The 54,839-nt window shown below is 65.8% G+C and carries 56 protein-coding genes (2 of these 56 running past the window's edge); 33 read left to right on the top strand and 23 right to left on the bottom strand.

All coding sequences use genetic code 11. The features are described from left to right. Nucleotides 1-982, bottom strand: partial view of a tyrosine-type recombinase/integrase gene (locus tag BMW35_RS04280; RefSeq protein ID WP_089668153.1) — the 5' portion only. The gene continues 134 nt to the left of window position 1, outside the view; 982 of the gene's 1,116 nt are visible here — the first part of the coding sequence; the start codon lies at nucleotides 980-982; its stop codon lies off the left edge, out of view. Continuing rightward, nucleotides 979-1,893: a hypothetical protein gene (locus BMW35_RS15265; protein WP_143052145.1), complete on the bottom strand. Its 915-nt coding sequence runs from the start codon at nucleotides 1,891-1,893 to the stop codon at nucleotides 979-981. The genes BMW35_RS04280 and BMW35_RS15265 overlap by 4 nt, the downstream gene beginning before the upstream one ends. Before the next feature lie 307 nt (nucleotides 1,894-2,200). On the opposite strand from BMW35_RS15265, the gene BMW35_RS15260 reads away from it, so the two are divergent. The 4 genes from BMW35_RS15260 (at nucleotide 2,201) to BMW35_RS15255 (ending at nucleotide 6,644) form a co-directional block, all read left to right on the top strand. After that, complete coding sequence (locus BMW35_RS15260; protein WP_143052144.1) at nucleotides 2,201-2,746, top strand: hypothetical protein; 546 nt, start codon at nucleotides 2,201-2,203, stop codon at nucleotides 2,744-2,746. Between the two features lie 480 nt (nucleotides 2,747-3,226). Continuing rightward, nucleotides 3,227-4,531 carry a hypothetical protein gene (locus tag BMW35_RS04275; RefSeq protein ID WP_089668152.1) on the top strand — a complete coding sequence of 435 codons (1,305 nt, stop codon included), beginning with the start codon at nucleotides 3,227-3,229 and terminating at the stop codon, nucleotides 4,529-4,531. A 33-nt stretch (nucleotides 4,532-4,564) separates the two neighbouring features. Then, complete coding sequence (locus BMW35_RS04270; RefSeq protein ID WP_089668151.1) at nucleotides 4,565-5,746, top strand: tyrosine-type recombinase/integrase; 1,182 nt, start codon at nucleotides 4,565-4,567, stop codon at nucleotides 5,744-5,746. 145 nt (nucleotides 5,747-5,891) lie between these two features. Continuing rightward, nucleotides 5,892-6,644 carry a hypothetical protein gene (locus tag BMW35_RS15255; RefSeq protein ID WP_143052143.1) on the top strand — a complete coding sequence of 251 codons (753 nt, stop codon included), beginning with the start codon at nucleotides 5,892-5,894 and terminating at the stop codon, nucleotides 6,642-6,644. Between the two features lie 10 nt (nucleotides 6,645-6,654). Here the strand turns inward: BMW35_RS15255 and BMW35_RS04265 are convergent, their stop codons facing one another. Next, nucleotides 6,655-7,665 (bottom strand): tyrosine-type recombinase/integrase, encoded by a 1,011-nt coding sequence (locus BMW35_RS04265; RefSeq protein ID WP_089668150.1) that lies wholly within the window; start codon nucleotides 7,663-7,665, stop codon nucleotides 6,655-6,657. Nucleotides 7,666-8,128: 463 nt separating this feature from the next. On the opposite strand from BMW35_RS04265, the gene BMW35_RS04260 reads away from it, so the two are divergent. Then, nucleotides 8,129-8,764: an SDR family oxidoreductase gene (locus BMW35_RS04260; RefSeq protein ID WP_089668149.1), complete on the top strand. Its 636-nt coding sequence runs from the start codon at nucleotides 8,129-8,131 to the stop codon at nucleotides 8,762-8,764. An 84-nt stretch (nucleotides 8,765-8,848) separates the two neighbouring features. Here BMW35_RS04260 and BMW35_RS04255 read toward each other — a convergent pair whose 3' ends face one another. Both BMW35_RS04255 and BMW35_RS04250 read right to left on the bottom strand, forming a co-directional pair. Beyond that, nucleotides 8,849-10,393: an HVO_2922 family protein gene (locus BMW35_RS04255; protein ID WP_089668148.1), complete on the bottom strand. Its 1,545-nt coding sequence runs from the start codon at nucleotides 10,391-10,393 to the stop codon at nucleotides 8,849-8,851. Nucleotides 10,394-10,492: 99 nt separating this feature from the next. Next, nucleotides 10,493-12,127, bottom strand: a complete 1,635-nt coding sequence (locus BMW35_RS04250) for a potassium channel family protein (RefSeq protein WP_089668147.1) — start codon at nucleotides 12,125-12,127, stop codon at nucleotides 10,493-10,495. An 88-nt stretch (nucleotides 12,128-12,215) separates the two neighbouring features. Here BMW35_RS04250 and BMW35_RS04245 point away from each other — a divergent pair, with 88 nt between their 5' ends. Together BMW35_RS04245 and BMW35_RS04240 are read left to right on the top strand one after the other, a co-directional pair. Continuing rightward, a complete protein-coding gene (locus BMW35_RS04245; RefSeq protein WP_089668146.1) occupies nucleotides 12,216-12,548 on the top strand; it encodes a hypothetical protein in 333 nt (110 codons plus the stop codon). 47 nt (nucleotides 12,549-12,595) lie between these two features. Further along, the gene (locus BMW35_RS04240; protein ID WP_089668145.1) at nucleotides 12,596-13,951 is read left to right on the top strand and encodes a metallophosphoesterase; all 1,356 of its coding nucleotides are present in this window, start codon (nucleotides 12,596-12,598) and stop codon (nucleotides 13,949-13,951) included. Nucleotides 13,952-14,116: 165 nt separating this feature from the next. Here the strand turns inward: BMW35_RS04240 and BMW35_RS04235 are convergent, their stop codons facing one another. The 5 genes from BMW35_RS04235 to BMW35_RS04215 form a co-directional block, all read right to left on the bottom strand. Next, complete coding sequence (locus BMW35_RS04235; RefSeq protein ID WP_245708134.1) at nucleotides 14,117-15,094, bottom strand: hypothetical protein; 978 nt, start codon at nucleotides 15,092-15,094, stop codon at nucleotides 14,117-14,119. Continuing rightward, nucleotides 15,081-15,992 carry a S49 family peptidase gene (locus BMW35_RS04230; RefSeq protein WP_089668144.1) on the bottom strand — a complete coding sequence of 304 codons (912 nt, stop codon included), beginning with the start codon at nucleotides 15,990-15,992 and terminating at the stop codon, nucleotides 15,081-15,083. Before BMW35_RS04230 ends, BMW35_RS04235 begins: the two co-directional genes overlap by 14 nt. 138 nt (nucleotides 15,993-16,130) lie before the next feature. Beyond that, a complete protein-coding gene (locus tag BMW35_RS04225) occupies nucleotides 16,131-16,703 on the bottom strand; it encodes a peroxidase-related enzyme (protein WP_089668143.1) in 573 nt (190 codons plus the stop codon). A 61-nt stretch (nucleotides 16,704-16,764) separates the two neighbouring features. Further along, nucleotides 16,765-17,784, bottom strand: a complete 1,020-nt coding sequence (locus BMW35_RS04220) for an NAD(P)/FAD-dependent oxidoreductase (RefSeq protein WP_089668142.1) — start codon at nucleotides 17,782-17,784, stop codon at nucleotides 16,765-16,767. A 67-nt stretch (nucleotides 17,785-17,851) separates the two neighbouring features. Then, on the bottom strand, nucleotides 17,852-18,343 hold the full coding sequence (locus BMW35_RS04215) for a universal stress protein (protein ID WP_089668141.1): 492 nt from the start codon (nucleotides 18,341-18,343) through the stop codon (nucleotides 17,852-17,854). A gap of 309 nt (nucleotides 18,344-18,652) precedes the next feature. Here BMW35_RS04215 and BMW35_RS04210 point away from each other — a divergent pair, with 309 nt between their 5' ends. Further along, a complete protein-coding gene (locus BMW35_RS04210) occupies nucleotides 18,653-20,431 on the top strand; it encodes an acyl-CoA carboxylase subunit beta (protein ID WP_089668140.1) in 1,779 nt (592 codons plus the stop codon). Between the two features lie 12 nt (nucleotides 20,432-20,443). Here BMW35_RS04210 and BMW35_RS04205 read toward each other — a convergent pair whose 3' ends face one another. Both BMW35_RS04205 and BMW35_RS04200 read right to left on the bottom strand, forming a co-directional pair. Further along, the gene (locus tag BMW35_RS04205) at nucleotides 20,444-20,875 is read right to left on the bottom strand and encodes a DoxX family membrane protein (protein WP_089668139.1); all 432 of its coding nucleotides are present in this window, start codon (nucleotides 20,873-20,875) and stop codon (nucleotides 20,444-20,446) included. 4 nt (nucleotides 20,876-20,879) lie between these two features. Next, the gene (locus BMW35_RS04200) at nucleotides 20,880-21,353 is read right to left on the bottom strand and encodes a MaoC family dehydratase (protein WP_089668138.1); all 474 of its coding nucleotides are present in this window, start codon (nucleotides 21,351-21,353) and stop codon (nucleotides 20,880-20,882) included. 73 nt (nucleotides 21,354-21,426) lie between these two features. Between BMW35_RS04200 and BMW35_RS04195 the strand changes: the two genes are divergently transcribed. The 3 genes from BMW35_RS04195 (at nucleotide 21,427) to BMW35_RS04185 (ending at nucleotide 24,072) form a co-directional block, all read left to right on the top strand. Continuing rightward, a complete protein-coding gene (locus BMW35_RS04195) occupies nucleotides 21,427-22,275 on the top strand; it encodes an HpcH/HpaI aldolase/citrate lyase family protein (RefSeq protein ID WP_089668137.1) in 849 nt (282 codons plus the stop codon). Between the two features lie 72 nt (nucleotides 22,276-22,347). Then, the gene (locus BMW35_RS04190; protein WP_089668136.1) at nucleotides 22,348-23,601 is read left to right on the top strand and encodes a Glu/Leu/Phe/Val family dehydrogenase; all 1,254 of its coding nucleotides are present in this window, start codon (nucleotides 22,348-22,350) and stop codon (nucleotides 23,599-23,601) included. Nucleotides 23,602-23,652: 51 nt separating this feature from the next. Continuing rightward, nucleotides 23,653-24,072, top strand: coding sequence for a hypothetical protein (locus BMW35_RS04185; protein ID WP_089668135.1), 420 nt, complete (start codon nucleotides 23,653-23,655; stop codon nucleotides 24,070-24,072). Nucleotides 24,073-24,093: 21 nt separating this feature from the next. Here BMW35_RS04185 and BMW35_RS04180 read toward each other — a convergent pair whose 3' ends face one another. Further along, nucleotides 24,094-25,236 carry a pyridoxal phosphate-dependent aminotransferase gene (locus BMW35_RS04180; RefSeq protein ID WP_089668134.1) on the bottom strand — a complete coding sequence of 381 codons (1,143 nt, stop codon included), beginning with the start codon at nucleotides 25,234-25,236 and terminating at the stop codon, nucleotides 24,094-24,096. Nucleotide 25,237: 1 nt separating this feature from the next. Further along, complete coding sequence (gene ribH / locus BMW35_RS04175) at nucleotides 25,238-25,639, bottom strand: 6,7-dimethyl-8-ribityllumazine synthase (RefSeq protein WP_089668133.1); 402 nt, start codon at nucleotides 25,637-25,639, stop codon at nucleotides 25,238-25,240. Between the two features lie 93 nt (nucleotides 25,640-25,732). On the opposite strand from ribH, the gene BMW35_RS04170 reads away from it, so the two are divergent. The 16 genes from BMW35_RS04170 (at nucleotide 25,733) to BMW35_RS04095 (ending at nucleotide 42,165) form a co-directional block, all read left to right on the top strand. After that, nucleotides 25,733-27,451 (top strand): flippase activity-associated protein Agl23, encoded by a 1,719-nt coding sequence (locus tag BMW35_RS04170; protein WP_089668132.1) that lies wholly within the window; start codon nucleotides 25,733-25,735, stop codon nucleotides 27,449-27,451. A 95-nt stretch (nucleotides 27,452-27,546) separates the two neighbouring features. Then, a complete protein-coding gene (locus BMW35_RS04165; RefSeq protein ID WP_089668131.1) occupies nucleotides 27,547-28,779 on the top strand; it encodes a 5-(carboxyamino)imidazole ribonucleotide synthase in 1,233 nt (410 codons plus the stop codon). Further along, nucleotides 28,776-29,387 (top strand): 5-(carboxyamino)imidazole ribonucleotide mutase, encoded by a 612-nt coding sequence (purE, locus tag BMW35_RS04160; protein WP_089668130.1) that lies wholly within the window; start codon nucleotides 28,776-28,778, stop codon nucleotides 29,385-29,387. Before BMW35_RS04165 ends, purE begins: the two co-directional genes overlap by 4 nt. Before the next feature lie 128 nt (nucleotides 29,388-29,515). Beyond that, nucleotides 29,516-29,926 (top strand): NADH-quinone oxidoreductase subunit A, encoded by a 411-nt coding sequence (locus tag BMW35_RS04155; protein WP_089668129.1) that lies wholly within the window; start codon nucleotides 29,516-29,518, stop codon nucleotides 29,924-29,926. Then, the gene (locus BMW35_RS04150) at nucleotides 29,919-30,626 is read left to right on the top strand and encodes an NADH-quinone oxidoreductase subunit B (protein WP_089668128.1); all 708 of its coding nucleotides are present in this window, start codon (nucleotides 29,919-29,921) and stop codon (nucleotides 30,624-30,626) included. Before BMW35_RS04155 ends, BMW35_RS04150 begins: the two co-directional genes overlap by 8 nt. Beyond that, complete coding sequence (locus BMW35_RS04145; protein ID WP_089668127.1) at nucleotides 30,623-32,299, top strand: NADH-quinone oxidoreductase subunit D; 1,677 nt, start codon at nucleotides 30,623-30,625, stop codon at nucleotides 32,297-32,299. Before BMW35_RS04150 ends, BMW35_RS04145 begins: the two co-directional genes overlap by 4 nt. Continuing rightward, nucleotides 32,300-33,352, top strand: coding sequence for a complex I subunit 1/NuoH family protein (locus BMW35_RS04140; protein ID WP_089668126.1), 1,053 nt, complete (start codon nucleotides 32,300-32,302; stop codon nucleotides 33,350-33,352). Continuing rightward, nucleotides 33,349-33,810 carry a NuoI/complex I 23 kDa subunit family protein gene (locus BMW35_RS04135; RefSeq protein WP_089668125.1) on the top strand — a complete coding sequence of 154 codons (462 nt, stop codon included), beginning with the start codon at nucleotides 33,349-33,351 and terminating at the stop codon, nucleotides 33,808-33,810. The genes BMW35_RS04140 and BMW35_RS04135 overlap by 4 nt, the downstream gene beginning before the upstream one ends. A gap of 56 nt (nucleotides 33,811-33,866) precedes the next feature. Continuing rightward, entirely contained in the window at nucleotides 33,867-34,124 is a 258-nt protein-coding gene (locus tag BMW35_RS04130; protein WP_089670347.1) for an NADH-quinone oxidoreductase subunit J, read from the top strand. Continuing rightward, nucleotides 34,121-34,438: an NADH-quinone oxidoreductase subunit J gene (locus tag BMW35_RS04125; protein WP_089668124.1), complete on the top strand. Its 318-nt coding sequence runs from the start codon at nucleotides 34,121-34,123 to the stop codon at nucleotides 34,436-34,438. Before BMW35_RS04130 ends, BMW35_RS04125 begins: the two co-directional genes overlap by 4 nt. Next, nucleotides 34,438-34,740: an NADH-quinone oxidoreductase subunit NuoK gene (gene nuoK / locus BMW35_RS04120; RefSeq protein ID WP_089668123.1), complete on the top strand. Its 303-nt coding sequence runs from the start codon at nucleotides 34,438-34,440 to the stop codon at nucleotides 34,738-34,740. The genes BMW35_RS04125 and nuoK overlap by 1 nt, the downstream gene beginning before the upstream one ends. Nucleotide 34,741: 1 nt before the next feature. After that, nucleotides 34,742-36,820, top strand: coding sequence for an NADH-quinone oxidoreductase subunit L (gene nuoL / locus BMW35_RS04115; protein ID WP_089668122.1), 2,079 nt, complete (start codon nucleotides 34,742-34,744; stop codon nucleotides 36,818-36,820). Next, a complete protein-coding gene (locus BMW35_RS04110; protein WP_089668121.1) occupies nucleotides 36,821-38,374 on the top strand; it encodes a complex I subunit 4 family protein in 1,554 nt (517 codons plus the stop codon). Continuing rightward, complete coding sequence (locus BMW35_RS04105; RefSeq protein WP_089668120.1) at nucleotides 38,371-39,855, top strand: NADH-quinone oxidoreductase subunit N; 1,485 nt, start codon at nucleotides 38,371-38,373, stop codon at nucleotides 39,853-39,855. Before BMW35_RS04110 ends, BMW35_RS04105 begins: the two co-directional genes overlap by 4 nt. 51 nt (nucleotides 39,856-39,906) lie before the next feature. Then, nucleotides 39,907-41,316 carry a DHH family phosphoesterase gene (locus BMW35_RS04100; protein WP_089668119.1) on the top strand — a complete coding sequence of 470 codons (1,410 nt, stop codon included), beginning with the start codon at nucleotides 39,907-39,909 and terminating at the stop codon, nucleotides 41,314-41,316. Between the two features lie 33 nt (nucleotides 41,317-41,349). Next, complete coding sequence (locus tag BMW35_RS04095) at nucleotides 41,350-42,165, top strand: CBS domain-containing protein (protein ID WP_089668118.1); 816 nt, start codon at nucleotides 41,350-41,352, stop codon at nucleotides 42,163-42,165. 9 nt (nucleotides 42,166-42,174) lie between these two features. On the opposite strand, the gene BMW35_RS04090 is transcribed toward BMW35_RS04095, so the two are convergent. Beyond that, the gene (locus BMW35_RS04090) at nucleotides 42,175-43,017 is read right to left on the bottom strand and encodes a DUF7351 domain-containing protein (protein ID WP_089668117.1); all 843 of its coding nucleotides are present in this window, start codon (nucleotides 43,015-43,017) and stop codon (nucleotides 42,175-42,177) included. 130 nt (nucleotides 43,018-43,147) lie between these two features. On the opposite strand from BMW35_RS04090, the gene BMW35_RS04085 reads away from it, so the two are divergent. The 3 genes from BMW35_RS04085 (at nucleotide 43,148) to BMW35_RS04075 (ending at nucleotide 46,800) form a co-directional block, all read left to right on the top strand. Continuing rightward, a complete protein-coding gene (locus BMW35_RS04085) occupies nucleotides 43,148-44,182 on the top strand; it encodes an ABC transporter ATP-binding protein (RefSeq protein WP_089668116.1) in 1,035 nt (344 codons plus the stop codon). Continuing rightward, nucleotides 44,179-44,991: an ABC transporter permease gene (locus tag BMW35_RS04080; RefSeq protein ID WP_177170767.1), complete on the top strand. Its 813-nt coding sequence runs from the start codon at nucleotides 44,179-44,181 to the stop codon at nucleotides 44,989-44,991. The genes BMW35_RS04085 and BMW35_RS04080 overlap by 4 nt, the downstream gene beginning before the upstream one ends. 105 nt (nucleotides 44,992-45,096) lie before the next feature. Continuing rightward, entirely contained in the window at nucleotides 45,097-46,800 is a 1,704-nt protein-coding gene (locus BMW35_RS04075) for an acyl-CoA mutase large subunit family protein (protein ID WP_089668115.1), read from the top strand. Nucleotides 46,801-46,818: 18 nt separating this feature from the next. Here BMW35_RS04075 and BMW35_RS04070 read toward each other — a convergent pair whose 3' ends face one another. Together BMW35_RS04070 and BMW35_RS04065 are read right to left on the bottom strand one after the other, a co-directional pair. Then, on the bottom strand, nucleotides 46,819-47,559 hold the full coding sequence (locus BMW35_RS04070) for a GNAT family N-acetyltransferase (RefSeq protein ID WP_089668114.1): 741 nt from the start codon (nucleotides 47,557-47,559) through the stop codon (nucleotides 46,819-46,821). 43 nt (nucleotides 47,560-47,602) lie between these two features. Next, nucleotides 47,603-47,896, bottom strand: coding sequence for a DUF7520 family protein (locus BMW35_RS04065; RefSeq protein ID WP_245708133.1), 294 nt, complete (start codon nucleotides 47,894-47,896; stop codon nucleotides 47,603-47,605). A gap of 20 nt (nucleotides 47,897-47,916) precedes the next feature. On the opposite strand from BMW35_RS04065, the gene BMW35_RS15970 reads away from it, so the two are divergent. Further along, nucleotides 47,917-48,042 (top strand): hypothetical protein, encoded by a 126-nt coding sequence (locus tag BMW35_RS15970; protein WP_281242462.1) that lies wholly within the window; start codon nucleotides 47,917-47,919, stop codon nucleotides 48,040-48,042. A gap of 33 nt (nucleotides 48,043-48,075) precedes the next feature. Here the strand turns inward: BMW35_RS15970 and ctaD are convergent, their stop codons facing one another. The 5 genes from ctaD to BMW35_RS04040 all read right to left on the bottom strand — a co-directional run bounded on the left by ctaD (nucleotide 48,076) and on the right by BMW35_RS04040 (nucleotide 52,299). Beyond that, nucleotides 48,076-49,827 carry a cytochrome c oxidase subunit I gene (gene ctaD, locus BMW35_RS04060; RefSeq protein ID WP_089668113.1) on the bottom strand — a complete coding sequence of 584 codons (1,752 nt, stop codon included), beginning with the start codon at nucleotides 49,825-49,827 and terminating at the stop codon, nucleotides 48,076-48,078. Between the two features lie 172 nt (nucleotides 49,828-49,999). Beyond that, complete coding sequence (locus BMW35_RS04055; protein WP_089668112.1) at nucleotides 50,000-50,224, bottom strand: DUF6684 family protein; 225 nt, start codon at nucleotides 50,222-50,224, stop codon at nucleotides 50,000-50,002. 41 nt (nucleotides 50,225-50,265) lie between these two features. Beyond that, nucleotides 50,266-50,628: a DUF7541 family protein gene (locus tag BMW35_RS04050; RefSeq protein ID WP_089668111.1), complete on the bottom strand. Its 363-nt coding sequence runs from the start codon at nucleotides 50,626-50,628 to the stop codon at nucleotides 50,266-50,268. 43 nt (nucleotides 50,629-50,671) lie between these two features. Continuing rightward, the gene (locus tag BMW35_RS04045; RefSeq protein ID WP_089668110.1) at nucleotides 50,672-50,932 is read right to left on the bottom strand and encodes a DNA-binding protein; all 261 of its coding nucleotides are present in this window, start codon (nucleotides 50,930-50,932) and stop codon (nucleotides 50,672-50,674) included. Further along, nucleotides 50,929-52,299 (bottom strand): hypothetical protein, encoded by a 1,371-nt coding sequence (locus BMW35_RS04040; RefSeq protein WP_089668109.1) that lies wholly within the window; start codon nucleotides 52,297-52,299, stop codon nucleotides 50,929-50,931. Before BMW35_RS04040 ends, BMW35_RS04045 begins: the two co-directional genes overlap by 4 nt. Before the next feature lie 94 nt (nucleotides 52,300-52,393). On the opposite strand from BMW35_RS04040, the gene BMW35_RS04035 reads away from it, so the two are divergent. Further along, complete coding sequence (locus BMW35_RS04035; protein ID WP_089668108.1) at nucleotides 52,394-53,251, top strand: cytochrome c oxidase subunit 3; 858 nt, start codon at nucleotides 52,394-52,396, stop codon at nucleotides 53,249-53,251. 37 nt (nucleotides 53,252-53,288) lie between these two features. Further along, a complete protein-coding gene (locus tag BMW35_RS04030) occupies nucleotides 53,289-54,131 on the top strand; it encodes a biotin--[acetyl-CoA-carboxylase] ligase (RefSeq protein ID WP_089668107.1) in 843 nt (280 codons plus the stop codon). On the opposite strand, the gene coxB is transcribed toward BMW35_RS04030, so the two are convergent. Then, a protein-coding gene (gene coxB, locus BMW35_RS04025; RefSeq protein ID WP_089668106.1) for a cytochrome c oxidase subunit II crosses the window boundary here: on the bottom strand, nucleotides 54,128-54,839 show its 3' portion. The gene runs 47 nt beyond the window's last position; only the last 712 of its 759 coding nucleotides appear in the window; its start codon lies beyond the right edge, outside the window; it ends in the stop codon at nucleotides 54,128-54,130. The two genes, BMW35_RS04030 and coxB, sit on opposite strands and share 4 nt — an antisense overlap.

Below are 54,839 nucleotides of genomic sequence, written 5' to 3'. Positions count from 1 at the left end.
TCAGGTGGTGAACGATTGCCCCGCGTCGAATCGCATGGGGATAGTACGAATACGGACACACGGCCGCGTCCGGGTCACAATCTCCGTTACAGTCTGGCGGATCCGGGTCCGTAGGATGCCAGCGGCAGCTCGTTGCCTCGTAGACGGTTCGGCGAAGCGTTGACTGGGATGCTCGACCCTGGCTAGTCGTGAACAGCGGGTCGCGGCCATGGGGTTCTGTGATGTCGGTGCGCTCGTACTGCGTGTAGAGGTCGAGCGTTCGAGTGGCAGCATCGTCGAGGAGGATGTTGCGTTCGCCGTCGCCGCCGCGTCCGTGATTCTGGCTGCCATTCTTTAATCGTGTACCCTGCTCGGGACGGTGACGGACACGGAGTTCGTTGTTTTCTGGGTCGAAATCTTGGAGGTCGAGTGAGTGGAGGCCACCGATTCGGAGGGCGGCGTTCCAGAGCAGTTCGAGCACGGCGTGCTTGAGGGAACCTTGGCGTTGCTGGCGGAGTCGTTCGAGAATCGTGTTGGCTACGGTGGTGGGGAGCGCCTCGTCGCGTGCGCTTGGTTCGAGCCCAAGTTCGTCCTTGTCGAGGATGCGGTAGACTCGTTCTGGACAGTGGCCGCGTTTGTTGAGCCAGCGCAGCCACCCACGGACGTTCTTCGTGTGGGTGAGGATCGTCGCGTCAGAGTCGTGAGTCGCTTGGAGGGCGTCGATGTATTGGTCGAGGAGGTCTGGTGAGATTCCTGCTGGAGTGGTGACTTCGTGGCTTGTAGCGAAGGCGATGAAGGGTGGGATGGTGCGTTTGTACTGCGCACGGGTTGCCGGACTTCGGTCCTGGCGACGGGAGACGAATCGCTCGCACAACTCTTGGAGTGTCGCCCGGTCTTGCGCTGAAGGGGGCGTCGTTTGGTCGTTGTCAGCGTATTCGAGGAGTTCTTTGATGGCTTGTGGATCGTCGGTTTCCGCTAGTAACTTGGCTAACTGCTCGGTCATGAGGTATTCTCAACATCGCTGAGAGCGACCCGGTAGATGTCGCTCGGAACGACTGCTGTGACCGAGTCAACAGGGGACCGGTCATCTGGATTCGTTTCACGTGTGGCGCAGTGGTAGTCGCGTGCTTTCTCGCTTGCGAGCTTGACACTGCGTCGAAGCGTGCCGACACTTGCGCGGCCGTGGATCGTAGTGAAGAGTGGCTGGCAGCCGGACTGGGAGGGAGTTTTTCGTTCGTGCTCGATATAGGTCTCAAGAACGTTCGTGAGATCAGGCGGAAGGTCAACAGTTTGCTCGTTGTGGAGGCCGGTTGCGGCGATAAGGTACGTCTCAGAGAGAGGGATTGATGCGGTCTGTTCATCGAGGTGGAGGTCTGAACGATTGAGGAGTCGGATTTGTGTTGGACGCGCTCTGGCTGCGAGAATGAGTTCGACGTACGCGTGGGTTCGGGTGCCGTACTGTCGCTGGCGGAGATATGCTCGAAGTGCATCAACAGAGCGTGTAATCTCCGAACCAGCCTGGAAACCGAACTCTTTGCTTAGGGATTCTTTGGCAGATTCTGGGCATGATAGGAGTTGGATTTCGGAGAAAAGCCGTACACGGAGTTCGTCTGGACTCGACTGGTGATGGAACGCGAGGAAGTTCAACAGCGAGTGAATGTGACCGGCTACTGTGTCGACGCTTTGGCCAAGCGTGGTGAGCAGATGTTTGGCGAATTCGGCGAGAGTGTTTCCAGGTGAATCGGGCTTATTCGCGGTCGGAGAGTACCAACTGAAGAATTTCCGGAGCGCATTCTGGTGAGAGAAGAACGTAGCGTCCGCGGTGCTCACTCGAAGCGATTGTAGGTATGTCTTCCTGGACTCCTCAAGAGTTTTCAGAGAGTGGTCGCCGAAGCCCCCTGAGCGACCAGTCATCCCGCACCTCCGTGAACATTGGTTGATTTCGCATGGGAGCTGAACACCCAGTGGTCACTCAGCACCCATCTGGGACCTGCTGGATTGCCTGTGTTCTCCCGGGAGCGATACGCCTCGCCAGGCATGGGGGAGAGTACGACCGGCCATGACATAAGTCCGATTGGCGTTTGTGGAGGCGGGATTGACGTCCGCAGACGGGCTGCATGGGATCGACTTTCGCTCTGACTGGATTTGCTGTAACGAGGTGGTGTTGGGTCTGACCGGCGAGGGTTCTTAAGTACCCGTTTCATTTACGGGGTTTGAACTGATGCCAGAATCAAAAGAACAGACCCAGAATGACGACGTGCTACCGTCGCAGAAGCGACGGTCAGTATCCGAGCATAATCAATTCCAGTTGCCAGCAGCATTCGTTACTGAAGTTGGGTTCCAAAGCTCCAGAACCGATACCGCGCGTGGTGCGAAGGTCGCATGGTACTACCACGAGAAACACGACAAAGCAGTGCTGGGAAGCGATACTGTAGATCGGCCCTCCTTGGAATTGGTAGGGGCGTGTCGGCTTGCAGGTGTCAGCAACGACGCGTTAGCGGCTGGCGATGTGGATGGTGCGCGAGTGACGATTATTTCTGAGCTCCCTGATTCAGTGTACGAGCGACTGACTCGTGGAGAGGTCGTGTTGAAGCCTGTGTACACGGGCGGGTCTGCTGAGTTAGACGCGACGTGCGTGTCGGTGTACCCGGCACGGGAGTATGATCACGGACTGTTACCGAACGTGGATCGTGAACTCCGCGAGGTCGAGGATGGTGGCGGAACGGAACAGGTCGAGTCGATCCATCACCACACAAACTCAATTTAGGCCGTGGACGAGTCGTCCCCCACCGCTAGTGGGCGGCTTCGCGTTGGGGATTTTGTGAGGCATATTCGAGTCCGGTAGTTTTTGGAATGGTCACTTCGCCTAGTATATTGGGGTGTGACATGTAGGGTTTGGAAAACGCGGGACGGCGAGTGGTTACTCACACTTGATTACACACGGGCGATTCTGATGCTTGGTGAGATTGGGGGATAGGACGTAGATTTTGTGGTGGGTGAAGAGACGTGCGTGACAGAGAACGACACCGAGGTGAGCAAATATGATTGATTTCGTATGATTCTGGTCAATGGTGGTTACCGGTCGGATTGTGTGCCGGGGTCATCCTCTCAGCGGAACCACCAGGGGGCGGTGTGGTGTGATTAGAAAATTTGCTAGACACACACTCTTACTACCTACACAATATCCCTACAGTAACATATTTGCTAACTGGTAATTATTATCCCTATCCCTGTCTTATGGGGAGATATGACGCATCGATCAGACGACGACCCAGACGATACCGATGAGTATCGAAACTGGACCCACAATCTCGAAAGCCTCCAAGAGATTGGGGATGACATCCTCCACGATTGGCGGAACCAAAAGCCGAAATCACCCAGAGACTACCCAGCTGTGCGGTGGCTGAACGACAACGGCTACTCACATCTCAGGTGGGTCCTCCGCGAAAAACACGACATGGGCACGCGAGAATTCTTCGTGCTCCTGACCTCCGCCGGTGGCCAAGAAGGGTACCAGTGGCACATCGAGAATGTAGCCACGATCAGCCTTGCGAAGAACTACCTCGACGACCGCGTCGAATGCCGCGAGTGGCAGAATTCGACAAAGCAAACGAACCGCTCCCGGCTCAACGACGTCCTGCGGCGGTTTGCCGAGAAATACGGAGACAGTGACATCATCGCGCACGCAAACAACCCCTCACTTCAAACGGACCTCTACACGACGTTCAAAGTGATTGTCAAAGATCTCCGAGAGGAACTCGGGTCCAAAGAGTCAGCCTTCAAGCAGCTGCGTGCTGCACACCGGTTCTTCGAGTGGCTCGAACGATCGGGCCGCATCGAATACGACCCGATGGAAAACCTCGAAGACGAGTTCAAGTGGGACTGGGATGCCGAACCGACTCCACTGAACGACGAGCAAGTTGCGCAGCTTTGGATCACTGCTGAAACGGACGAAGAACGGATGCTGGTGATTGGGTACTGTGTGTGGGGTGTTCGGACCCGCGAACTGCCCGCGATTCACGCGGACCAGTTCCAGTTCGACCAGCAAAACCCAGTGGTCAACTTCGAGGAAGAACAGCGAAAGAACGGCCAAGGCGAAGTCAGCCTCCTGTTCGGGCTTGAGACGCTAGCAACTCTCCTCGACAAGCGCGCACGCCAACCAGATTGGAACGGATACCTCTTCCCGAGCCCGAAAGCCGACCGAGAGTTCCTGTGTGCGAAGCAAGCACGGGAGAAGTTCAAAGATCTCTGTCGAAGGGCGGACGTTACCATAGACGGCGACGTCGCTACCCCGAAACACGGCCGGTCGGCCTACTACAACGTCCTCGCTGACGCGGAAACCGAACTACTGGAGATGATCGCTCAAATTGCCGAGGAACAAGGCTCAAAAGACCTGAAGTCGGTCCGCGACTACTATTTGACCGAGGAGCGGCGAGACCGGTACCGGCGGATATTCTTCAGGCATCGGATCCGGAACGTCCTCCCAGATGACGCCTACGCGGATTCCAGCGATGGAATCAGCTTCGACAGTTCACTAGACGACTTCGAGTGAGACCACACGACACCAGACTCAGCCCATAAACCAATGACTGACCCCGTTGACGACGAAGAGTTCCTGAAACAGCGCCTCTCTGAAGATCCATCAGAGGAATTTCTCGAAGCGATCGCTTCAACGATCGTGGACGAGATGTCTGAATCGTTTCCGGAGCTCTCGCTCAAATCCCGTCCGATGGACGCAGTTCTCAGTGATTTCCGAGAGAAAAAACTGGAGGAAGTCAACTCGACGGGGCAGTACAAGCGGAAGCTGAATTACCTCCAGACGTACCTCACCGAGGAAGCACGCGTTGAATCAACAGAGGATCTCACTAGTGAGGACGTCGAACGGTACGAAAAGTGGCGGAAATACGAGTCTCTGTCGCGCGAGGACCCGCTCTCTGATGCAACACTGCGGGACGATCTGTATCTCTTCCGAGAGTTCATCCGATACCTAGTCGAACACCGGATGGCTCCCGCTCGCTTCGAGAAGTCTGTCGAAATCCCAGAGGTAGACTACGCTGAAGGAGAAGGTGTTGACGAGAAGCGACTCGACCCAGAGATAGCGAATGCAGCCCTGGAGTACCTTCGAAAATACGAGTACGCTGATGTCGAGCATGTCTCGATGGAATTGCTATGCCAGTCTGGGCCGCGGCGAGGCGGATTGGTTGGTCGTGATGTTCCGCACTTCGATTACGAGGAACGAGTGCTCAAGTTCGAAACCACCCAGGCGACGCCGCTGAAGAACGACGAGAGTAGCGAGCGCGAGATAACCCTCTATGGTGATGTCCCGGAGATCATTCAGGATTATCTCGAAAACCAGCGACCGCCGGAAACTGATGACGCAGGTAGAGAACCGTTGCTCACGAAAGGGAACGGGAGGATGAGTGCGTCAACGCTGCAGAAAATCGCCTACAAGTGGACGCGGCCGTGCATGGTCGGGTTAGACTGCCCGCACGACCGTGATCCCCAGGAGTGCGAAGCGGCGCAGACGAACAATGCTGCGTTCAAGTGTCCCAGTAGTCGAGCGCCCCATCACATCCGAACGGGCTACATCACCGATCAAAAGAATCGGGGCGTTTCAGCAGAAGGAATTGAGCAGCGGTGCGATGTCTCACCACGAGTGCAGGACCTTCATTACGACCTCCCCAACGACACCGAAGAGCGCGAGCGCTACGAGGACGAATTTAGAGAGGCCGAGGACGACCCCGATTCAGGATTCAATCACGACTAATGCTTGGCAGAATGATGAATGCAGGTAGATTTCAACTTTCTATCTGCTGCTTTTCTCCACTATAACGATATTAAAATATAACGGTGGCAACAGTAACCCAGGCGGCGTGCTTACTATTTTACCACTAGAGATAATCACCGGAAATATGAGTAGTCGGAATATCGATGATGTAGAACATTATAACAGAGTTGACTCCTATCTGGAGCTCTTCGATAGCCTTGATTTGGACGAAAAATCCCATCGAAGAATGTCGGTTTGGGTACTTGATGAACTGTTCCGGAGAACCCTCTCTTCAGTTGGTCGAGAATATCTGGGGTTTACAAGCGGTAATCGAGAGCGGAACGTGAAGATACTATGGCAGAAGTCCCTCGACCGTTTTGAATTGATGGATCAATTCGAAGAACCTGAACAATATTCGGGATATGTTCGCCAAATCCACTCATTTCGGAATAATACCGCCCATAATACGGATTATGACCCGCCTCAGTCAAACTTAGAGGATATTAGAGGAGAGGTAGATGATTGGTTAGAATGGCTGCTTTCCGAGTCACTACGATATAATTCAGAACACGAAGAGACGCCGCCGCGGGAGTTGATGATTGGGATGGCTAAACGGAGCTTAAATAAAATCCTCGCCGAGACAGAAGATGAAGATATTACAGATGAATTCGAGGACTGGCATACAGATATCCGTGAAAATGCTGTTGAACTTTATGAAACGATAGAATTCTTAGAAAACGAGGAAGCAGAAATTTCCGTTGAGCTGATTGACGCCTTGGTTGATGCGTTGGAACTTGCTCGTGATTACGAACAAATGCAAAAGACTGAAGCGCAGTTTTGGAGTGAAGTTAATGCCCGAATCGATGAGCACCTTCTACGCCGCGATCCTGGGCACTAAAGACGGCTGGTTACAGGTTATCTAGGTAATCCCTCCGCTGTTCCATCCGTTCCTGCTCAGTACGTCGGTCGTAGTGCTGTTCGATGACTTTCGGACTCACGTTCGCCCGGTCACTGACGACTCTGTCCGGCATGTCGCTGTTCAGGCTGTGCGTGATGCTTCCACGACGGATGGCGTGCGGGCTGACGCTCGATGGGCATTTCGAAGCGGCGTCACGAACGGTTGCCTCGCAATCGTCCGGGTCGCGGTCGTGCGGGCACTCCTCCCCGTGAGCGCATGGCCGCGTCCACCGGTACACGTACATCCGGAGCGTCGTCTTCTGCAGTCGTCCTTCCCGAGAGGCCAGTAACGGCTCTCTGCCGTGGTCGTCAGTCGTGTCGGGGCGTTTGTTTTCCAGCCAGTCGTCGAGGAGTTCGCAGATGTCGTCCGAGAGGGCGACGAGTCGCTCGCCATCGCCCTTGTTCTTGATCGGCGTATCGGTGTCAGGCCGATGCCGGACTTTCATGTATTGCTCGTCAGCGTTGTAATCGTCGACATCCATGGCGTGAACGCCGCCGACGCGCATCATCGTGTGCCACATCAACGTGAGCGCGACGTGCTGCGGGCCAGCGTACTCGTACTTCTCCAGGTGGGAGAGCACCGAGGCCGCCTGCTCGCTGTCGAGCATCACGTCCCGCGAGTTCTCGTCCGCCGTGATTGTCGGCGATAACACCTTCTCGCTGAGATCCTGTTCGACACCGTCCACGGCTTCCAACCAGCGGACGAACGAACGCAGGGAGTCCATCTGCGTCTTCTCGCTGACCTTGTTCAGGTCACCGTCATCACGCCGCCAGAGCCGGTACTCGTGGAGCTGCCGGCCGGTGAGCGTGTTGAGATTCTCGATGCCCTGCTCGTGACACCAGCGGACGAAGTGTCGAAGTCGGTAGTCGTGACCCTTGATCGAGGCATCCGCTAGTTCCGCTTCTTTATCTTTGAGGAACAGTTCGAGCGCTGCTTCCGGTTCGATTGGTTCGAGACTCATGGTCGGTTTTCTCCGCGTAAGCGAACCGCATGAGCCCCGGCTACTGCCCACGACAGATTTGCCACTACAGCAACTCAACCGGCCGAAATTAAGGGTTGTCACGCCCAATGCTCTAGGCCTGCAGCGCCCACTCGATTCCTTCCTGAATCGCGTCCAACTCTGAAGTGCGAGCTACGCTTCGCTACCGAGCGTAAATGCGGAAACCGAGGATACAGGAACGTCCCGGCTGAACCGGGGACCAACACGCTCCGTGTTGCGGCGTCTCGCCGTCTGCGATTGTCGCGAGCCAACGTTGGCTTCTGGAGGTGGTCGAGGTGGGACGCACCCCCAGGTCGCGGTCTGGACGCGGAGCCGCCAGCGAGTCAATTTCGGGTGTGTCCGTCCTGCGGCCACGACTGCGACGGGGCGGGTCTGCCAGTTGCTCGCCACTATCTTCTTCACTGTCCCGGCCGACGTTGCGCGTATGAACGTGCTCGTCGCGGGTTCGCACGGACAGGTCGGGCAACACGTGACTCGCATCCTCGCCGAGAGCGACCACGGCAGTCGGGGGATGGTTCGCGTCGAGTCCCAGGCCGCGGACATCGAGGAGTTGGGCGGCGAGCCGGTCGTCGCCGACTTGACCGAGGACGTCTCGCACGCCGTCGAGGGGGTCGACGCGATTGTTTTCGCCGCGGGCTCGGGCGGCGAAGACGTGTGGGGCGTCGACCGCGACGGCGCGACCGCCCTCGTCGACGCGGCCGAGGCCCACGGCGTCGAGCGGTTCGTGATGCTCAGCTCCATCAACGCCGACCAGCCCGAGAACAGTCCGGCGGAGCTTCGCGAGTACCTCCGGGCGAAGGGCGAAGCGGACGAATACCTCCGAGAGAGCGACCTGACGTACACGATTGTCCGGCCCGGGCCGCTGACGAACGAGGGCGGCACTGGCCGGATTCGAACGGGCCGCAGTCTCGACAGGAGCGACGTGGAGATTCCACGCGAGGACGTCGCTCGGACACTGGTCGCGGCGCTCGGGGCCGCGAGCACGTACGGTGAGACGTTCGAACTCGCGGCCGGCGACGAACCGGTCGAGGACGCACTGCGGGAGCCGCTGGACGGCTGACTGTCCGCCTCGGACCGAGAAGCGAAACGACACGGTCGCCGGGGCGAGCGGCACTCATCGGAAACTGAAAGAGATTGCTGACGGTTACGCGTCGGTGTCGGCGTTCGGTGCGTTCCGCTTGACGCTCTCGATGCCGTCGCGGGCCTTGCTTCGGGAGCTGTATCCTTCGCCGCTGTCGGCGAGGATGTTGCCGTTGCGGTGGCGGAGCCGCCACCGGTGGTCGCCGCCGGCGTCCTCGTAGATTTCGAAGGCCGCCCGGCCGACGTCGAGCGTGTCGGCGTCGGGCGCGTACTCGCGGACCCGGTCGACGGCGTCCGAAGCGCCGCCGCGGTCGGCGTAGCCTTCGCCGCTGTCGCCGAGAATCTCGCCGTTGTCCGCGAGCAGCCGCCAGCGGTACTCGCCGGCGCTGTCCTCGTAGACCTCGAACTCGAGATCGTCGGCACGCTCCTGGACGCGGTCGACGGCGCGCCGGGCGTCGTTCCGGCGCGTGTACCCTTCGCCGCTGTCGGCGAGGATGTTGCCGTTTCGGTGGACGAGCCGCCAGCGCCACTGGCCGGCGGCGTCGCGGTACACCTCGAAGCCGGTCGGGTCGAACCAGAGGTAGTCCGCGGGCCCGACGTACTCGCGGACGCCGTTGACGGCGCGTTTCGCGTTACTCTTCGAGGCGTAGCCCTCGCCGCCGTCGGCGATGATTTCGCCGTTGTCGTGGCGGAGCCGCCAGCGGTACTCGCCGGCACTGTCCTCGGAGACCTGGAAGGTGGCCTGACTCTCCTGTTCGCCGGCCGGGTCGAACGTCTCCTCCGGTTCCGGGGCCGCTGCCTCGCTCTCGAAGACGAGTGTGGTCGCGCCGAGCGCGTTCCGGCGCACGCTCTGCATCCCCTTCTGGGCGTTGTACTTCCGGGTGTAGCCTTCGCCGCCGTCGGCGATGATGTTGCCGTTGCGGTGGCGGAGCCGCCAGCGCCACTGGCCGGCGTTGTCCTCGTAGAGTTCGAAGCGCGCCTGGCTGGCGTGGAGGTCGTCGATGGTCGCCTGCAGGTCGTCGCGTTCGGCGTCGCCGGCGTCCGCGTCACTGCGGGCGTCGGCCAGTTCGTCCGCGAGTCGGTCGCGCTCCTGACGGACTTCGGCGAGGTCGGCTTCGAGCGCCGCCGATTCGCGCTCGCTCGCCGCGAGGTCTTCCCGGGAGACGCCGGCGACCAGCGGGGCGACGACGCCGCCGAGCGTGATGATTGCGAGGCCGACTGCGTACAGTGCGATGACTGGCTCGTTGCCGGTCTGGACGCTCCAGTCACCGGGGAAGACGGCGACGAACCACACCGCAGCGGCGAAGCAGACGGCCTGTCCGGCGTACGCGGCGTAGTTCGCCCACGACCGCAGGGGTAGTCGGATGACCGGGCCGGCGACGAGCATCGCCAGCCCGACGGCCGACACGAAGATGCTCGCTTCGCGCAGGGTCAGTCCACCGACCTCGGTCGGTGAGGAACTCGGCAGGAACAGCAGGATGCCGGCCGTGCCCAGCAGCAGTCCCACCAGGAACACCCAGTAGCCGCGCACCTCGTCGTGTGTCGTCGGAGTCCCGACGCGCTCGCGGTACACGTCGTACAGCACCCCGTCTTTGGGTTCAGTTGCCATGGTTCGTACCCACCCACTCACGCACACCACTTAAATTGTCTTGCGAATGAAATGACCGGCGTGCGGGTCGAAACCGCCCGATTCAGCGGGCGAGGACCGTCACGCGAAGGTTTCGTTGAACCGCTTGATGCCCTCGTCGGTGCCGGCGACGACCAGCCTGTCGCCGCGCTCGATGCGGACGTCCGGACCGACCGCTGTCAGGAGGTCACCGTTGCGCTCGACGGCGACGATAGTGCAGTCGGTCTCCGACCGGACGAGCGCGTCCCCGATTCGCTGACCGACTAGTCCGGGCGCTTCGGTCCGGACGACCTCGACCTGGCGGTCCAGCGACAGCACGTCAGCGCCGTCGAGGACGGCCGAGGCAATCATCCGCCCGTTGACGGTCGCTAGCGAGAGCACGTAGTCCGCGCCGGCGCGGTACATCTTGCTGACGCTCTCGGGCTCCTCGACGCGAGCGATGACCTCCGTCTCCGGGCTGATGTCCCGGACCACCAGCGTCGCGAACTCCGTGGTGGTGTCGTCGGGGAGCGCGAGGATGACTGACCGCGCGTCCGCCACGCCCGCCTCGCGGAGCGTCTCCGGCTCGACGGCGTCCCCGGCCACGTCGACGCCCGCCTTCGCCTCCCGGTCGACGACGGTGTTCGGGACGCCGGCGTCGTCGAGCGCCTCACCGATGGCGCTCCCGACCTCGCCGTAGCCGACGACGACCGTCTCCCCGCGCTCGAACCGCCGGAGGTCGGACTTCGTCAACTCCCCGAGGTGTTCCAGTTGCGCCTGCTGGCCGGCGACGAGCAACACCGTGCCGTTCGTGAGCGTCGCGTCGGGGTCCGGCGGCGTCTGGAACTGGCCCGCGAACCACGCGCCGACGACGTTCACGCCGGAGCGCTCCCTGATACCGCTGTCCGCGAGCGTCGTGCCGACGAGTTCGCTCCCGCGGTCGATGGGAATCTCGGCCACCTCGAACCCGTCTCCGACCTCGACGGCGGCGGGCGCGGTCGTGTTGACCGAGGTGGTCACCTTCGACGCGAGCCCGCGGCCGAGCAGTGGACGCGGCGACAGCACCTCGTCGGCACCGGCGAGCCGATGGTAGGGGGATCGGTCGGGGTCCTCGACGACACTGACGACGGGCACGTCGGCGGCGACCTCCTGTGCGGCGAGCACGATGCTGGCGTCGACCCGGTCGGAGACGTCGGCGACGAGCGCGCGCGCCGACCCGAGCCGCGCGCCTTCTAAGCCCTCGACGGTCTCGGGGTCCGCGTGGACGATGCTGTAGTCGTCTTCGTAGAGGGTCGTCGCCTGCTCGCGGTCCGGTTCCACGATAACGTAGTCGACGCCCCGCGACTCCAGTTCGTCGACGAGCGCGTCGGCCCGCGACGTGTACGTGCAGATGACGACGTGGTCTTCGAGGCCGTTCTCGACGGTCTGGGGGACGGTCGTCGAGAGCACGTCCTCCATCAGCGGGAACACCAGGACCGGCAACGCGAGGAAGATGAGCACCACGCCGGTGAGGTCCATGACGGCGACGAACGCGTTCATCTCCGCGCTCTCCCAGGGCGCGTCCGAGCCGTAGCCCGTCGTCGTGAACGTCTCCACGACGACACGCAGCGAGTGCAGGAACTGTCTGTGTTCCCCCTCGAACACTCGCATTCCGTGGTGGTAGGCGACGGCGAACGCCAGCATCACTCCCACCAGCGCCAGCGAGTAGTAGGCGGTGCGACGCCGCACTTTGTCCATGCGGCTCCCTCGCGCGCGCCGCACTAAACAGCCGCGGGACCGGTCCGCGACCCGCGGGCTTTTCCGGGAGCGCGGCGGCAGTCCGGGTATGGCTTCACTCGGCGCGAAACTCGTGGGGATGGACGCGGTGCCCGCGACACTGCACTACGCGGACGGCGGACAGGACGGCCCGCTGGAACTCCGGCACGTCCAGGTTGAGGAGGGCTCGAACGGTGACGAGGACACCGTGCAGGCGGTGATCCACGTGCAGGCCGGCGGCACGCAGTCGCTGGCCCGCATCACGGGCGGCGTCGACGCCGACGAACTGGCGCTCCAGATTCCGACCGAGCCGCGAGAGTTCGACTCCGTGGAGGCGTTTCTGGCGGCCGACGACATCTTCGAGACGGCCAAGACGGTCGTCGACGTGACGACCGACCTGTAGGGAGCCGGCGACAACGCCTATAGACGTGGGGGCGTGACACCCACGAGATGTCGGACGACGACGGCGTCGACGCGAGCGACGACCGGACGTACTACGTCGTCAGCGACCTCCACGTCGGAGGTGACGAACAGCTCGGGGAGGTGGAGTTCCTCGACGAACTTCTGGCGTTCCTCGAAGACCTCGAACACACCGACGAGAACGCCGAACTCGTCGTCAACGGGGACGCGTTCGGGCTCTGGGAGTTCACGACCGTCGAGGGCATCGAGAAGTTCGACGTGCTCGTCGAGGCGTACCCCGAGCTCTTCGAGCAGTTGCGCGCGACGGGCGAGACTGTCCCCATCACGATGCTGCCGGGGAACCACGATCACGAACTCGCCGCCTTCGACGCATACGTCGAACGGTTCGCCGCGTACAACGTCGACCTCGTGCAGGACGTCTCCATCGAGCGGCGGGTCGGCGACCACGTCGTCCACTTCGAGCACGGCCACCAGCAGGACCCGAACAACCGCATCGAGGACTGGGGGAACCAGCACGCGACGCCGCTGGGCTACTACTACAACACGCTCGTGACGAGTCGCGCGGGCCAGCTCTCGGACCGCGGCCGGTACAACTGGCTGAAGGACGTCCAGGCCGTCACGCCGACGGAGCGAATGCCCGTCTGGCTGTTCTCGAAGTACTTCTACCGGGAGATGAATCCGCTGTTGCGGTACGCGCTCCTCCCGTTCCTCCTGCTGTTCAACGTCAGCGTCGTGCTGGTCGTGCTCGTCGGCCTCGACCTCGCGGGCGTCTGGTCGACGCCCGTCACGTGGACGACTGCGACCCTCGGCCAGTTCGGCACCGCCGGGACCGCCGTCTGGTTCCTGCTCGCCACCAACGTCGCCGCGACGGGCATCGTGTTGCTGGTCGGCGTCCCCCTGTACTTCCTGCGGCGGGACGTCCGGCAGACCATCGACCGGTTCGGCGTCTTCGAGACGGACCTCACCGTCGACCACGAAGCGCCCTACCAGCGGGCCGCTCGGGAGACGTTCGCGGACGGCGAGGACGTCCGCGTGTTCTGTCACGGCCACACCCACCGACCGTCCGTGCAGTCCGTCGACGGCGGCGTGGTCGTCAACAGCGGCACGTGGCTGAAGCGTCTGCACCGCCGTGACGGCGTCGTCGGCATCCTGCCGCCCGTCTTCTACCCCTCGTACCAGCTGTGTGCGGTGCGCATCGAGGCCGAGGACGGGGATCTCGTGGTCGAACACGAGTCCGTGAAGAAACCGAGTCCGAGCCCGGAGGAACTGACGCTGACCGAGCGCCTGCTCACGCTCGGTCGCAAACCGGACCCCGAACTCCCGGAGCCAGTCGTCGTCGAGCGCGACGGCTCGGTGCGGCCGCGAGCGGACGACCGAACCGAGTGACGCGGACGCACCGCCCGCGTCGACGCCGTCACACCAGCCCCATACACGCACTCTGCCTCTCGGTCGCTGCCAGCGCACCGACGCTGCGGCGGCCGATACGCGGCGCTACCGGGTCCAGACGCGACTCGAAAAGATGACTGCCGTGGGTGTTCGGTGGCGCGTTGCTTACCGGCGCGGCGCTGGACCTGGTCCGGAGTCCGACCCGCTCGGCTCCGGCATCGGCGTCCGCTCGCCGGTCACCAGGTAGTCGACGAGGTTCCCGACGAGGACCTCGTTGTCGGCGACGTACGCCCAGTCGGGGTCGAGGACCGAGCTGTCACCGAGGACCGCGAGGTTCCCCGACTGCGCGAGCACGCCGTAGTCGCTGGCGTCCCGCGTCGTGGAGAGTTCGGTCGACGAGTCCGTCCGCAGCAGGACGTTCTCGCCGGTCACGGGCGTCGCCTCGTGGACGACGACCTCCTCGACGCCTGCCGTGAGGTCGCTCTCACCGGCCGGCGACACGCGGAGGTTCGCGTGGTTGTTCACGTTGTCCGTCGTGTCGTAGAGGTAGCCGCTCCCGACAGTCAGCCCGTGCGGGGACAGCGCGGGCGCGAACTCGGCGCTGGTCGCACCGCCGCGGCTGACACTGATGGAGAAGATGCTACCGCCGCCGAGCCCACCCGTCTCGGGCTCGCCGGCCGCGAGCACGCGGCCGCCGGCGTCGAGGAAGTCCTCGACTGATTTCGCTTCACCGGTCGAGAAGCGGTTGTCGGGCGCGACCGACACGAAGGCGTCGGCGTCCTGTAACGCCTTGTTGAGCGCTTCGCCGCTCGGGCCGCGGTCGGGCCGGTAGAACCGGACCGAGTGGCCGTTCTCGGTGAGCGCGTTCACCAGCGGGCGCAGCTGAATCTCGTCGACGTTGTTCTGGTGGGCGGCGTCGATGACGACGACCTTCCCGCTCGTGGCCGCGGAGACGTCGATCGAGCCCTCTTCGGCGGGCGGACTGGCGATGTCGACCGACTGGTGTTCCTCTACGGTGAGTTCGCTGGGGGAGTATCCGCCTCCGCCGCCAGCGAGCATGCCGCCGCCGACGATGGCGCTGGCGATGACGACTGCCACCAGCACGAACGCGCCGGCACGAGAAGCGAGATCAGCAGGACGCATTCATGATCACCTCTAGGTCGGGCCCCGCCTGAGGAGCATACGCCAGGTAGTCTTTCCCACAGAGTTCCGGTGCCACGAACGCGTCCTCGGCGTCGACGTCTTCGGCGCTACCGCTTCCAGCGAGCAGCCCGATGAGACCGCCCGACGTCGGGTTGCGGTAGGTGACATCGTAGTTCGAGAGGTTAGCGCGCTCGGCGGCGTCCTGAATCGCCGTCTCGACACCGCCGATCTCGTCGGCGAATCCGAGTTCGACCGCGCGGTTGCCGGCGTACAGCTTCGCCTCACCGACCGTCTCGCGGTCGACTTCGAGTTCGTCACCGCGTTCGTTCATCACGACGTTCAGGAAGGACTCCCGGAAGGTCGCCGCCCGGGCCCGCGACACGTCGGCCGGACCGGCCGTCCCCTTATCGGGAGCAGACTTCCACTGCGACGGAACCTTCTCGTTTTTCGTGACGGAACTAATCACGCCCACGCTCCCGACGAGCGCGCCGGGCGTGGTGTAGATTTTGTCGGCGGGAATGGTTGTGTAGTAGCCGCCGGAGGCCGCCACGTCGCGAACGCTCGCGACGACGGGTTTCTCCTGCGCGAGCCGTTTGACCGCGCGGTACTGTACTTCGCTCCCGGTGATTGCGCCGCCGGGGCTGGCGACCCGGAGGACGACCGCGTCGATGGAGTCGTTCTGCCGGACCTGCCGCAGCTCCTTGGCGGTCGTGTCGCCGCTGCTACCGGTAATCTGCATCGAGTCGAGCGTGACCACTGCGACCGCGTTGTCGGGCCCGCTGTCCGAGCCCGACTGGAGGGCCATCCCGCCGACGCCGCCGACGATGGCGGCGAGGACGATGATGACCGTCCAGCTGGTCGCGAGCGTCTTCGCGTGTTCGTCTATTGGATTCGTCATTGTGTGTTCGCGGACCGTCCGTGGAGGACTGGACGGCTTCCAGGCTGGCCAACTCGCCGTGTCGACTTAAAGTCGGAACCGCGGTCGCAGTACCTGTGAACTTCGCCGGATTCCGACGAATTCATTACGAACCGCCGGTCAGTCGCCGCGCGCCATCGCGTAGAACTCGTCGTTCGGCCGCATGTCCGCGACCGACGCCAGCCGGTTCGAGAGATTGAAGAACGCCACGACGGAGGTGATGTCCCAGACCTCCTCCCGAGAGAAGCCCGCGTCTCGGAGTTCCTGCACGTCGCCGTCGGTGACTCGGCCCGGCGATTCAGTGATGTCGACGGCGAAGTCCAGCATCGCGCGGTGCTGCTCGGAGAGGTCGGCCTGCCGGTGGTTGGTCGCGAGCTGGTCGGCGAGCTTCGGTGCTTCCGCGTACACCCGACAGAGCGCGCCGTGGGCGACGACGCAGTACAGGCAGTCGTTCACGCCGGAGACGGTGACGATGAGCATCTCCACCTCCTCGCGGGCGAGGTCGGTGTCCTCCACGAGCGCGTCGTGGTAGTCGAAGAACGCGCGGAAGTGGCTGGGCTTGTACGCCAGCGCCGAGAACACGTTCGGCGTGAAGCCGGCGCGCTCGGTCTCCTCGTCGATGCGCTCTCGGAGGTCCTCGGGCAGGTCGTCGTGGTCGGGGACGTGGAACCGTCCCATCGCGTCGTCGTTCATGTCCGAACGCCCGACGGCCGGCACCAAAGCCGTTGCCCCGGAGCGACCCGGAACGCCGTCGTCACCGAATCCGGTCCGCGGCCGCGAGCCCGCTCTCGACGGCTGCGTGGACGCGCGCCTCGCCAGCGACCCAGTCGCCGGCGACGTGCAGGCCCGCCTCACTCGCGGCCGCCACGGGCTCCGAGTCGACGGCCTCGTCGGGGAGCGCGTACCGCCAGCCCTGGGTGTCCGTCCAGTCCGGGTCCAGCAGGCGGTCGTCGTCCAGGAGGTCGGCCGCGTGCTCGGCGGCGACGGCCGTCTGCTCGCTCGCCGGGGCGTCGTAGTGCTCCCGCGACCAGTCGGGAGCCATCTGCACAATCAGTAGCGCCTCACCGGCGGGGACGTGGCCGTCCTTGCAGGCCTCTCGGGAGAGCCAGCCGACCGCGTGCGCGTCGTCGGTGTTCACTAGTCCGTACCACTCACGGTCCAGCTCGAAGGGGTAGTGCAGGACGGCAGTGACGATGCTCCGGTAGGACACGTCTGCGGCCGCCTCACGGAGTGTCTCCCGTCGGTCGTCGTCCCAGTGCGCGTCGGCCAGCAGGTCGGCAGTCTGGGGCGCGGGCGGCGTCAACAGCACGTCGTCGAACTCCCCGAATCGCCGCCCGTCGGTTTCGGCCAGCGTCCACCCGGTCTCGGTCCGGGCCAGCGTCCCGACGCGGGTCTCCTTACGGAGCGTCGCGTCCGTCCGGGCGAACAGCCGCTTCGCGAGCTGCGTCAGTCCGGTCTCCCACGTCCACTTCGGCTCGTCGCTGTCGCGACCCGGCGCAACCGTTCCATCGCCGTCGAACGTCCAGACCGGTTCGCCGATTTCGACGAGTCCGTCCTCGCCGAGGTCGCGGACGAGGTCGGCCACGGGACCGTCGCCGGGTTTGACGTAGTTCGCGCCGTAGTCGTAGTGACAGCCGTCCCTGCGGCGGGTCGCCGCGCGCCCGCAGACGCCCCGCGACTTCTCGAAGACGGTCACGTCGCGGTCGCTGTCGCGGAGGCGGTACGCGGCAGCGGCACCAGCCGCTCCAGCACCGACGATTGCCAGCGAGTCCATACCGGCGCTACGGACGGGACCGGGAAAAAGACGACCGACGCGGGTGACCGTGCTGCTTCGCCGCTGCTCAGGCGTCGTTCGGTCCGACGACCATCACCGGAACGTCGGCCTCGCGCTGCACGCGGGGCGCGAGCGTGTCCGGCGCGACGAGCCGGTCGAGACCGGTCGGCTTCGTCGAACTGACGACGACGAGGTCGGCGTCGTGGACGTCGGCGTAGTCCAGGACCTCTTGGTGGGCGTGCCCGTAGCGGAAGCGCTTGCGGACGTCGACGCCGAACGCCGCACCCCGGTCGGCGACGGTTTCGACGGCGTTCTCGCCGGCGTTCTCCTCGCGCTCGACGACGACGTCCCAGTGGGTCGCGGTGTCGACGACGAACAGCGCGTCGACTGACGCGTCGTGTCGCGCCGCCAGCCGGACGGCCGTCTCCGCGGCGGCGTCGCCGGCGTCGCCGCCGTCTGTCACGACCAGCACGCGGTCGAACAGCGAACTAGGCGTCGCTGACGCGGCTGCGTCGGTCGGGTCTGCGTCCGAGGTGGTGGTGTTCGTGTGCGTCGACATCTGTCTCCCGCGCCGCGTGGGCGGCGCACTCGGATACCCGTAGCGCCGCCACACATATACAGTTTTTCGCGGACAACGACTATTATAATGAACTATCTAGGCACCACAGCGGCGCAACGTACAATCCTATATATAGGAACAAAACGAATGGCCATATATACGTCTCGTGGGCGGGTGCGTGTCGGCAAATATCCCGTGAATCCGCCAGTCTGTCGGTCGAAACGCCGATAATTCATGGATTCGGCAGTCCGCGAGTGCCGGGGAACGCGAAGAGAAAACGGTATGGGGTAGTCCCGGCCATCCAGAACCATGAAAGTGCGCATCGGTGGCGGTGCGACCGACTCGGAAGCCGAAGCGGTCGCGGCCGCGCTCGCCGAACACGTCAACGACGACGTGGAGGTCTATCTAGGTGACGCCGACGAGCCAGCCGCCGTCCACGAGGCCCCGGAAGACGCCGACGAATCGGCCGGTGACGACGCCGACGACCTCGGGCCGACGGAACGCGAGGAGCTGCTCCGCGAGGAGATTTCGGACATCCTTGAGGGCGGCCCCGAGAAGTACAAGGAGCGGCTGCCCGACCAGGACAAACTGTTCGTCCGCGACCGCCTCGACCTCTGGTTCGGCGACGAGGGCGGGGACGGCGATGGCGACCTCCTGTTCGAGGACGGGAAGTTCGCGCACTTCGACGGCTGGCACCCGAACAGCCCGGACGTCGACGAGGCCGACGACGGCACCCGCCTGCCCGCCGACGGCCTCATCACCGGCGCGGCGGACTTCGACGGCCGGGACGTCCACTTCATGGCCAACGACTTCACCGTAAAGGCCGGGTCGATGGCCGAGCGCGGCGTCGAGAAGTTCCTCCGGATGCAGCAGCGCGCGCTCAAGACCGGCAAGCCCGTGCTGTACCTGATGGACTCCTCCGGGGGGCGCATCGACCAGCAGTCCGGGTTCTTCGCGAACCGCGAGGGCATCGGGAAGTACTACTTCAACCACTCCCGGCTCTCCGGCCGCGTCCCACAGGTCTGCGTGCTGTACGGCCCCTGTATCGCCGGGGCCGCCTACACGCCGGTGTTCGCGGACTACACCATCATGGTCGAGGGGATGTCGGCGATGGCCATCGCCAGCCCGCGAATGGTGGAGATGGTCACTGGCGAGCAGATCGAGATGCAAGACCTCGGCGGCCCGCAGGTCCACGCCGAGCAGTCCGGCAGCGCCGACCTGGTCGCCCGCGACGAGGAGCACGCCCGCGAACTGGTCGCGAACCTCGTGCAGTACCTCCCGGACAACAGTGACGAGAAACCGCCGAGCCAGCCCGCGAAGCCGCCGGCGAAGCCGACCTCGGGCATCGACGGTCTGATTCCGGAGGCCCCGAACCGCGCCTACGACATGCACGACCTCATCGACCGCGTGGTCGACGAGGACTCGTTCTTCGAGCTCCGGCCGGAGTACGGCAAGGAGATTCTCACAGGGTACGCGCGCATCGACGGCCGCACGGTCGGCATCGTCGCGAACCAGCCCGCGCAGCGCGCCGGAGCCATCTTCCCGGACGCCGCCGAGAAGGCCGCGGAGTTCGTCTGGAAGTCCGACGCCTACAACATCCCGCTGCTGTACCTCTGTGACACGCCCGGCTTCATGGCGGGCTCGTCGGTCGAGAAAGACGCCATCCTGGAGAAGGGCAAGAAGATGATCTACGCCACGAGCGAGGCGACGGTGCCGAAGCAGTCCGTCGTGGTGCGGAAGGCGTACGGGGCCGGCATCTACGCGATGTCCGGGCCCGCCTACGATCCCGAGTCAACCATCGCCCTGCCGTCCGGCGAAATCGGAATCATGGGTCCCGAGGCGGCAATCAACGCCGTCTACGCGAACAAGCTCGACGCCATCGACGACCCCGAGGAGCGCAAACAGCGCGAGCAGGAACTCCGCGAGGAGTACCGCGAGGACATCGACGTCCACCGGATGGCGTCCGAGACGGTCATCGACGAAATCGTGCCGCCGTCCGAACTCCGCACCGAGCTCTCGAACCGCTTCGCCTTCTACGAGGACGTGGAGAAAGACCGGCCGTCGAAGAAGCACGGCACGATCCTCTGACCGGTCGGCCCCCTACCCGTCTCTGAGCGCGTCCACGAGCACCGCCAGCGCCAGCCCCGTGAGTCCCACGTCCCGAGCGACCACGTCCCCGAACGCGCCGGTGTCGACCCAGACGACGGCGAGGTACGCGGTCGTCACTGCGAGCGAGCCGGCCGCGACGAGCGCCGCGAACGCGGTGTAGCGGTCCGCGAGCAGGAGTGCTGCGAACCCGAGTTCGAGGTACCCGTTCGCCAGCATGAACACTGTCGGGGAGACGACAAGCAGGGGTGCCAGCCAGTCGGTGACGTAGACCGTCCAGCCCTCCGGCTGCAGGAGCTTGTGCGCGCCCGCCGCGACCAGCATCAGGCCGAGCCCCCAGCGCGCGAGCGTGGCCGGGGCTGGCGCACTCGCGGCGAGGCTGGTCACGCGTCCGACAACGGCCGCGACGCGGTCGCCTTCGGTCACTGGCTCAGTCCTCGCCGTCGGCGTGGTCGCGCTTGAGCGAGAGCACCGTGCGGTCAAACTCGCAGACCAGCGGCTCGTCCTCGCGGTTCACGGCGAACGCCTCGACGTGGAAGGTGACGACGCCGCGCTCGCCGTCGCTCGTCTCGCGCTTGTCCGTGACCGTGGACTGCACGCGGATGGTGTCACCGTGGAACACCGGAGCGGGGTGTTCGACCTCGTCGTAGGAGAGGTTCGCGACGATAGTGCCGTCCGTCGTCTCCGGGATGGTGATGCCGACGGCGAGACTCATCGTGTAGAGGCCGTTGACGATGCGCTCGCCGAACTGGGTGTCGTCCGCGAAGTCGGCGTCCAGGTGCAGCGGCTGCTGGTTCATCGTCATGTCGCAGAACTTCTGGTTGTCCGACTCCGAGACGGTGCGCCGGGTGGCGTGCTCGATGGTCTCGCCCTCCTCGAAGCCCTCGTAGTAGCGGCCTGTCATGCCCGGAGGGTGGACGCCGGGAATCAAAGTCGCTCCGGAAACGTACAAGGCGGGGGCTGCCGTCCGCCCGTACATGGTTCGACGCAGCGTCCTGTTCTCGCCCGGCGACCAGTCCGACCTGATGCGGAAGGCCCCGAGCGCGGGGGCAGACGTCGTGGTCTTCGACCTGGAAGACGCCGTCGCGCCCGGCCAGAAGGACGAAGCCAGAGCGGCAGTCGGCGACGTGCTCTCCGACCCCGACTTCGACCCGGACTGCGAGGTCTGCGTGCGCGTCAACCCCGTCGGCTCCGGGGCCGGCGCGGACGTGGAGGCAGTGCTCGCGGGCGGACGCACGGCCGACGCGGTGATGCTCCCGAAAGTCGAGGACAGCGAGGACGTGGAGACGCTCGGCCGCCTGCTCGCCGAGGCGGACGCCGAAGCGCCCGTGCTCGCGCTCGTGGAGTCTGCCCGGGGCGTGCTGAACGCTCAGGAGATTGCCGTCGCCGGGCCGACGGACGCCCTCGTGTTCGGCGCAGAGGACCTCTCCGCGGACATCGGCGCGACGCGGACCGACGATGGAACGGAAGTCCTCCACGCGCGCGAACAAGTCGTCCTCGCAGCGAGTGCGGCGGGCGTGGACGCAATCGACACGGTCTACACGGACATCGAGGACACCGACGGCCTCGCCGGGGAGACGCGGTTCGCGGCCGGACTGGGTTTCGACGGGAAGATGGCCATCCACCCCGCGCAGGTTGACCCCATCAACGACGCGTACACGCCGGCACCGGAAGACGTCGAGTGGGCCGAGCGCGTCCTCGACGCGAAAGCGGAGGCCGACGCGGAGGACCGGGGCGTGTTCCGCGTGGACGGCGAGATGATAGATGCACCGCTGGTCGCGCAGGCCGAGCGCGTGCTGGAGCGCGCAGAGGCGGCCGACACCTAATACACCTTAAATCACGTATTATCATACACAATCCGTCATCCTTATTCGTCGGCTGGTGGTTCCGCTCTAGTAATGCCGGAAGCCAACCCATTCGAGAGCCTGCAGGAACAGATCGGCGACGCCGGCGAGTTCCTCGACGTCGGCGACGACGTACTCGAACGCCTCAAACACCCCGAGCGCGTCCTCGAGACGACGCTCTCCGTCGAGATGGACGACGGCTCTATCGAGACGTTCAAGGCCTTCCGTTCGCAGTTCAACGGCGACCGCGGCCCGTACAAGGGCGGCATCCGCTACCACCCGGGCGTCTCCCGCGACGAAGTGAAGGCGCTCTCGGGCTGGATGGTGTACAAGACCTCGGTCGTCGACATCCCGTACGGTGGCGGCAAGGGCGGTATCGTCATCGACCCGAGCGAGTACTCCGACGACGAACTCGAACGCATCACGCGAGCGTTCGCCACAGAACTCCGGCCGCTCATCGGCGAAGACAAGGACGTCCCCGCGCCGGACGTCAACACCGGCCAGCGCGAGATGAACTGGATCAAAGACACGTACGAGACCCTCGAGAACACCACCGCGCCCGGCGTCATCACGGGGAAGGCCCTCGAGAACGGCGGAAGTGAGGGTCGCGTCGAAGCGACCGGCCGTTCCACGATGTTCGCGGCCCGCGAGGTCTTCGACTACCTCAACCGCGACCTCGACGGCGCGACCGTCGCTGTTCAGGGCTACGGGAACGCCGGCAGCGTCGCCGCGAAACTCATCGAGGACCAGGGGGCCGACGTGGTCGCCGTCTCCGACTCCTCCGGCGCAATCTACAACGCCGACGGCTTCGACGCTCGCGCCGTCAAGGACTTCAAGACCGAGACCGGCAGCGTCTCCGGCTACGACGAGGCCACCGAGGAGTTCTCGAACGACGACCTGCTCACGCTTGACGTCGACCTCCTCGTCCCCGCGGCGCTCGAGAACGCCATCGACGAGGACCTCGCCCACGACGTCGACGCCGACGTCGTCGTCGAGGCCGCCAACGGCCCGCTCACGCCGGACGCCGACGACGTGCTCTCCGAGCGCGGCGTCACCGTCGTCCCGGACATCCTCGCGAACGCCGGCGGCGTCACCGTCTCGTACTTCGAGTGGGTGCAGAACCGCCAGCGCTTCCAGTGGACCGAGGAACGCGTCAACGAGGAACTCGAAGCCGTCATCACCGACGCCTTCGACGCGATGACCGACGCCCACGAGGACGCCGGCACGCCGAACCTCCGCACCGCCGCCTACGTCGTCGCCATCCAGCGCGTCGTCGACGCCTACGAGGGCAGCGGCAGCTGGCCCTGAGAACGGCCGTAACTACCAACTTCGTCCGCGGCGTCCGACCGCACAGCCACTATGCGTACAGTCGCCCCCGTCCTCGTTGCGGCGGTCGCCGCCGCAGTGTCCACCTTCCAGCGGTTTCTCGTCGCGCTCCTCATCGAGTTCGATGTTAGCGTCTCGGCACCGGCGAGCACGCGGTACACGCTCGCCTCACGGTTCGTGGCGTTCCTGTTCGTGTACGGCGCGCTTCTGGGTGTCGCATACTGGGCCGGCGACCGGGCCGACGGCGACACCCGGTTCTCCCTCGTGTCGGCTGGGGTGTTCGCAGTCGGGACTGCCACCGCGATGGTAATCACCGGCGCCGTCCTCTTCACCCTCGGCGTCGAGAACCAGGACCTGTTCAGTATGGTGGCAGGGCTCGTCGGCCAGAGCGCCGGCACCGGCGTCGAACTCGGCGTCGTGACGTTCGCGGGCCTGGCTGCCGGCAGCCGCTAGCCGGGAGCACAGCGGCGGTCGCTACAGGTAGCCTTCCGCGGCGAGCCGGTCGACCGCTTCTTCGAGCCGCTCGGTGCTCGCGGCGTAGGAGAGCCGCGCGTAGCCGGGCGCGCCGAACGCCGACCCGGGCACGGTCGCGACGTGGGCGTCCTTCAGGGCGTCCTGGCACCACGTCTGGTCGTCGTCGGCGACCGGGAGCATCAGGTAGAACGCGCCATCCGGCACCGAGACGTCCTTGCCGTACTCCTCGAAGCGGTCGACGAGCAGGTCGCGCCGCGACGCGAAGGCGTCGACCATCTCGTCGACGGCGTCGTCGGTGTTCTGCAGGGCCTCGACGCCGGCGCGCTGCACGAAGTTCGCCGCCGAGGAGACGGAGTGCGAGTGGACCTTCCCGGCCTGCGAGACGAGTTCCTCGGGGGCCGCGAGGTAGCCGAGCCGCCAGCCGGTCATCGAGTACGCCTTCGAGAAGCCGTTGACCGTGACCGTGCGCTCGAACATCCCGTCGAGGCCGGCGAGGCTGACGTGCTCTTTCCCGTAGTTGATGTGCTGGTAGATCTCGTCCGAGATGACCGTCACGTCGTGGTCGACCGCGAGGTCGCGGACGCCCTCCATCGCCGCCCGCGAGTACACCGCGCCGGTGGGGTTGCTGGGGGAGTTCACGACCAGCAACTCGGTGTCGTCCGAGACTGTCTCGGCGAGGTCGTCAAGGGCGGGTTCGAGCTGGAAGTCGTGGGGTGCGAGGTCGACCCGCGAGAGCTCGCCGCCGGCGAGCTTCGCCATCGCCTCGTAGGACACCCACGCCGGGTCCAGCAACACGACCTCGTCCCCGTCGTCGACGACGGTCTGGAACGTCTCGTAGAGGGCCTGCTTCGCGCCCGGCGTCACGATGACGTTGTCCGCCTCGTAGTCGAGGCCGTCGCCCTGCAGCTTCTCGGCGACGGCGTCCCGGAGTTCGGGCACGCCGTTCGACGGCGCGTACCCCGTGTGGCCGGCGTCCATCGCGTCTTTCCCGGCCTCGACGACGTTCCCGGGCGTGGCGAAGTCGGGTTCGCCGACCGAGAGGTCGACGACGTCCACGCCGTCCGCTTCCAGTTCACTCGCGAGGTTGCTCACCGCGAGGGTCGCACTCGGCTCGACGCTCGTGACTCTGTCACTGAATTCCATCTTAGAGTGCCTCCGTCAGACTGACCGCGCTCTCGACTGCGTCCGCGCCTTTCTCGACACGCTCCCGGGCCTCCGCGCCGGACATCCCCGGGCCGGTGACGCCGAACGTCACGGGCGTGTCGCGGTCCAGGCTCACGTCCGTGAGCTTCTCCGCGGTCGCCTGCGCGATGACCTCGTCGTGGTTCGTGTCACCGGTGACGATGGTGCCGACCACGGCGACGGCGTCCACGTCGTCGCGGCGCGCCAGCCGGTCGGCCGCCAGCGGCGAATCGTACGCTCCCGGGACGTGAATCGTCTCGACGAGTTCGGCGTCGGCGTCTGCGGCCGCGTCCCGTGCCGACGCCTCCATCTGTTCGGTGACGCTGCGGTTGAACTCCGCAACGACCAGCCCGAGCCGTGTCATAGTCGGACCGTCGCCGGGCCGCGACTAATGCCTACCGTTCCCGCGCGCCGACACGGAAAACTTGTATGGTGGCCGTTCCGTTGAGCGAACGATATGGACTCGCCGGGTCGCCGCCGCGCAGCCGCTCTCGCTGCCGTAGTCGCCGTCGTCGCTCTCGCACTCGCCGTCCGGTTCGTCGCGCTCGGCGACCGGGTGTTCCACTGGGACGAGGCCCGCGTCGGCTACTGGATACTCCAGTACCAGACGACGGGTGACTGGTCGTACCGCGCCTTCGTCCACGGCCCGTTCCTCTTTCAGGTGAACGAACTCCTCTTCGGCGTGCTCGGCGACTCGAACGCGGTCGCACGAGCGCCGGTCGCGCTCGTCGGCGGCCTCCTCCCTGGGGTCGCGTGGCTCTTCCGAACCAGACTCGACGACGCCGAGGTCGTCGCGCTCGCCGGCCTGCTCGCGCTGAACCCCGTGCTCGTCTACTACTCGCGGTTCATGCGCAACGACGTGCTCGTCGCGGCGTTCAGCCTCGCTGCGCTCGGGTTCGCCGTGCGCGCAATCGACACCGGCCGCCGCGGGGACGTCGTCGCCGCCGGCGCGGTGCTCGCGCTCGCGTTCACCGCGAAGGAGAACGCGCTCGTCTACGTCGGCATGTTCGTCGGCGCGACGGCGCTGCTGGTCGACACGCGACTGTTCACGGCCCGCGAGCGCGGCGAGTCGTGGCGGTCCGCAGCCCGGGACGCCGTCGCTTCGGTGGGCCGCGGCATCTGGGACTGGCGGCGCTCGCTGGCCGGCGCGGCGGCCGCCTTCGTCCTCGTCTTCGCGGTCTTCTACGCGCCCCGACCGGCGTTCTATCAGGCGCTCTCGGACCCGTCGAAACTCCCGAGCGCGCTCGTCGCGGGCACGCTCGGCGCGGCCGAAGAGCTGTGGGGCGTCTGGGGAGTCAGTGGGTCGGCGAGCCGCGACCACAGCTACGTCGCCTTCCTCGCGGACGCGGTGAAGACGATGGGGTCGACGGCGCTCGTCGTCTCCGTCGTCGGCGTCCTCGGGTTCCTCGCGGAGCGCTACGTCGCCGACGACCCCCGGGAGTTCGTGCTGTTCGCTGGCTACTGGGCGTTCGCGTCGGTCGTCGTCTACCCCGCTATCACCGACATCTCGGGCGTCTGGTCCGTGACCCACGCCGTCGTGCCGCTGGCGATTCCGGCCGCCGTGGGCGTCGGGTACGTCGTCGACCTCGGCCGGCGGTCCCTCGAATCCGACGACAAGGCGGGGGTCGCGCTGGCTGCCCTCGTCGTGCTCGCGCTCGTCGCGCAGGTCGGCGTCGTCACCGCCGAGACGTCGTTCGTGATGCCTCAGGAGGAGGAGAACGACCTCGTGCAGTTCGGGCAGCCCGGTAGCGACATGAGTGACACGCTCGCGACCGTCGAGTCCGTCACGAGGGCGCACGACGGCGACCCCGACGTGGTGTTCTTCGGCGACCACTTCCACGTCACGAAGGACGTCGACCCGACAGACCCGGGGAGCGTCGCGGGCACGAACTGGTTCAACAGACTGCCGCTGAACTGGTACCTCGAACGCGGGAACGCCACCGCGGAGTCGACCCGGGTGCGGAGCGCCATCACGGAGTGTCCGACGAGCGCGACGAGCGGCGGCCCGGCGCTGTGCGACGCGCCGGTCGTCGTCTCGAAGGCCGACCACTACGCCGACCTCGCGCCGTCGCTGACCGAGCGCGGCTACGTGAGTCGGACGTACGAACTCACGTCCACGAACACCATCATCGTCGTCTTCGTCGACGCGAACGCTGCTGGCTACGAACCGCTCTGAGTGACCGGCGGGCACGCCCAACAAGATAACCACGTTCGTGGATACTCTTCGGGTACGTTCGGCAATTCTTATGCAGGAGTGGGCGGAAGGCAGGGATGATGGAACGCGTCCCCGGAGCCACCGTCGGCGTCGTCGGCGGCGGTCAGCTCGGCCGGATGTTCGCCGAGGCCGCCAGCCCGCTCGGCGTCGACGTCGTCGCACTCGACCCGACGCCGGACTGCCCCGCCGTCCCGCCGGCGGCCGACCAGATTGTCGCGGACTTCGACGACCGAGCGGCCGTCCGCGACCTCGCCGAGCGCGCGGACGTCCTCACGTACGAAATCGAGCTCGCCGACCCCGACGCACTCGAATCGGTCGCCGCCGACTTCGACGTCGAGGTCCACCCGACGCCCGACACGCTGCGCACGATTCAGGACAAGCTCGTCCAGAACCGGGCGCTCGCCGACGCCGGCGTCCCGGTGCCCGACTTCGAGGCGGTCGACGGCTCCGACGACCTCCGCGCGGCCTTCGACTCCCTCGGCACACCGCTGATGCTGAAGCGTCGCACCGGCGGCTACGACGGCCGCGGGAACGCCCCGGTCGCCTCCGTCGAGGCGGCGCGCGAGGAGTTCGGCGACCTCGACGGCTTCGTCGCCGAGGAACTCGTCGACTTCGAGCGCGAACTCTCCGTCATCGCCGTCCGAGGCGACGGAGAGACGGCCACCTTCCCCGTCGCCGAGAACGTCCACAAGGCCGAGGTGCTCCGGGAGTCCGTCGTTCCCGCCCGCACGAGTGAGTCCGTTCGCGAGCAGGCGGCCGCGGTCGCAGAGAAGGTCCTCGGCGCGCTCGACGGGAGAGGGGTGTTCGGCGTGGAGTTGTTCGAGCGCGTGTCCTCACGGGACACGGATGGAGCGAGCGGCGACAGCCGCGAGCGCGAAGTGCTCGTCAACGAAATCGCGCCCCGCCCTCACAACTCCGGCCACTACACTATTGAGGGCTGTTACACGTCCCAGTTCGAGCAGTACGCTCGCGCGGTCCTCGGGCTTCCGCTCGGGGACACGACACTCCGTGCCCCGACCGTGATGGCGAACGTCCTCGCGGAGCCCGACGCGGAGACTCGTCCGGCGGAGCTGGACGGCGTCCCCGGGATTCTCGACGAGCCGCGGCTGGCCTTCCACTGGTACGGCAAACGGGAGGTGCGGGCGCTCCGGAAGCTCGGCCACGTCACCGTCGTCGGCGACGACCGGGACGACCTGCTCGACCGCGCGCGAGACGCGCGAGACGCACTCTTCTTCCGGGAGGGAACCGAGACAGCGAGCGAACCTGCAGGCCACAGCACCCAATCATGACCACTGTAGCCGACCTCGTCGACCTGTTCGAATCGGAGGCAGCGCGCGACCGACCCGCCGAAGAGACGCCCGACGTCGGCGTCATCATGGGTAGCGACAGCGACCTCGACGTGATGGCGGGTGCTCACGACGCACTCACCGACCTCGGCTTCACCGAGGTGACGGACTACGACGACGCGCCATCGGGGTACTCCTTCGAGTCGTGGGTCGTCTCCGCCCACCGGACGCCCGACCTCATGTACGCGTACGCCGAGACGGCAGTCGACCGCGGTCTCGACGTCGTCATCGCGGGAGCCGGCGGGAAGTCAGCAGACCTCCCGAACATGACCGCATCGCTGGCGTACCCCCTCCCGGTCGTCGGCGTCCCCGTTCAGGAGAAGTCCGTCGACTCCGTCATCGGGATGCCGACCGGCGCGCCGCTGACGGCAGTCGACGCCGGCAAGTCCTACAATGCGGGCCTGTCTGCCGCCCAGTTCCTCGCCACAGACGACCCCGAACTCGCCGACCGACTCCGTGACCTGCACGCCGACCGGCGGGACGGCGTCGCCGAGGTCTCCTCGGACCTCCACACACGCGGAACCGAACGCTTTCGCGCGGACCGAGACTGACCCCAGCGAACGGGCGCTCGCGCGAGGGGGCTTGAAACCCCAGAGAACACGCTTCTCCGCCCGTAAGGGCATAAATCAACGTTTATGAGTGTGCGGTTCGAACCACCGTTCGTCACGGAGATAATCCTATGAATCCATGGATCGCCATCGGTGCGCTGGCGCTCGTATCTGTCCTCATTCCGGCCGGGATGATCGGCGTCTCGGCACTGATACGGCCCAGTGTACCCGAGCAGGGAAAACGAGCCACCTACGAGAGCGGTGAGGTGCCGACAGGGGACGCGCGCCTCCAGTTCAACACGCAGTACTACATGGTTGCGCTGTTGTTCCTCGTGTTCGACATCGAGACCGTTCTCATCTTCCCGTGGACCGTCATCTACCGCGACGCGCTCGCAATGGAGGGCGTCGGCCTCGTCGAGGTTCTCGCGCCGATGCTCGTCTTCATCGGCATCCTCGTCGTCGGCCTCGCATGGGCCTGGCGCAAGGGCGTCGTGCAGTGGATGCGGACCCCGGCACACGAACGGAGGACCACACATGAGTAGTGACCAACCAAGAGACAGCATCACGGAATCGAGCGACCCACTGACGTCGACCCGGGAGGCCCGTATGGGCGAGGGCGTCGACAACCGATTCAACTCCCGGCTGCGCGAAGCGTTCGGCTCCACCCCGTTCATCCTCACGAAGTTCGACAAGTTCATGAACTGGGTGCGCGGGTCGAGCATGTTCATGCTGCAGTTCGGTATCGCGTGCTGCAGCATCGAGATGATGCACACGTACTCGGTCAAACACGACCTCGACCGATTCCACGCCGGCGTTCCGCGGGCCTCGCCCCGGCAGGCTGACGTGATCATCGTGCCCGGCACCATCGTCTCGAAGTTCGCGCCGCGCATGAAGCGCGTCTACGACCAGATGCCGGAGCCGAAGTTCGTCGTCGGTATGGGGAACTGCACGGCGTCCGGCGGCCCGTTCCAGGAGGGCTACAACGTCGTGAAGGGTGCCGAGGAGGTCATCCCGGTCGACATCCACATCCCGGGCTGCCCGCCGCGCCCCGAAGCACTGGTCTACGGCGTCGCGAAGCTCCAGGAACGCATCGCGAACGGCGAGTCGTCGCCGGTCACGGTCAAGCCCTACGAGCTCCAGCAGTTCGGCGACCTCGACCGCGACGAACTCGTCGACAAGCTCGCCGAGGACATCGACGAGGAGACCCTCGTCATGCGGTACAACTGGGCTGATTCGCCATGAGCACGCAGAAAGAAGAACCCGAGACGCCGGACACGGTCGACGAGGGCGTCGACGTCGACGAGATCGAATCCCTCATCGGCGACCACGTCCTCGAGCGCGAGGACCACCTGAACGCGCCCGGCTTCGTCATCCGGGCCGACGCGGTCCAGGACGTCCTCGGCGCGCTCAAAGACCGGGCTGGCTACGACCACCTCTCCTGTGTCACGGCCGAGGAACACGAGGACCGGTTCGAGAGCATCTACCACCTGCGGAAGTACGACGACCCGACGGACGAAGTCTCGATCATCGTCCCGACGAGCCGCGACGAACCGGTCAGCGAGTCCGCGGAGTCGGTGTTCCGGACGGCTGACTGGCACGAGCGAGAGGCCTACGACCTCGTGGGCGTCCAGTACGACGACCACCCGAACCTCGAACGCATCCTGCTGCCCGACACGTGGGTCGGCCACCCGCTGGGCCGGGACTACAACCAGGAGAAACCCCAGATCGTCACGTTCGACGAGAATCGCAACCCCCTCGAAGAAGACCACCGCGGCGACGAGGGCGAGGGCGACACGATGTTCCTCAACATCGGTCCCCACCACCCGGCCACGCACGGCGTCCTCCACGTCGAGACGGTCCTCGACGGCGAGCAGGTCGCGGACGTCAACCCCGACATCGGCTACCTCCACCGCTGCGAGGAGCAGATGGCCCAGAACGGGACCTACCGTCACCAGATTATGCCGTACCCCGACCGCTGGGACTACGGCCCCGGTGGCGTCCTCAACGAGTGGGCGTACGCCCGTGCAGCCGAGGACCTCGCGGACATTGACGTCCCCGAGTACGCACAGGTGCTGCGTACCTTCAGCGCGGAGCTGTGTCGCATCGCGTGCCACATGCTCGCGCTCGGGACGTTCTGTCTGGACATCTACGGCGACTTCACCGCTATCTTCATGTACGCGATGCGGGACCGCGAAGTCGTCCAGAACCTCATCGAGGACCTCACCGGTCAGCGGATGATGCTCAACTACCTCCGGCTGGGCGGCGTCGTCTGGGACGTCCCGGAACCCCGCGAGGAGTACTTCGAGAACGTCCGGGACTTCCTCGACGAACTCCCGGAGCGACTCGACGAGTACCACGACCTCATCACGTCCAACGAAATCTTCCAGGCCCGGACCGTCGACACCGGCTACCTCGACCCGGAGACTGCCAAAAACTACGGCGTCACGGGCCCGGTCGCTCGCGGGTCCGGCGTCGACTACGACGTTCGCCGCGACGACCCCTACGGCTACTACGAGGAGCTCGACTGGGACGTCGTCACGGACGAGGGCGGCGACAACTACTCGCGGCTGCTCGTGCGGATGCGTGAGGTCGAACAGTCCGCGCGCATCATCGAGCAGTGCGTCGACCTTCTGGAGGACTGGCCGGAGGACGAACGGAACATTCAGGCGAACGTCCCCCGCACTCTCAAGCCGGAAGCCGGCAAGGAGGTCTACAAGACTGTCGAGGGCGCGAAGGGCGAGCTCGGCGTCTACATCCGCGCCGACGGCACTGACAAGCCCGGACGCTTCAAGATCCGGAGTCCCTGCTTCAGCAACCTCTCAGCGCTCCAAGAGATGTCGACCGGCGAGTACATCCCGGACCTCGTCGCCACGCTCGGCAGCCTCGACGTGATTCTCGGGGAGGTGGACCGATAGATGACCGAGACACCGCTGCCCGACACCATCGCGGACCTGCTCGGCGTCGAGGGTATCTTCGGTGACGCGCTCTCGATGCTGCTGGCGGCCGCGCTCGTCGGCACCATCATGCTGACGATGACCGCGTTCGCGGGCCCGTGGGCGAAGCGGAAGATCACGGCGTCGTTCACGGACCGCATCTCCGTCAACCGCATCGGTCCGTGGGGGCTCGGTACCATCATCGTCGACGCAGTCCGACTGCTCTCCAAGGAGCTCATCATCCCGGAGGGAGCCGACCGGCCCGCCTACGACCTCGCGCCCATCGTGCTCGCGGGGTCGGCGCTGTTCGCGTTCGCCGTCATTCCGATGGGCAACGGCATCCAGCTCGCCGACCCCGAAGTCGGGCTGGTGTTCGTGTTCGCGATGGCGTCCATCGCGAGCCTCGGCCTGCTGATGGGCGGGTACGCGTCGAACAACAAGTACAGCCTGCTCGGCGGCCTGCGCGCCGTCGCACAGAACATCGCGTACGAGATTCCGCTCGTCCTCACGGCGGCCTCCGTGGTGCTGTTCACGGGGACGCTCCAGCTGAGCGAAATCGTCGCCATGCAGCAGAACACCACGCTCGCAGTTATCGCGGGCGTCCGAATCCCAGCGTGGTTCGCGTTCGTGAACCCGTTCGCGTTCGTGCTGTTCGTGGTGGCGAACCTCGCCGAGGTCGGCCGCAACCCCTTCGACACGCCGGAGGCCCCGACGGAGATTGTCGCCGGCTACCAGACCGAGTACTCGTCGGCGTACTTCGTCCTGTTCTACCTCGGTGAGTTCGTTCACATCTTCCTGGGCGGCGCTATCATCGCCACGCTGTTCCTCGGCGGGCCCGGCGGACCGTTCCTGCCCGGGTTCGTCTGGTTCACGATCAAGATCTGGGCGGTGTACATCTTCACCCAGTGGTGCCGGTCGGCGATTCCGCGCGTGCGGATCGACCAGCTCATCGGCATCGGCTGGAAGGGCATGCTGGTGCTGTCGTTCGCGAACCTCGTGCTCACCGCGGCAATCCTCGGAGTGACTGGACTATGATCGGCGTACTCAAATCGATGGCAACGACGATGAAGCACGCGCTCGACGGGAACACGTTCACCGTCGAGTATCCCGAGGAGACGCCCGAAGTGTCGGCGCGCTTCCGGGGCATCCACAAGTTCAGCCAGGAACGCTGCATCTGGTGTCGGCAGTGTGAGAACGTCTGCCCGAACGACACCATCCAGATTGTCACTGACAAGCAGCGCAACGGCGAGCAGTACAACCTCCACGTCGGCCAGTGCATCTACTGCCGGCTCTGCGAGGAGGTCTGTCCCGTCGACGCGATCCTGCTCACGGAGAACTTCGAGTTCACCGGAGACACGAAACACGACCTCGTGTTCAACAAAGAGCAGCTGAAGAACGTACCGTGGTACAAAGACATCGACCCGCTTGCCTCCCGCGAACCTGACCGGGGTGCCTGGATCGGCGAAGGCGAAGGCGAGGTCGACTACCAGTAGAGAGCGTCTCGAAACCTACAAAGGGCGCTCCATCAATCCATCAGGTGACCAAACCAATGCCATACGAGACACTCGCGTTCGCGCTGTTCGCTGTCATCACGATAGCGAGTAGCCTCGGTGTCGTTCTCGTGCGGGACGTGTGGCACTCCGCGCTGTTGCTGGGCGTCGCGTTGCTCAGCATCGGCGTCCACTACGTGATGCTGCAAGCGCCGTTCCTCATGGCGATGCAGGTCCTCGTGTACGTCGGCGGAGTGCTCATCCTCATCACGTTCGCCGTGATGCTCACGAAGAAACAACAGGGGGTGGCGTCATGACGTCGCGCCCTGAGTTCGCGGACGACCTGAACTTCGTTTCCGGGTTGGCCGCAGTCGCGCTGTTCGCTGTTATGGCCGTCGTGTTCGTCGGTGCGGGCTTCGAGTCGGCGACCGCCGGGTTCCCGGCGGACGTCTCCGTCACGGCGAGCCTCGGCTACGTACTCATGGACCTCAACGGCACGTCGCTGGCGGAGGCGACGCCGGGGTTCCTCGCCGCGTTCGAGACCATCGACATCGTGCTGGTCGCGGCGCTGGCGGGCGCGGTGTTCCTCGCAAACCGCGACAACGAAAGCGATCAGGGAGGTGACCGGTGATGGTGCCGATGGAGTACTACCTCCTGCTGTCCGCAGCCGTCTTCTGTATCGGCGTCTTTGGCGTGCTGACGCGCCGGAGCGCGCTGCTGTTCCTGATGTCCGTGGAACTGATGCTGAACGCCGCGAGCGTGAATCTGGTGGCGTTCTCGTGGTTCCACGGGAACCTCTCCGGGCAGGCGTTCACCCTGTTCGTGATGGCGCTGGCGGCCGCCGAAGTGGCGGTCGGTCTCGGCATCATTCTGACGCTGTACCGCAACTTCGACGATATCGACGTGACCAACGCGACGACGATGAGGTGGTAAGATGGTAGGTGCACTCGAGTTCACTCCGGCGATTCCGTTGCTGCCGCTCGCGTCGTTCTTCGTCGCGCTGCTGGTGGGCTACTTCGCTCCCCGGCTGCTCCCGAAGGGCGGTGCGATACCCGGCATCGTAGCGACCGCTGGCTCGCTCGTCATGTCCGTGCTGGCGTTCTTCGCGGTGAGCCAGGGAGATTACTACGCCGAGACCCTCTATACGTGGGTCGTCGGCCAGGAGACGTTCAGCCTCCACTTCGGCGTTCTCGTCGACCCGCTGTCGGCGATGATGCTCATCATCGTCTCTCTCGTGGCGTTCCTCGTCCACGTGTTCAGTCTCGGGTACATGAACGACGAGGGCGAGACGGGCCTCCCCCGGTACTACGCTGGCCTCGGCCTGTTCACGTTCTCGATGCTCTCGTTCGTCATCGCGGATAACCTCCTGATGGCGTTCATGTTCTTCGAGCTCGTGGGCCTCTGTTCGTTCCTGCTCATCGGATTCCACTTCCGGGAGCCCGGCCCGCCGAGCGCGGCGAAGAAGGCGTTCCTGGTCACCCGCTTCGGTGACTACTTCTTCCTCATCGGCGTCGTCGCTATCTTCGCGACGTTCGGCACGGCGCGGTTCGTCGCCACTGGTGAGGGTGCACACGCCTTTCCGCACATGGCCGAGCAGGCGCTCGCCGCCGTGAGCGGCGAGGGCACGATGCCCGAGCACGTCGCGCACTTCCTCGACGTGGTTGGCATGAGCGCCCGCGACTGGTTCAGCGTCGTCGGCCTCCTCGTGCTGGGTGGCGTCATTGGGAAGTCCGCGCAGTTCCCGCTGCACACGTGGCTGCCCGACGCGATGGAGGGCCCGACGCCGGTCTCCGCACTCATCCACGCTGCGACGATGGTGGCGGCCGGCGTCTACCTCGTCGCGCGCATGTACGGCTTCTACGCGCTGCTCCCGACCGTCCTCGCCATCATCGCGCTGGTCGGCGGGTTCACGGCGCTGTTCGCCGCGACGATGGGTGTCGTCAAAGACGAACTCAAGCAGGTGCTCGCGTACTCCACCATCAGCCAGTACGGCTACATGATGCTGGGGCTGGGCACCGGCGGTTACATCGCGGCGAGCTTCCACCTGATGACCCACGCGTTCTTCAAGGCGCTGCTGTTCCTGGGGGCCGGGTCGGTCATCATCGCGATGCACCACAACGAGAACATGTGGGACATGGGCGGCCTCAAGGAGAAGATGCCCGTGACCTACTACACGTTCCTCTCCGGCAGCCTCGCGCTCGCCGGCATCGTGCCGTTCGCGGGCTTCTGGTCGAAAGACGAGATTCTCTACGAGGCGCTCATCTACGGCGCGGGTGACAGCCCGATTCTGCTCGTTGCGTACGCGATGGGTCTGCTCGCCGTGTTCTTCACCGGGTTCTACACCTTCCGGATGGTGTTCCTCACCTTCCACGGGGAGTCCCGGAGCGACACCGCAGAGAACCCCCACAGCGTCGGCTGGAACGTCAAGTTCCCGCTCGTCGTGCTCGGGATTCTCGCGGCGACGGTCGGTCTCGTGAACATGACGCCGGTCGCGGAGTTCACGGGCGAGCACATCGAGTTCCTCCACGAGTGGCTCGCGGGCACCGAGGGCACCGCGTTCTCGAACCTCGGTTACGAGCACTACCACCACCTGCTCGAGGAGTTCGCCGGCTACCACGCCGCGGACATCGCTCCGTTCGTGCCGGCCGCGATCTCGCTGGCGCTCGCACTCGGCGGCGCTGGCCTCGCGTGGGTGCTGTACAACGTGGACGAGCCGACCGAGCACACGGAGAAACTCGGCGGTGCGAAGACGGTGCTGTACAACAACTACTACCAGGACGAGTACCAGGTGTGGCTCGCCAACGGCGTGACGCTGCCGCTGGCGCGCGCCGCCGACACCTTCGATCAGGGTGTCATCGACGGCGTCGTCAACGCGGTCAGCAGCGTCAGCCTGTTCTCCGGCAGCCGCATCAAGCGCATCCAGGACGGCGTGGTGACGCACTACGCGGCGATGCTCACACTCGGGCTGGTCGCGCTGCTCGTCGTCTTCGGTGTCACAGGAGGGTGGTTCTAGATGATGATAGAAGCGCTAATCGGCGTTACGCTGCTGTCGGCGTTCGTGGTGATGCTCGCACCCGACAAGGTCGCGGGCAAACTCGCAGCCGGCCTCAGTCTGCTTCCTGTCGCGGGGAGCGTCTGGATGTACGCACAGTTCGACGGGAGCGGCAACGCGCTCTTCGAGGGCGGGTCGCTCGCGTTCGAGACGATGACTCGCTGGATCACGGTCGGCCCCTACACGCTCAACTGGCACGTCGGCATCGACGGCATCAGCATGCCGCTGGTCGTCCTGTCGACGATCCTGACGACGCTCGCCATCATGAGCGCGTGGACGCCTATCGACGAGCGCGAGAGCCAGTTCTACGCGCTGATGCTGTTCATGGAGGCCAGCCTTCTGGGCGTCTTCACGGCACTGGACTTCTTCGTCTGGTTCGTGTTCTGGGAGTTCGTGCTGGTGCCGATGTACTTCCTCATCGGTATCTGGGGCGGCCCGCGGCGGAAGTACGCCGCGATCAAGTTCTTCGTGTACACGAACGTCGCGAGCCTGGTGATGTTCATCGGGTTCATGGCGCTCGTGTTCGGCCTGTCCGTGAACACGATGGACATGCCGGCCATCGCACAGGCCATCGCGGCGGGGAGCTTCGACACGACGTACGGCCTCGGTGAGACGGGCCTGAAGACAGTCGCGTTCTTCGCGATGTTCTTCGGGTTCGCGGTGAAGGTGCCGACAGTCCCGCTGCACACGTGGCTGCCGGACGCCCACGTGCAGGCCCCGACGCCGGCGTCCGTCATGCTGGCGGGGGTTCTCCTGAAGATGGGGACGTACGCGCTGCTGCGGTTCAACTTCACGATGCTGCCCGGTGTCGCCTCGGACTACGCGGTGTTCATCGCCGCGCTCGCCGTGGTGTCGGTCATCTACGGCGCGATGCTGGCGCTCGCTCAGCAGGACCTCAAGCGCATCGTCGCATACTCCTCGGTGTCGTCGATGGGGTACGTGATTCTCGGGCTCGTGGCGTACAACGTCTACGGGCTCGGCGGCGCGACCTTCCAGATGGTCGCCCACGGTCTCATCTCCGGACTGATGTTCATGTGCGTCGGCGTCATCTACAACACGGCGCACACGCGCATGGTCGGTGACCTCTCCGGTATCGCAGACAAAATGCCGGTGACGGCGGCGGTGTTCGTCGCCGCCGCGTTCGGCTACATGGGCCTGCCGCTGATGGCTGGCTTCGCCGGGGAGCTGTTCATCTTCCTCGGTGGCTTCACCGCCGAGTTCGCGTACGCCCAGCTGCTCACGGCGCTGGCGATGTTCGGCATCGTCATCGTCGCGGGCTACCTGCTGTTCGCGATGCAGCGCGTCCTCTTCGGACCGTTCAGCGCGGATACTGACTACGATATCGTGCCCGCGGCGCTCCACGACACCGTGCCGATCGTGACGCTGGTCGTGCTCGTGGTCGTGCTCGGCACCGTGCCCGAGCTGTTCTACGACATGATTCAGGACGCCGTGACGCCGATGGTGGACGCGATGGCGTCTGTCGTCGCCCCGGTCTTCGGAGGTGAGCTACTGTGACGGAACTCCCACCACTGACGCCGCAGCTCGTGCTGGGCGTGACGGCCCTGCTCGTGCTCGGTATCGACACGCTGACACCGGACTCGCGGAGCAACACGCTGCTGGCCGGTATCAGCGCGGCCGGCACGCTGCTGACCGCCGGTATCGCCGCGTGGTTCCTGTCGGCGGGCACCGGTGACTTCCAGTTCGTGCAGTTCGACGGCGCGCTCGTCGTGGACGCACTGTCGCTGTTCTTCGCGTTCGTCGTCGGCACCGTCGCGACGCTCGTCGTCGTGGCGAGCCACGACTACCTGAAGGACCAACAGCACGTCGCGGAGTTCTACGCCCTGACGCTGCTGGCGGCGACCGGCATGACGCTGATGGCGTCGGCCAACAGCCTCGTCACGGTGTTCATCAGCCTCGAACTGGCGAGCATCCCGTCGTACGTGCTCGTCTCTTACCTGAAGACGGACCGCGGCAGCGTCGAAGCCGGCCTGAAGTACTTCCTCGTCGGCGCGCTGTCCTCAGCCATCATGGTGTACGGCATCAGCCTGGTTTACGCCTCCACGGGCGTCATGGGGCTGCAGCCGATTGCCGAGAGCTTCGGGAACGGCGTCGAGTTCACCGGCGTGCTCGGTCTGGGCGTCGTGATGCTTGCCGCCGGGTTCGCGTTCAAGACCGCTTCCGTGCCGTTCCACTTCTGGGCACCGGAGGCCTACGAGGGCGCACCCGCGCCGGTCTCGGCGTTCATCTCGTCGGCCTCGAAGGCCGCCGGGTTCGCCGTGCTGTTCCGCGTGTTCACGACGGCGTTCCCGCTCGAAGTCATCTCGGGAACCGTCATCGACTGGTCGCTGCTGTTCGCGGCGCTCGCGGTGGTCACGATGACTCTCGGGAACTTCGCCGCGGCGACCCAGGACAACGTCAAGCGGATGCTCGCGTACTCCAGCATCGGGCACGCGGGCTACGTGCTCATCGGCCTCGCCGCCGTGCAGAGCGGCGCGGGCGCGGAGAACTCCTTCGTGCTCGGTGCGTCGATGATGCACCTGCTCGTCTACGGCTTCATGAACACGGGCGCGTTCCTGTTCGTCGCTCTGGCCGAGTACTGGGGCGTCGGGCGGACGTTCGAGGACTACAACGGCCTCGCGGAGCGCGCGCCGGTCGCGTGCGTCGCGATGACCGTGTTCATGTTCAGTCTCGCCGGGCTACCGGTGGGCGGCGGCTTCCTCTCGAAGTACGTGCTGTTCGCGGGCGCGGTTCAGTCCGGGTTCGCGTGGCTCGCGGCGGTCGCGGCCATCAACAGTGCGCTGTCGCTGTTCTACTACTCTCGGGTCGTGAAGGCTATCTGGATCGAGGACCCGAGCGGCGACCTCACGCTGGAGGGGCAGCCGACCGGTCTCTACGTGGCAGTGCTGGCCGCTGCGGTCGGCACGGTCGCGCTTCTGGTCGCGTTCGACCCGGTCGCGCAGACCGCGAACCACGCCGCTGGCGTCCTGTTCGGCTGACTCCAGCCGGACGGTAGCTTTTAACTGCCGCGGTCGGTACCGTTACCACGAATGGTTTCTCGGCTCGTACTCGGCTGCGGAACGACGGGGCACGCCCTGGTGGGGGTGCTGGCCGACCGCCGCGGCGAGCTGTTCGTTCTGGACGCCGACGAGAGCCGGGTGGAGAGCCTGCGGAACGAGAAGGTCGCCGCGGAAGTGCGGGACGTCACCGATCCGACGAGCATCGAGCGACTCGACATGGACGTCGACATAGTCGTCGTGGCGGGAGACGTCACGAGCCAGAATCGGCGCGCGGCGGCGGCCGCCCGCGAGGTGTACCCGGACGCGGAACTCGTCGTCTACCTCGGGCTCGAGGCGACAGCCGACGACCGGGCTGTCGTGACGGGGCTCGCCGACCGCGTCGTCGACCCGGGGGCTGCGCTGCTCGACCACGTCGAGGAGGTGACGGCGTCCGGCGCATCCGAGCGCCTGCAGGCGCTTCGGGGGACCCTCGGAGACATCGACGGGACGCTGGGCGTGTTCATGCACGACAACCCGGACCCGGACGCCATCGCGGCCGCGGTCGGACTCCAGCACATCGCGGAAGACGTCGGCGTGGAGAGCGAGGCCTGCTACTTCGGAGAGATCTCACACCAAGAGAACCGCGCATTCGTGAACCTCCTGGACCTCGATGTGCGGAACCTCGAGCCGGACGAGGAGTTCTCGTACGGCGCAATCGCACTCGTCGACCACTCCGGGCCCGGGGTAAACGATCAACTCGACCCAGATACGGACGTCTCCATCGTGATCGACCACCACCCACCGAAGACCGACGTGGACGCGGACTTCGTGGACATCCGCGAGGAGACGGGTGCGGCGAGCACCATCCTCGTGGAGTACCTCCGCGGGTACGGTATCGACCTGGAGACGAACGTGGCGACGGCGCTGCTGTACGGCATCCGAATCGACACGAAGGATTTCGCGCGCGAAATCACGACGCAGGACTTCGAGGCGGGCGCGTGGCTGCTCCCGCAGGCGGACACGGACGTCCTCGAGCGCATCGAGAGCCCGTCGATGAGCGCGGACACGTTCGACACCATCGCGCGCGCCATCCGCAGCCGCGAACTCGACGGGTCGGTGCTGGCATCGTGCGTCGGTCAGATTGCGGACCGGGACACGCTCGCGCAGGCCGCCGACCGGTTGCTGGCGATGCGTGGCGTGACGGTGACGTTCGTCTACGGGTACTTCGAGGGCACCATCTACGTGTCCGCGCGCTCTCGGGGGAGCGACGTAGACCTCGGCGAGGTGTTGCGGTCGGCGTTCGGTGAACTCGGCTCCGCCGGCGGGCACGCCGACATGGCGGGCGCGCAGTTGCCACTCGGTCTCTTCGACGAGGTCGGTGGGGAGGCGGAGGCGACGCTGACGGAGATGGTCGAGGACGTGGTGGCGACACGCTTCTTCGAGGCGGTTCGGGCTGGGTGAGCTATTTCCCAGTCGGTGACGTACGGGCGAGTAATGGACGAGGCGCTGGAGCACAACGGCGACAAGCCCGTCGTCGGGGAGTACATGACCCGGGACGTGGCGACGGTGTCTCCCGACGACACCGTGGAGGACGTGGCGCGACGCATCTCCGAGAGCGAACACAACGGCTTCCCGGTGACGGAGGGTCGGCACGTCGAAGGGTTCGTGTCCGCGCGCGACCTCTTGCTGGCGGACCCGCAGGAGCTGTTGTTCAAGGTGATGACGGAGGACATCGTGGTCGCGCACCCAGACATGAAGGTGACCGACGCGGCCCGAGTCATCCTTCGATCGGGCATCCAGAAGCTCCCGGTCGTCGACGACGCGGGCAACCTCGTCGGCATCATCGCGAACGCGGATGTCATTCGCTCTCAGATCGAGCGCGCGACCCCGGAGAAGGTCGGGAAGCTCAAGCGCACACTGGAGACGATTCACGGCGTCGACGCCACGGAGGAGCGCCGCACGGTCGACTTGGGTGAGCTGGTACCGACTCAGGGGAAGGTGTACGCCGACGAGCTCGAAGGCCGCCGGTACGAACTCGAACATGGGCTGGCCGAACCGCTCGTCGTCATCGACAACGGCAGCACTGGCGACGACGGCAGCCTCCTGCTGGCGGACGGCCACCACCGCGTGATGGCGTCCGAGCGTGCCGGCGTCGAGGAGATGGACGCCTACGTCATCGTGCTCGAGCGCGCCGTGGACCTCGGGATGGCGCGGACCGCGGAGAAAGAAGACCTCGACTCCATCGAGGACATCGACGTCGTGGATTACGCACGACACCCGCTCGTGGAGACCATCGAGCGCCTGCAGTAGCCGGGGCGGTCACCGTTCGCTGACGTCCAGATTCTCGTCGACGGTCAGGACGACGCTATCGCCGCCGACCGAGACGACGACCTCGGCTTCGAAGGGCTCGTCGGAGACCAGTTCGGCGGGCTCCGAACTCCCGACGAACCCGAGGTCGGTGACGAATCGGTCGCGGATGTCGACGCCGTGGTCGTGGTACAGCGACACGACGGCGGGGTGGCGGAGCGCCGCGACGCCGACCGGGAGTTCGGTCGCCACCCAGCAGTTCTGACAGGCGAGGTGAACCGTGAGCAGGCCGGCGTCGGTGCGTTCGTGGTCGACGCGCTCGACGCGCCCCGAGCAGACCGGACAGGTGCCATCGGCGAGCGCTTCGAGGTCGCGCTGCATGTCGCCGACGACGAACGAGACGAGGTCCGCGATGGACGAGCCTTCGGCTGCCGCGGGCGGCACCGACGTCTGGACGAAGGTCTCGTGGTCCGGGCACTGCACCGTCACTACTTGGTCCTCGTAGGTCGCTTCCAGCGGTGCCCCGCAACTGGGGCAGTCGTGGTCGACGACGCCGGTCCGCGATTCGGTGTCGTCGGTGTAGGTGCCGGCTTCGATGGACCCGATCGCCTTCAGGCCGACGGCGGTCGGGACGTAGCCGCCGTCGCGTTTCACGGCGAACTCCGGGGTGAGTTCCCCCAGGTGGTAGTTGAACCGGCCGGCGTCGTCGAAGCCGACGGCGCGCCGGAGTTCGGCGAACTCAGTGGGTGATTCGTCCGGGCCGCTGTTTCGGTCGGCGAGTTCTCGGAGGATGGCGACTCTGGAGGGGTCCGAGAGCACGCCGAACGCGTCGGCGGCGGCCTCGTCGCTGGTCATGTCCGGGTGTCGTCGACGCACGGCAAAACTCCTTCGTGTCGACTGGAGAACAGAACAGGCGTTCTGGGAGCGAGCGGACAGAACTCTCATTCTCCAAACCGTTAATGTGCGTTCTACCCTCCGTCAGTGTATGAGTCAGACGACAGACCGCCCGCAGCGAACCGACGACACGTCGTCGTCGACGCCCTCGCCCGAGACGGAGACGGTGCTCGCCGTCGACGACCTCCGGAAGACCTACGGCGACGGCGAGGACGCCGTCACCGCAGTCGACGGCGTCTCTCTCGAAGTCGACCGCGGCGAGGTCGTCGGCGTCCTCGGCCCGAACGGTGCCGGGAAGACCACCACCATCAAGTCCATCCTCGGACTCGTCGTCCCGTCCTCTGGCTCCGTCGAAATCGCCGGCGTCGACGCCGACGACGACCCGCGCGGCGTCTACCGCCACGTCGGCGCGATGCTGGAGGGCGCACGCAACGTCTACTGGAAGCTCACCGTCCGCGAGAACCTCGAGTTCTTCGCCGCGCTCGGCGGCAACGACCCCGACGCCGCCCGCAGCCGCCACGACAAGCTCCTCGACCAGTTCAACCTCGCGGAGAAAGCCGACGACGCCGTCAACGAACTGTCCCGCGGCCAGAAACAGAAAGTCTCGCTGGCGGCGACGCTCGCGCGCGGCACCGACGTCGTGTTCCTCGACGAACCCACCCTCGGTCTCGACATCGAGGCGTCCCTGGAGTTGCGCCGCGAACTCCGGCGGCTCGCCGACGAGGACGACATCACGGTCGTCCTCTCCAGCCACGACATGGACGTCGTCGAGGACGTCTGCGACCGCGTTGTCATCCTCTCTGACGGCCGCGTCATCGCCGACGACTCAGTCGAGGAGCTCGTCGGCGTCCTCGAGACGCAGGCCTACCGGGTCGTCGCCGCTGGCCAGCTCCCCGGCGAACTCCGCTCGCGGCTGGTCAGGGACTACCGTGTAGAGAACTTCGAGGTGCTCGACGACCGCACGCGCTTCGACGTGACGCTCGGCGACGACGACAGCCTCCACGGCGTGCTCGGCGTGCTCGACCACGCGGGCCACGACCTGCTGGATGTCGACGGGCTCGAACCAGACCTCGAAGACGTCTTCCTCGACGTCACCGGCCGCGCGAGCGGAGGTGACGGTCGGTGAGCGCGCCGACCGCCGACGCCAGCGTCGACACCGGCGCTCGCGGCTACCTCCGGTTCTTCGCGGCGTCGCTCCGGAAGCGCGTGCTGTTGATGGTCCGGTACCCGGTGAACTTCTTCTCGACCATCGCGAACATGCTCATCCTGTTCGCGGCGGTGTTCTACGGTGGCCGCGCGATAGCGCCCGCCGCAATCTCGAACACCATCGAGGGCATCATCGTCGGCTACCTGCTGTGGACGCTCTCGATGAGCGCGTTCTCCGGGCTGTCGTGGAACGTCACCCGGGAGTCCCAGTGGGGAACCCTCGAACAGCTGTTCATGTCGCCGTTCGGATTCGGCCGCGTGATGTTCGCGAAGACCGTCACCAACGTCCTCGTGTCGTTTTTCACCGGGTCGCTGGTGCTGCTGTTCATGATGGCTATTACCGGTCGCTGGCTCGCAATCGACCCCCTGACGCTGCTCCCGCTCGGGCTGCTCGCCGTCGCGCCGGCCGTCGGCATCGGGTTCGCGCTCGGCGGGCTCGCAATCCGGTTCAAGCGCGTCGAGAACCTCTTCCAGATCATGCAGTTCGTGTTCATCGGGCTCATCGCCGCGCCCGTCGCCCAGTACCCGCTGTTGAAGTGGCTGCCGCTCGCGCAGGGCAGCCAGCTGCTCCAGACCGCGATGCGAGACGGCGTCGCGCTCTGGGCGCTGCCCACGGGCGAACTCGCCGTGCTCGTCGTGACCGCTGTCGGCTATCTCGGCCTGGGGTACGCGGCGTTCGCGTACTGCCAGCGCTGGGCGCGCCGCGAGGGAGTCATGGGTCACTACTGAAACGACGCGCCGACTTCCAGGGGCCACACTCGCGGGAGATTTGCGCCTCGAACCCGGCCGACCCACCGATTCCTTAATGAATCTGCCGGCAGATTCTACAGGCACATGTACGACGACGACGACCTCGCGGACATCCGCGAGGCCCGCGAGGACTGGGAAGACGAGACTCTCGACCCGGTCCTCGACGCCTACGGCGAGCGCAAGGACCGCTTCGCGACGGTCTCGAACATGGAGGTCGACCGCCTCTACACGCCCGAGGACGTCGCCGACACCGACCTCGAGGACGACCTCGGGTTCCCGGGCGAGTTCCCGTACACGCGCGGCGTCTACCCGACCGGCTACCGCGGCCGGACGTGGACGATGCGGCAGTTCGCGGGCTTCGGCACCGCCGAGGAGACCAACGAGCGTTTCCACTACCTCATCGAGAACGGCCAGACCGGGCTCTCGACGGCCTTCGACATGCCGTCGCTGATGGGGCTGGACTCGGACGACCCCATGAGTCTCGGCGAGGTCGGCAAGGAGGGCGTCGCGGTCGACACCCTCCGGGACATGGAGATTCTCTTCGACGGCATCGAGCTGGACGAGGTCTCCACGAGCTTCACCATCAATCCGAGCGCGCCGGTCATCTACGCGATGTACCTCGCGCTCGCCGACCAGCAGGGCGTCCCCCGCGAGGAGATTCGGGGCACCCTCCAGAACGACATGCTCAAGGAGTTCATCGCGCAGAAGGAGTGGGTCGTTCCGCCGCAGCCCAGCCTCGACCTCGTGACGGACGTCGTCGAGTACTGCGCCGAGAACACCCCGAAGTTCCACCCCATCTCGATCTCCGGCTACCACATCCGGGAGGCGGGCTCGACGGCCGTCCAGGAACTCGCGTTCACCCTCGCCGACGGCTTCGCGTACGTCGAGGACGCGATGGAGCGAGGCCTCGACGTCGACGAGTTCGCGCCCACGCTGAGCTTCTTCTTCAACTCCCACAACTCCATCTTCGAGGAGGTCGCGAAGTTCCGCGCGGCCCGCCGCATCTACGCGAACGTCATGGACGAGTGGTACGACGCCGAGAAGGAGGCCTCCAAGAAGCTGAAGTTCCACACGCAGACCGCCGGCCAGAGCCTGACCGCCCAGCAACCGAAGAACAACATCGCTCGCGTCACGCTTCAGGCGCTCGCAGCCGTCCTCGGCGGGTCCCAGAGCATTCACACGAACTCTTTCGACGAGGCGCTCGCGCTCCCCAGCGAGGAGGCCGTCCGGGTCGCGCTCCGCACCCAGCAGATCATCGCCGACGAGTCCGGTGCGGCCGACATCGTCGACCCGCTCGGCGGGAGTTTCGCCGTCGAGTCCCTCACCGACGAAGTCGAGGAGGAAGCCATGGCGTACATCGAGGAGATCAGAGAGATGGGCGACGGGTCGGTGCGCGACGGCGTTCTTCAGGGCGTCGCGGACGGCTACTTCCACCGCGAGATTCAGGAGTCCGCCTACGAGTACCAGTCCCGCGTCGACGCCGGCGAGGAGACGGTCGTCGGAGTCAACGAGTACGAGGTCGAGGAGGACACTAGCCCCGACCTCCTGCACGTCGACGAGGACGAAACCCGGGAACGTCAGCTCGGCCGCCTCGAAGACGTCAAGGAGGACCGCGACGACGACGAGGTCGACGCGACCCTCGACGCGCTCCGCGACGCCATCCACGCCGACGAGAACACCATCCCGTACATCGTCGACGCCGTGAAGGCGTACGCGACGATGGGCGAGATCATGGCCGTCTTCGAGGACGAGTTCGGCGGGTATCAGGAGACCGCCGCGGCAGCCTGACCCGTACCGTCCGCGCGCTCAGAGGTACGCGGCGTCCCACCGGCTCGCGCGCCGCTCGTTCCCGCAGCTGTTGCACGTGACTCGCCCCATCGTATTCATGGCGGTGTTCGCGGACTCGCAGTTCGCGCAGTAGAAGCCGTACTTGTCGGTTCGCTCCGCGCTGCCGTACGCGGCGTAGAACGGTGCCTGCGAGCCGCGCTCGCGCTCGTCGAACGCCACCCACAGTGTGCGGTCGTCGGTCTCGCGTTGCTCGGTGAGTTCCGCGCCGCCCGTCGGCAGCTTCACGTACCGGTGTTCGGTGTGGGTCTCGCCCCCGACGTCGAGTTCCACGTCCCCGCTCCGCGAGAACCCGTGGTCCTGGTAGAACTCGTTGCCCACGTCGTTCGCCGCGAGCACGCGGCCCTCGACCCGGGCGGCACCGCGCTCCCGGAGCGCGGCCTCCGTGCGCTCCAGCAGCTCGACGCCGACGCCGTCGCCGCGGGCGTCCGGATGGACGTGCAGCCACTGGATGGCCGCCGCCGCGTCCCCGTCCAACTCGCTCTCGGAGAACCCGACGACACCGTCGCCGGCCTCCGCGACCAGGTACGCGATGTCCTCGGCGGCGAGGCGGTCGTCGAGCCGGTCCGGCGTGTACCACTCGTCCGCGGCGTGCTCGACGATGTCCTCGCCGAGCGGGTCCGCGTACGTCTCCCGCAGTGACGCCGTGGCGACGCTCCGAATCTCCTCCCCGTCCGCAGGTGTGGCTTCTCGGACCTCCATGCTAGAACATTGCACGGCCGCCCACATATAGTTAGGCCGACACTCACACCGCGTCCGCGCGGTCCGACACCAGCATGATGGCCGCCAGCCCGACGCCGAGCAACACCCCAACGGACACCAGCCCGAACAGTCCGAGGTTCACGGGAGTTAACTCGAAGACCACCGGGCCGACGGTCCCCATCTCGGGCGTCCCGCCCTCCACTAGTGGTCCGCTCGGGCCGCCCGACCCGCCGTAGACGATGACGCCGAGGACGTACCCGAACACGCCCGCGGTCGCGACGGCACCCAGGTACATCCACAGCACGACGCGCCGCCCCGAGGTCTCGCTGTCACTCACGAGTGACGGTTGGAACCGGAGTGAGTAGCCTTTTGCGGTGTCACTCCCAACTCGCGGTCATGGAGGACAAGGAGATACTGATGCTCGTTCTGGCCGCCGTCGCCGTCCTGATGTTCGTCACCGGATTCGTTCTCGTACTCGCCTGAATCCGGGAAACCGCAGAAAAACCGCCGCGTCCGCTACTTCTCGTCGACGCCGCCGTCCGTCACAGCGTCCTCTTCGTCACCGCCGTCGGGGAGGACGTCAGTCTCCTGCTCGGAGCGGAACCACGCCCAGTCCTTCGTGAACTGGTCGGTCTCCTCGAGGTTCCACGGGTCAGTCGAGTCGACCCGGCGGCCCTCGCTCCAGGAGACCACCATGTTCCACAGCCAGAACAGCGTGGAGATACCGATGAGGAACGCGCCAGCCGTCGCGATCTGGTGGGCGTTCGCGAACTTCGGGAGGTACGTCGCGTACCGGCGCGGCATCCCGCCGTAACCGAGCCACAGCATCGCGAGGAACGTCAGGTTCGAGCCGACCAGCGCCGTCCAGAAGTGCGCGTGCGCCAGCTTCTTCTGGTACATCCGGCCGGTAACCATCGGGAACCAGTAGTAGGTGCCCGCGAACAGCGCGAACCCGATTGCGCCGTAGACGATGAAGTGGAAGTGACCGACGACGTAGTAGGTGTCGTGGAGGATAAGGTCCACGGGGATGGCGGCGAGGAAGATGCCGGTGACCCCGCCGATGATGAAGTTCTGGACGAAACCGATGCAGAACAGCATCGGCGCTGTGAGCCGGAGCTTGCCGTTCCACATCGTCGTGATCCAGTTGAACACTTTCACCGCGGACGGTATCGCGATGGCGAGTGATACCGCCATGAAGCTAGCGCGCAACCGCGGGTCGATGCCCGTCGTGAACATGTGGTGGGCCCAGACGCCGAAGCTCAGCACGCCGATTGCGAGCGTCGAGTAGACGACGAACTTGAACCCGAACAGCTTCCGTCCCGAGAACTTCGGGAGGATGAGGCTGACCAGCCCCATTGGTGGCAACACGAGGATGTACACTTCGGGGTGTCCGAAGAACCAGAAGAGGTGCTGCCAGAGAATCGGGTCGCCGCCCGCGACCGTGAAGAACGTCGTGCCGAAGTTCCGGTCGAGCAGCAGCATGATGAGCGCGCTGCCGAGCAGCGGGAACGCGAACAGGATGAGCCCGGACTGGGTGAGCATCGTCCACGAGAAGATGTCCAGGTTCGGCCAGCCGACGTCGTCGCCGCGCTCCGTGAAGATGGTCGCGATGAAGTTGATGGCACCCATCGTCGCGGAGACCCCCGTCAGGTGGAGGCCGAGCAGCATCGTGTCGACGGCCGCCGACGACATCTGGATGGACAGCGGCGTGTACATCGTCCACGCGGTCTGCGCCGTGGCGACGCTCGGGATGAGGAAGCCGGCCCAGATGAGGATCGCGCCCGGCGGCAGCAGCCAGAACGCGATGGCGTTGATGCGCGGGAACGCCATGTCGTCAGCGCCGATGAGCAGCGGGATGAAGTAGTTCCCGAACGCCGCAATCATCGGCGTCCCGAACAGGAACAGCATGGTGATGCCGTGACTGGTCAGCAGCCCGTTGTACAGCGACGGGCTGATGATGTTCTCGGCTGGTGCGGCGAGTTCGGTCCGCATCAGGAGGACGGAGATGCCTCCCCACGCGAACGCGACGACGCCGTAGATTCCGTAGAGGATGCCGATGTCCTTGTGGTCGACGGTCGTGAACCAGCGAATCAACCCACCGGGTTTCTCCTCGTGTCCGTAGCCGGTGCGCTCCCCCAGCGCACCGCCCACGTCGCTGAGGGGCGTGTAGGAGCGCCAGTCCTCGAGACGGCTGAGGACGGCGACCACGCCGACGAGCAGCACGCCCATCAGCACGGTTAGCACAAGTGATGACGTAGCCGGAGCCATGCACGCTAGTCAGGATTGGACGGTAAAGAAAGCTTAGGATTGGTCGCGGTCCCGTCCCGGATACGGACGCCTCGGTCGTCGGCTGCGGTCCGAGAGCGAAACTACCGGAAGAAGCGTGATTTCGGCCGTCAGAAGAACGCTCGCGGCGTCGGAGGCTTTCGAGACTCGTCGATTACTCGCCGCCCTCGATTTTGACTGCCGCCACGTACGTGAGAATCGCGAGTCCGACGAACATCCAGCCGACCAGCACGAACTGGAGGCCGCGCTCGAGCGTGATGCCGCCGCCCCACGGATTCAGCAGCAGGAAGGCCGCGAAGAAGAATCCGAGGATGGCGAGCGGGACGATGTTCACCGTCAGGTCGAGCATCGTGTCCTTGTCGAAGATACCGGAACTCATTGTCTGGAGTAGGATGGGTGGGACAGATATAGGTTGAGGATTCAGAGCCGTCCTGTCTCGTAGAGGAGCGCCGCGCCACTCGCCGCGGCGACCACGACGCTGGTGCCGAGCATCGCGAGCCCGCGGTCGGTCGCGGCGGTTCCCTGGTGGATGGCCGCGCCGACGACCGCGAAGAAGACGGCGACGGTGAGCGTCGGCCGCCAGAGCGTGGCTGCGAACTCGGACTCCCGGGTGATGCCGACGATGCTCGTCGCGAGCAACAGCATCCCGCCGACCGCGACTGGGAGCAGTCCCTCGAAGACGAGGCCGAGTTCGGCGACGACGAGCCCGATGACGAGTGGAATCGGCCACGGGCTGGCGCTCGTGTACTGGTCGCTGAGTCCCTGCTCGGTTCGTTCGGCCATGTCCCCGAGTTGGGCTGGCGGCGTTAGAAACCCACCGGTTCGGTCACAGCGCCACGACGGCGTACGTCATCAGGAATCCGAAGTACAGCAACACGAGCGCGGCGAGCGCGCGCAGTCGGAACGACTGGAGGTCCTCGGTTTCGGATTCGTAGGCCGCCTCGTAGGCCGCGCGCTCGGCGTCGTCGAGGGCGCGGTAGTGTTCGAGGCCCCTGTGGAGGTCTCGGAGGCGTTCGCTTGGGAAGCGTTCGCCGCAGCGCTCGCAGGCGGCGTCCTCCCCGGCCACACCGCTGGCTTCGTCGGTCATAGGAACGGGGGGCTGCCGGCTGGCTGGCTGACGATCCACATGCTACTCATCGTGTAGAACACCATGACGGCGGTGAGCGCGTACTGGCTGCGGATTGCCTGAAGCCGCCCCGGGAGTTCGTCGAAGGCGGTGCCGTGGGCGACCCAGATGGCGAGCAGGTGGCCCACCAGCACGGCGGCGACGCCGACACCGGAGAGCCACGCCGGCAGTACGAGCCGCATCGCCATCGGGGGGTCGAGGGGTGCGAGGACGGCGCTGACGAGCGCGGGCGAGAGACTGAGGAAGTAGACGAGGTAGTGCGCGAGGTGGTAGCCGGCAGCGATCGCGAGCAGCGACGGCGCGAACCGAACCGCGAGCGTCGCGGCGTCGGTGTACGTCGGTGCCGTCTCACGTGCGTTCCGGGCCGCCCACCAGTAGAGCTGGTGGAACGCGACGAACCCGAGGAGGAGCGCCGCCGGGTAGAGGACGGCCGGTGGGACACCAGCGTCAACGACGGCGCGCGCGACCGTCGCCCACGCGGGCGTGCCGACGAGGCCGTCGTAGGTCGTCCCCCAGAGCACGGCGACGACGAACGCCACGCCCCCACTGGTGTTGACGACGCGTTCGGTGAGCCGAGCGGCGGGGACGCGCAGCGAGAGCCCGTCCTCGGTGCGCTCGACCGGGGCGACGGCCCCGTACGCCCGGAACAGCCGGGCGACCGGGTCGACCTCCCCGAACCAGGTGTCGTGGCCGACGGCGAGTACGCCGACTGCCGCGAGCGCGAGGTAGCCGAGAGCGGTGGCGGCGAGCAGCCGCGGGGCGTCCGCGAGCGGACTCACCACCTCGACCCAGACGAGCACGAGCAGGAACGCCGTGCTCGCCCACGCCGCGCGGTCGGCGTCGAGGTCACGGACGCCGTCGGTCACCCAGGAGAGTGGTCGCGTGAGCGTGCGGAACGGGTCGAGTGCGGGCCACGCGTTCCCGACGAGGTACGTCGCCATCACGAGACCCGCCCACCACGCCACCCAGACGAGCACGATGGCCGCGTTCCGGAGCGGGTCGGTCGGTCCGAAGAACCCGGCGACGACCAGCACCGCGAACGCCGCGACGCCGACCGTCTGGCCCGCCCACGCGAGCAAGCGCCGGGGCGCAGGGAGCGCGCGCCGCCAGCCGTGGATGTCTGCGACGAACTGGCGGTCGGTGACGAAACTCGCAAGCAGGAAGGAGGCACCGACGACCGCGCCGCCAGTCGAGAGGAACAGCCACGTCGGCACGGCCAGCGACGAGCCGGACGCCCCACGGAGGCTGCCGCCGTGTGCGGCGGCCACCCCGCAGACCGCTGCGAGGGCGAGCCCGGCACCCAGCGGGTGTGCGAGGCGGCGGAGCATACTCGGCGGTTGGAGTGGCCCGCCCCTGAGGGTTGCGGTCTGCCGGTCACCGCAGTTGAGTGGGTTTTTAGTACTCGCTGCGCAACCCCGTTGTATGAGCGTAGCGGACGACTCGACTGACGACCACGGCCATCACCTGCCGGCCGTGGAGGACTGGCCGAAGGGCTTCGGAGAGGCCAGCTGGTGGCCCTTCATCACCGCAATCGGGGCTGCCGGCTTCTACATCGGCGCTGCCCTCTACGTGCTGGGCCGCGGGGACAACGCGCTCGTGGGACCGATGGTCGGTCCCGCCGTCTTCGTGGCGAGTGCGTTCGGGTTCCTCACTGGCCTGTACGGCTGGGTGTACCACGCCTTCGTGAAGGCGTACTGGAGCGACGACGGGCACGGCTCGTCCGCGCTCCGGTGGGGGATGATTCTGTTCCTCGGCACCGAAATCGCGACGTTCGGAGCCGGGTTCACGTACTACTTCTTCATCCGCGCGGGCAGCCAGTGGGTGGACGCCGCCAGCGCCGTCCCAGACGGCTTCCTCGGCGCGCTGGTCGTCGCGAACACGGCCATCCTGGTCGTCTCCAGTTTCACGCTGCACTTCGCACACGTCGCGCTCCGGAAGGGCAACCGCAGTCGCTTCCTCGGCCTGCTGGTCGCCACGCTCGTCCTGGGCGTCGTGTTCATCGCGGGCCAGGTGTACGAGTACTACGAGTTCATCGTCCACGAGGGGTTCTCGCTCTCGGGTGGCCTCTTCGAGAGCGCGTTCTTCGGGCTGACGGGCCTCCACGGCCTCCACGTCACCCTCGGCGCAGTTCTCATCGGAATCCTCACAGTGCGGGCGCTGAAGGGGCAGTACACCGCCGAGCGCCACACCTCAGTCAGCACCGTCTCGATGTACTGGCACTTCGTCGACGCCGTCTGGATCTTCCTCGTCGTCGTGCTGTACGCGGGTGCCGTCGTCTAAACGCGGGCTTTTTTCGCCGACGCTGTGAAGCGCCGGTATGACAGTCGACCCCGACGAGCTGCGGGCGCGGCTCGACGCGCCGCTCGTCCACCGTGAGACGTGCCCGAGCACGAACGACATCGCGCGCGCCGAGGGCCGGGACGGTGCCGCCCACGGCACGTTTGTGGTCGCCGACGAACAGACCGCTGGCCGCGGTCGCACCGGCAACGTCTGGGCGAGTCCGCCGGGCGGCGTCTGGTCGAGCACGCTCGTCCGTCCCGACTTCGCGGCGAGTCACGTCGGCCGGCTCACGTTCGCGGGCGGCCTCGCGGCAGCGGAGACCGTCGAGGAGTTCGGCGTGGACGCGCGCCTGAAGTGGCCCAACGACGTGGTCGTCGACCGTGACGACGGCACTCGCGCGAAGCTCTGCGGTGTCCTCACTGAGGCTGTCGTCGACGAGGTACCGGTCGCCGGGAAGCCGGTCGACGACGTACTACCGGGAACCGACCCCGAGACCGCAGCTCTCTCCTTCGCGGTACTCGGCATCGGCGTCAATGCGAGCCTCGCCCCCGGCGACCTGAACGTCGGAGACCGCACGGTGACGACACTCCGGGAAGAAGTCGGAGCCGTCGACCCGACCGAGGTCGCGGCGACACTCCACGACCGCCTGCTGGACTGGACGGCCAGCGTCGAGACCGACGACGGGTTCGCTGACGCGGTCGACGCGTTCCGCGACCGCAGCGCCACGCTCGGCGAGCGCGTCGAGGTGACGCGCCGCGACGACGACCCCGTGGTCGGCGACGCAGTGTCGGTCACGGGCCGGGGCGCGCTCGTCGTCGACACTGGCGAGCGGCGAGTCGAAGTGCAGGAAGGAGAGTGTCGGCGGCTACGGCGGACCTAGACGGACGTGTTCTCGGGGTCTTCGACGTAGTCCTCGTAGGTGTCTCGGTCGACGACCTCGATATCGGCGAGCATCTGCGAGTGGCCGACACCACAGAACTCGGCGCAGTACAGCTGGTAGGTACCTTCGTCGAGTTCGTCAGTGATGATGTAGTTCTGCTGTCCGGGGAGCGCGTCCGCCTTCAGGCCCAGGTCTGGTGCGTGGAAGGCGTGGATGACGTCCGAGGACTCCGTCCGTATCACCACTTTCGTGTCGGCCGGCAACACGAGCGGCTGGTCGCCGACGACGCCATCACCCCCAGCGCTGGTGGTCGTGGACAGATTTTCGTCGGCGTACTCGAAGTTCCAGTACCACTGGACGCCCTCGGCGGTGACGGTGACGCTGTCTTCTTCGGCCATCGCGGCCTGCGCGTCCTGTCCGGTCGCGGTGACCGCACTCTGACCCATGACGCCGTAGGCTGCGACACCGACGAACAGGAGGACGACCGCGGTGGCGACCGTCCACGTGATTTCCAGACGGCGGTTCTCCTTCGTGGGTTTCGCCTCGTCGCTGTTCCGGAACTTCCAGACCGTGTAGATCAGGATGCCCTCGACGAGCAGCGTAATCGGCAGCGCGGCCGCGAGCATCATGTTGTTGAGGTCGCGGATGTACTGCTCGGTGATCGACTGGTAGCCAGAGGCGGCCACCGGGTCGACGAAGGCAGCGAGG

The organism is Halobacterium jilantaiense (genome assembly GCF_900110535.1).
GTDB lineage: Archaea > Halobacteriota > Halobacteria > Halobacteriales > Halobacteriaceae > Halobacterium > Halobacterium jilantaiense.
Note: the sequence above shows the minus strand (reverse complement) of the source record. Positions and strands in the feature narration are given on the sequence as shown.

Excerpts from the sequence above, each read along its gene's own strand:
- BMW35_RS15265 (WP_143052145.1), bottom strand. The coding sequence starts at position 1,893 with ATGACTGGTCGCTCAGGGGGCTTCGGCGACCACTCTCTGAAAACTCTT.
- BMW35_RS15260 (WP_143052144.1), top strand. The coding sequence starts at position 2,201 with ATGCCAGAATCAAAAGAACAGACCCAGAATGACGACGTGCTACCGTCG.
- BMW35_RS04275 (WP_089668152.1), top strand. The coding sequence starts at position 3,227 with ATGACGCATCGATCAGACGACGACCCAGACGATACCGATGAGTATCGA.
- BMW35_RS04270 (WP_089668151.1), top strand. The coding sequence starts at position 4,565 with ATGACTGACCCCGTTGACGACGAAGAGTTCCTGAAACAGCGCCTCTCT.
- BMW35_RS15255 (WP_143052143.1), top strand. The coding sequence starts at position 5,892 with ATGAGTAGTCGGAATATCGATGATGTAGAACATTATAACAGAGTTGAC.
- BMW35_RS04265 (WP_089668150.1), bottom strand. The coding sequence starts at position 7,665 with ATGAGTCTCGAACCAATCGAACCGGAAGCAGCGCTCGAACTGTTCCTC.
- BMW35_RS04260 (WP_089668149.1), top strand. The coding sequence starts at position 8,129 with ATGAACGTGCTCGTCGCGGGTTCGCACGGACAGGTCGGGCAACACGTG.
- BMW35_RS04255 (WP_089668148.1), bottom strand. The coding sequence starts at position 10,393 with ATGGCAACTGAACCCAAAGACGGGGTGCTGTACGACGTGTACCGCGAG.
- BMW35_RS04250 (WP_089668147.1), bottom strand. The coding sequence starts at position 12,127 with ATGGACAAAGTGCGGCGTCGCACCGCCTACTACTCGCTGGCGCTGGTG.
- BMW35_RS04245 (WP_089668146.1), top strand. The coding sequence starts at position 12,216 with ATGGCTTCACTCGGCGCGAAACTCGTGGGGATGGACGCGGTGCCCGCG.
- BMW35_RS04240 (WP_089668145.1), top strand. The coding sequence starts at position 12,596 with ATGTCGGACGACGACGGCGTCGACGCGAGCGACGACCGGACGTACTAC.
- BMW35_RS04235 (WP_245708134.1), bottom strand. The coding sequence starts at position 15,094 with ATGCGTCCTGCTGATCTCGCTTCTCGTGCCGGCGCGTTCGTGCTGGTG.
- BMW35_RS04230 (WP_089668144.1), bottom strand. The coding sequence starts at position 15,992 with ATGACGAATCCAATAGACGAACACGCGAAGACGCTCGCGACCAGCTGG.
- BMW35_RS04225 (WP_089668143.1), bottom strand. The coding sequence starts at position 16,703 with ATGAACGACGACGCGATGGGACGGTTCCACGTCCCCGACCACGACGAC.
- BMW35_RS04220 (WP_089668142.1), bottom strand. The coding sequence starts at position 17,784 with ATGGACTCGCTGGCAATCGTCGGTGCTGGAGCGGCTGGTGCCGCTGCC.
- BMW35_RS04215 (WP_089668141.1), bottom strand. The coding sequence starts at position 18,343 with ATGTCGACGCACACGAACACCACCACCTCGGACGCAGACCCGACCGAC.
- BMW35_RS04210 (WP_089668140.1), top strand. The coding sequence starts at position 18,653 with ATGAAAGTGCGCATCGGTGGCGGTGCGACCGACTCGGAAGCCGAAGCG.
- BMW35_RS04200 (WP_089668138.1), bottom strand. The coding sequence starts at position 21,353 with ATGACAGGCCGCTACTACGAGGGCTTCGAGGAGGGCGAGACCATCGAG.
- BMW35_RS04195 (WP_089668137.1), top strand. The coding sequence starts at position 21,427 with ATGGTTCGACGCAGCGTCCTGTTCTCGCCCGGCGACCAGTCCGACCTG.
- BMW35_RS04190 (WP_089668136.1), top strand. The coding sequence starts at position 22,348 with ATGCCGGAAGCCAACCCATTCGAGAGCCTGCAGGAACAGATCGGCGAC.
- BMW35_RS04185 (WP_089668135.1), top strand. The coding sequence starts at position 23,653 with ATGCGTACAGTCGCCCCCGTCCTCGTTGCGGCGGTCGCCGCCGCAGTG.
- BMW35_RS04180 (WP_089668134.1), bottom strand. The coding sequence starts at position 25,236 with ATGGAATTCAGTGACAGAGTCACGAGCGTCGAGCCGAGTGCGACCCTC.
- ribH (WP_089668133.1), bottom strand. The coding sequence starts at position 25,639 with ATGACACGGCTCGGGCTGGTCGTTGCGGAGTTCAACCGCAGCGTCACC.
- BMW35_RS04170 (WP_089668132.1), top strand. The coding sequence starts at position 25,733 with ATGGACTCGCCGGGTCGCCGCCGCGCAGCCGCTCTCGCTGCCGTAGTC.
- BMW35_RS04165 (WP_089668131.1), top strand. The coding sequence starts at position 27,547 with ATGATGGAACGCGTCCCCGGAGCCACCGTCGGCGTCGTCGGCGGCGGT.
- purE (WP_089668130.1), top strand. The coding sequence starts at position 28,776 with ATGACCACTGTAGCCGACCTCGTCGACCTGTTCGAATCGGAGGCAGCG.
- BMW35_RS04155 (WP_089668129.1), top strand. The coding sequence starts at position 29,516 with ATGAATCCATGGATCGCCATCGGTGCGCTGGCGCTCGTATCTGTCCTC.
- BMW35_RS04150 (WP_089668128.1), top strand. The coding sequence starts at position 29,919 with ATGAGTAGTGACCAACCAAGAGACAGCATCACGGAATCGAGCGACCCA.
- BMW35_RS04145 (WP_089668127.1), top strand. The coding sequence starts at position 30,623 with ATGAGCACGCAGAAAGAAGAACCCGAGACGCCGGACACGGTCGACGAG.
- BMW35_RS04140 (WP_089668126.1), top strand. The coding sequence starts at position 32,300 with ATGACCGAGACACCGCTGCCCGACACCATCGCGGACCTGCTCGGCGTC.
- BMW35_RS04135 (WP_089668125.1), top strand. The coding sequence starts at position 33,349 with ATGATCGGCGTACTCAAATCGATGGCAACGACGATGAAGCACGCGCTC.
- BMW35_RS04130 (WP_089670347.1), top strand. The coding sequence starts at position 33,867 with ATGCCATACGAGACACTCGCGTTCGCGCTGTTCGCTGTCATCACGATA.
- BMW35_RS04125 (WP_089668124.1), top strand. The coding sequence starts at position 34,121 with ATGACGTCGCGCCCTGAGTTCGCGGACGACCTGAACTTCGTTTCCGGG.
- nuoK (WP_089668123.1), top strand. The coding sequence starts at position 34,438 with ATGGTGCCGATGGAGTACTACCTCCTGCTGTCCGCAGCCGTCTTCTGT.
- nuoL (WP_089668122.1), top strand. The coding sequence starts at position 34,742 with ATGGTAGGTGCACTCGAGTTCACTCCGGCGATTCCGTTGCTGCCGCTC.
- BMW35_RS04110 (WP_089668121.1), top strand. The coding sequence starts at position 36,821 with ATGATGATAGAAGCGCTAATCGGCGTTACGCTGCTGTCGGCGTTCGTG.
- BMW35_RS04100 (WP_089668119.1), top strand. The coding sequence starts at position 39,907 with ATGGTTTCTCGGCTCGTACTCGGCTGCGGAACGACGGGGCACGCCCTG.
- BMW35_RS04095 (WP_089668118.1), top strand. The coding sequence starts at position 41,350 with ATGGACGAGGCGCTGGAGCACAACGGCGACAAGCCCGTCGTCGGGGAG.
- BMW35_RS04090 (WP_089668117.1), bottom strand. The coding sequence starts at position 43,017 with ATGACCAGCGACGAGGCCGCCGCCGACGCGTTCGGCGTGCTCTCGGAC.
- BMW35_RS04085 (WP_089668116.1), top strand. The coding sequence starts at position 43,148 with ATGAGTCAGACGACAGACCGCCCGCAGCGAACCGACGACACGTCGTCG.
- BMW35_RS04075 (WP_089668115.1), top strand. The coding sequence starts at position 45,097 with ATGTACGACGACGACGACCTCGCGGACATCCGCGAGGCCCGCGAGGAC.
- BMW35_RS04070 (WP_089668114.1), bottom strand. The coding sequence starts at position 47,559 with ATGGAGGTCCGAGAAGCCACACCTGCGGACGGGGAGGAGATTCGGAGC.
- ctaD (WP_089668113.1), bottom strand. The coding sequence starts at position 49,827 with ATGGCTCCGGCTACGTCATCACTTGTGCTAACCGTGCTGATGGGCGTG.
- BMW35_RS04055 (WP_089668112.1), bottom strand. The coding sequence starts at position 50,224 with ATGAGTTCCGGTATCTTCGACAAGGACACGATGCTCGACCTGACGGTG.
- BMW35_RS04050 (WP_089668111.1), bottom strand. The coding sequence starts at position 50,628 with ATGGCCGAACGAACCGAGCAGGGACTCAGCGACCAGTACACGAGCGCC.
- BMW35_RS04045 (WP_089668110.1), bottom strand. The coding sequence starts at position 50,932 with ATGACCGACGAAGCCAGCGGTGTGGCCGGGGAGGACGCCGCCTGCGAG.
- BMW35_RS04040 (WP_089668109.1), bottom strand. The coding sequence starts at position 52,299 with ATGCTCCGCCGCCTCGCACACCCGCTGGGTGCCGGGCTCGCCCTCGCA.
- BMW35_RS04035 (WP_089668108.1), top strand. The coding sequence starts at position 52,394 with ATGAGCGTAGCGGACGACTCGACTGACGACCACGGCCATCACCTGCCG.
- BMW35_RS04030 (WP_089668107.1), top strand. The coding sequence starts at position 53,289 with ATGACAGTCGACCCCGACGAGCTGCGGGCGCGGCTCGACGCGCCGCTC.